This window comes from Agathobaculum sp. LCP25S3_E8, from assembly GCF_052117165.1.
In the GTDB taxonomy this organism is placed as follows: domain Bacteria; phylum Bacillota; class Clostridia; order Oscillospirales; family Butyricicoccaceae; genus Agathobaculum.
In genome coordinates this window covers 1-57,671 of the sequence record NZ_JBQKJR010000005.1, presented here as the reverse complement: position 1 = coordinate 57,671, position 57,671 = coordinate 1, and the positions used below count along the sequence as shown (strand labels likewise).

Below are 57,671 nucleotides of genomic sequence, written 5' to 3'. Positions count from 1 at the left end.
CAATATCGACGCTCATTTTCTTCTTCGGCAAATCGCGCAGATGCCCCATCGAGGCCTTGACTACATAGCCCGACCCCAGATATTTGCCAATGGTCTTTGCCTTGGCAGGCGACTCCACGATGACTAATTTCGACATGTTTTTCCTCCGTTTTCGGTCGCCGCACACAGCGTCAACCGAGGTTCATTTACTGACAGCCTATCACCAGTCTGCCCTTTTCGCGGCGCAGAATACCATCCATTTCAAGCATAGTGATAAGGCTCATGACACGAGGCGCGGGAAGTCCGCAACGCTCGATCAAATCCTCCGGCGTGCCTACGCCCTGCTGCACCAGCTCTACGATACGGCGCTCATCACCGCTCAGGCTGTCTGCCGTCACACCGGACGGCGGCGGTGCAGGTTTTTCCATCTTTCGGGGCGCTTGGCGCGCTGCATGCGGTTTTTTCGGCGTTTGCACAGAATGCGGCGCACGGTATTCTCCGGACGGCGCATGCAGCAGTCCGCTGTATGTCCGCACAAGTGCCTCCGGACTGCGCAGCAGTGCCGCTTCGCCCTTTTCAATCAACGCATTGCAAGCCGCTGACTGCGGCGCGTCCAATGCGCCGGGGACAGCATACACATCCCGCCCCTGATCGAGCGCGGCTCGTGCGGTGATGAGTGCTCCCGATCGATAGCCCGGCGCTTCCACAATAACCGCTGCGACCGAAAGGCCGCTGATGATGCGGTTGCGGGCGTGATAATGCTCACCGCGCGGCTCGGTGCCGGGTGGGTATTCACTGACGATTGCACCCGAAAGCAGGATATCGCCCATCAGACTGCGGTGCTGCGGCGGATAGCACACGTCCACGCCGCCCGCGAGTACGGCAACTGTCAGGCCACCGGCCCGCAGCGCACCGCGATGCGCCGCACCGTCGTTGCCCAGTGCCATACCGCTGACCGTGATAAAACCAGCCCGTCCCAGCACGCTGCCGATATGCTCCGCGGTTTGCAGCCCGTAAGGCGTGGCCTCGCGCGTACCGACAACAGCAATACCGGGCATGACGTCAAAATCCGGCCATTTGCCGCGGACATACAGCACAACCGGCGGATTTTCAATTGCGCGCAGCCGATCGGGATAGGCGCTGTCACCGAGCGTGATGACCTGGATGCCGTCTCCTGCGCACTTCGCCAGAATATGTTCGGCCTCATCCGTATTTTTATCGCACAGCGCATCCACCTGCACTTTGCGCAGCGGACAATCCCGTGCTGTGGTCAGCGCTGTCCGATCGGCCGCAAACACCGCTTCGGGCGAACCAAACGCGCGCAGCAAGCTCACTGCCACACCCGCTCCCAATCCGCGCCGGGTGGCAAGCCATACATAACTCAACCTTGAGGACATACCGCACGCCTCCTCATTTTGTCATTTCATAAATCACAATCGCCGCCGCAACGCCCGCGTTAAGCGATTCGGCACGCCCGTGCATCGGAATAATCACGCGGCGGTCGCTGAGCTCGATTGCCTGCGGCGTTACGCCGCGCCCTTCGCTGCCGATAATGACCGCCGCACGGTCCAGCGGTACCGTACCCAGCGGCACACTGTCCGCATGTAGCGCGGTTGCATAAACCGCCAGCCTCTGCGCACGCAGTCGCTCGACCGCTTCCGCCAATGGCAACCGCACGCACGGCAGGCGAAATACCGCGCCCATGGTCGAACGCACGACCTTGGGAGAAAACGGATCGGCGCAGCCCTCGCACAACACAACGGCACCGAGCGCGAATGCTTCTGCGGTGCGTAAAATCGTGCCAAGGTTGCCCGGGTCCTGCAAACCGTCCAGCAAAAGCACCTGTGCTTTGCCGTCCAGCGCATCTGCCGTCCAATACAGCTGCTTGCAGGAGAAAATCACGTTTTGCGGTGTTTCAACCTCACTGGCAAGCTCAAACAATGTGTCCGGCGCGCAATAAAGTGCGGCGCCCGCCTGCGCAGCGCGATCCAGCAGGCCATCCGGCAGACTGTCCTTTGCCCGTTCGCGCACCAGCAGTACACCGAGCTGCACGCCCGATCGCAACGCCTCCTCCAGCATCTTCTCGCCCTCGCACAGCATTTCCGCTGTGCTGCGGCGGTATTTTCGTTCCCGTCCCAGCCGCGCCAGATGCCGCAGCGCACTGTTTTGACGGCTTTCAATTGTAATCAATGCTGTTCCACCAGCTTATCCACGTTTTCGTTTGTGCCAATCACGATGAGCAAATCATCCGCCCCAATCACCTGGCTCGCCTGTGGTGTAACATCCACCTGTCCGCCCTCGCCATGACGGATTGCCAGTACATTCACCTGATACCGTGCACGCACCCCCAACTGCCCAAGCGAGCGGCCGATCCAGCTCTTGGGCGGATGGATCTCCAGAATGGAAAAGTCCTCCGACACACCGATATAATCGACCACATTGGTGCGCACCAGACGCTGTGCCAGACGCTGCCCCATTTCACTCTCCGGAAGCACCACACGATCTGCGCCCACACGCTCCAGCACACGGGCATGCACGGGGCTTTGCGCCTTGGCTACAACATATTTTGCGCCCATCTCCTTGAGCATCACCGTAATCAGAATACTCGCTTCCATGTCTGTCCCCACGGCGACAATGCAGCAATCAAAATTACGCGCGCCAACCGAGCGCAGCACGGCTTCGTCCTGCGCATCGCCGCGAATCGCCTGCGTTACATCATCCGCAATATGCTGGACGTTTTCCTCATCCTCGTCCAGCACAAGAACCTCCTGCCCAAGCGAGGCCAGCTCCCGCGCCACAGCCGAGCCAAACCGGCCCAGCCCGATTACCAAAAAGGATTTCATCATCCAAGTCTCCTCTGATTTTCCCGATTGCCGCCGCCCCCGATAAGAGCCTCACGGCAAAATCCATTTATCCTACCATGACATCCGCATCCGGATACTGCATTTTGGGCGGCTCCCGATGCCGCATCAGCACCGCAACGCCCAGCGTCAGCACCCCCACACGCCCCAGATACATCAATAAAATCAAAATCAGGCGGGAAAGCGCATGCAACGTAGGCGTCAGTCCCATCGACAGACCAACCGTTGCAAAGGCCGACACGGATTCAAACAGGCAAACACCGAACGGTACGTTCTCCACATAAGAAATCACACACGCTCCCGTCAGGCTGAGCGTGCCGCCCATAATCATCATCGTGACTGCATTCATGATGCTGCGCGAAACAATTGTGCGGCCAAAGGCCGCTACCGTCGTACGGCCGCGCAGCGCGGAAATCGCACTGAGCACCAGCACAGCCGCCGTCACGGTTTTGATGCCGCCAGCTGTTGAGCCGGGCGATCCGCCAATCATCATCAACAGGCAGGCAACCGCCTGTGAAGGACCGGTCAATGCACCCTGATCAATGGTATTGAAGCCCGCAGTGCGCAGCGTGACCGATTGGAACGCTGCCGCAAGCACCTTATCCTGCACCGGCATCGTGCCCAGCGTCTGCGGATTGCCCCACTCAAAGAACAGAGTGAGCACAAAGCCCGCACAGAGCAAAAACGTGGTCGTCACCAACACCAGCTTGGTATGCAGCCGCAGACGGCGGAAGCGGCGCTTGTCCCAAATGTCTCCCCAAACGAAAAAGCCCAGACCACCTATCACAATCAAAGCCATAATCGTCAGGTTCACAACCAGGTCATCCGCATAGCCGGTGAGCGAAGCAAACGGATTATCCGGTGTACCGACCAAATCAAATCCGGCGTTACAGAAAGCGGATATCGAATGGAACACACCCATTTTGATTCCCTGCCACAGTCCCACACGCGGGATAAACCGCGTTGCGAGAAGCACGGCTCCCACTCCTTCAAAGGCGAATGTGCCCAGCAGTACACGACGGGTCAGCCGAACGATACCGGCGTTTTCCGTCAAATTCAGGCCCGCGCTCATCACCATGCGTTCACGCAGCGTGATGGTGCGGCGGGTGAGAAAGGAAGCAATCGATGCCAGCGACATAAACCCCAAGCCGCCTATCTGGATAAGAAGCAAAATCACAACCTGTCCGAAACCGGACCAGTGGGTTGCCGTGCCGACTGTCACCAAACCGGTTACACAGGTGGCCGAGGTCGCGGTAAATAAGGCATCCAGAAAATCCGTCGGTTCCCCACTTCGGGCGGATACAGGCAACGCGAGCAGCACCGCACCGGTCAAAATAATAATCAGAAAGCCCAATGCAATTACCATCGCGGCATGCATGGCCGGACGACGGCCTTTTCGCCGTCCCAAATGTCTCACGCGGTTCATCTATGTTCCTTCCCTTTTATTTGAAATGCCAAAAGCCTGAACACACCGTCCAGGCTTTATCAGGCGTTTTATGGCTCCGTACTGAACGGCTTCATTGCAAGGATACAGGGCCAAGCATCTGAATCCTATATTACGACCAACTTAGTTTATCATAGGTGTTTCCCATTTTCAAGATGGATATTTAAATTGTATGAGAGGATTAAATCCTCGAATTTTCTACTTTTTTGGGGGTTCCTGTACCTGTCTGGGCAATACCCCATCTTACTCCCGACGGAGCTGCCCGACCCGCAGCGCCACGGAAACCGCAATCTTTTTTGTGTCCCCGCTGTCAAAAGCGATTACACCAATATCCCCGCTGCGACTCACCAGAGTGCCGGGACCAAAGGCTTTATGCATCAAACGAATGCCGGGAATATAGTCTTTGGCAACGGCTGCGATGCGCGCCGCATCCGGCTCTTTCCGAACAGCAGGCTTTTTAACCGCTGCCATCGGCTGCACCGCCCGGCCGGTTTCAAGCGGAAAAATTTCCCGCGCAAAAGACGACTCCAAACCAACCTTACGAAACATCATGATGCCGAGTTCCCGCTTGGCCCGTGTCAGTCCCACATAAAACAGCCGCCGCTCTTCCTCATAAGCGTCCAGTTCCTCCTGCTCTGCATTCGGTTCGGGCAGCACCTTGGGCAGCAGCCCGTCTGCCACGTCCATCAGGATAACCCGCTCGTATTCCAGCCCCTTACTGGAGTGGATGGTGGAGAGCACAAACGGACAGCCAGCGTCCGTACCGCCCCGCTGCACCACCTCCTGCAGCTCTTCCAATCGGTCGAGCAGGCGTTCCGGTGTAGGCTCCTGTTCCCCTAGCGCTTCCAGAATATCCGCTTTGGTCAAATCGCCGCCGCGCTCCTTTAGGTAGTCCCCATAGCCCATAAAATGTACAATGCGGTAAACCGCCTTGTCCGCCCGCTCGCGAAGCAGATTATTTAGGTGAGTCTGTAGCGCCTTGCACTGTTTTTGCGTCCACGGAGACGCAGCGGAAGAAACGGCAATGCACCCCAGAATCGTCTCACCCTCCGCTTCGGCGCGGTCTGCGGCCACCTGTGCCATGACTTTACTGATGCCTGCCCCCAACTTGTAGTACAAACTTAAAAACAGTTCGCCGTCGTTCGGGTTCCGGGCAAAACGGATGATATCCGTGATGTCGCGCACCACACGATTGGTAAAAAACAGGCTTTCCACCTGTCGGCAGCGGTAAGGGATGCCCGCACGGTCCATACGGTCGATGAGCGGCAGCGCGCTGTCGTTGTCCCGATACAAAACGGCAGTCTCCTCCGTGCAGTTTTCTGCCAGCTTGCAAAGGTAGGCATACTGCTTCTGCCGGTCATAGACCGAGCATTCGCGCACCGCTGGGCCACTGCCTTGCGTCGCCTTCATGTGTTTGGGGCGGCGATTATGATTTTTCTGGATGAACCGGTCTGCTGCCGCCACAATCTGTCGGGTAGAGCGGTAATTCTGTTCCATATACAGCACTTTGGCGTTTGGATAGACGGTGTCGAACTCAGTCAGCGCCTGTGGATAAGCCGCCCGGAAACCATAAATGCTCTGGTCCTCATCGCCGACCATGAACAGGTTGCCGCTCTGTCCCGCAAGCAGCCGGATGATGGTATGCTGGATTTTGGAGGTGTCCTGTGCCTCGTCCACACAGAAATACTGATAGCGCATCTGAAAATCACGCAGAATTGCAGGGTATTGGCGCAAAATCCGCAACGCGTAGACCATCTGGTCATCATAGTCCATCAGCTGTCGTTCACGCAGCACCTTACCGTATGCCGCAAAAAACGCAGCAAAGTCGACGCCCTCCACCTCGACCGCGGACAATTCTTCACCCTTGAGCATCTGATTTTTGGCGTAAGTAAGCGCAGTCTGGAGGGCTTTCACTGTGCTTTCCGTGGCGAACTCCTTGCTTTGCGTTCGATACAGCTCACTGATAATCGCGCTTTTCTGCGCGCCGTCCTCCAGCAGCCGAAAAGCGGTACGGCCAAACATGCGCTCGTAATAGCGAATAATTCGGCTGCATACACCGTTAATCGTGCGAAACTCCAGACGCTGCGCTTCTTCCTCCCCAAAGAAAGCGGCATACCTCGCCTGCATGTCCCGTGCAGCCGCCACCGTGTAGGTCATGGTGAGAATGCGCTCGGGCGAAATGCCCCGCACATAACGCATATAGCCCAGCCGGGTGACCAGCACGGTGGTCTTACCGCTCCCCGGCACTGCCAGCAGCAAAACCGGCCCATCCACCGTCTGCACCGCTGCTTGCTGCTGTGCATCCAGAGAAATGGAAAATTGTGTTTTGAATTGGGAAAAATCCATGCTATGCTCCAAATTTGGGTGATTTTCTCAACAGAAATACATAGGTATTTTCATCCGAATGTTCCGGTGAAAAGCCATAATTCAAATAGGAAAACGTTTTGAGCGCTTCCGGACTTTCTGCGCGGGTTTCGGCCAGATGGCGCACCATTTCTCCGCGCGCCATCTTGCACAGCGTCCCCTTCTCCACAATTTTGTCGTCCTTCTCCTCACCAAACACACAGGTGATAAACCGCGTCCCCGGCTTTTGATGGCGCGAAACGCAGACACTGTACTCCTTGGAAGCAAGATTAATGACGCAGTCAGTCTCCTGATATAACCGGTCTGCAATCTCGCCACCCCAATATCCGTACAGGTCTTTCGCCCCATCGACTTGCAGCTTGGCCTGCATCTCCAACCGGTAGGGCGTTACCCCGTCAAAAGGGCGCAGCACACCGTACAGTCCGGACAGGATGCGCAAGTGCAGCTGCACGTAGGCAAGCTGCTCCTCCGTGAACACACCGGGCGCCATGTACTGATACTGAATGCCCTCATAGGACAAAATCGCCGGAGTCAGGCGTGTGCGCAAATCCGTGCTTTGCAGCCGCTCCACATTCTGCGCAGCAATGGAGTCGTTGCACTTCCAGAGCTTTTTCAGTTGCTCATACGACATGGATTTGAGCGTTTCGTAAAGCGTTTCCGCCTTGTCGATGAAACATGGCATCTCTTGCCACGGAAGCGTATCCGTATCCACTTTCATCTTTTTCGCCGGTGAAATGATAATTCGCATATTTTTCCTCACGCCCATAAAACAGTCCCGCAGGCCACCAAACACATATCACTCTGCTTGCTCGTCCCACTTTGCCTCATCGTCACTCTCCGGCCAGATACGCCAGAATTTCAGCAGCATTGGTATCCGGCTTTACCTTGGGCATCACCTTTTCGATTATTCCCTGCTCATTGATAAGATAAGTGGAACGCACAACTCCCATACTTACCTTGCCATAGAGCTTCTTCTCCTGCCAAACACCATAGGCCTGAATGGCCTGCAACTCCGGATCGGAGAGCAGCACAAAAGGCAGCTCGTACTTCTGTGCAAATTTCAGATGCGAGGCTACCGAATCCTTACTGATGCCGATGACCACGACATTCTTCTCTTGAAACGCGCCGTAGTTCTGAGCAAAAGCGCAGGCCTGACGGGTGCAGCCGGGCGTATTGTCTCTGGGATAAAAATATAAAACCACTTTTTTGCCCAGAAAATCAGACAGGCTGACTGCATTACCCTCCTTATCGGGCAGTGTGAAATCCGGAGCTTTCGTGCCAACTTCCAACATAATAATCCTCCTCTTTGATTAAGTTCTTCTCCATTGCAAGCATCGGTACAACCTGATGCTGAAAATAACAGATGCTCTTTTATGCTGCTTTTCGCCGGACAACCGCATCCAAATTTCAGTGTATTTCACAGCGGGAGCGAAAGTCCGGGTCGTATTTTGAGAGAATCTCTTTGCGTCTGGTGTAGACATACTGAAAACTTTTCTTTCCCCGTGTACGCTCCCCCGCGTTTCGATAGCTATGGAAGTCAAGAAACAGGGCAAACAACAAGGCGGCAAGCTCTCCGAAGTCATCCAGGCTGCAAAGGCTGTACGCATCAAGATTGTCGAGAACAACCGGCTCCTTCTCCACCTGAGACAACTGGACCCCATCCTCATAGACAGGATACCGCATCCCCTCTTTGCCAAGGCCCACCTCATAGATCTGCAAAACACGTCCGCCAATCCGAAGCTCTGTATAATAATTTGAGGAAAGAAATGTTCCCTCGCGGATTTTGGCGAGAGTTCCAATCTGTGCGCCATTTGCATCGGTGATGTCACAGGGCAGTGTCCGCCACGAACCATCGCGCACCATTTTTTTGACAGAATCACCGAGGTTTGGTGTTATTTTCAACCAAGGTTCCTCCCGGCGGAAGAGCGTGATTTCGGGCGCTGCGATAGAAAAGGGAACCTCTGCAGTGCAGCGGGTCTGTCCGTCGCGCTCCAGAACATAACTCGCGTTACTGCCTGATCGTATCTGCCTGAGAAGTGCAATCATCTCTTGTATTCCTCCCTCTTTGCAGCCCATATCTTTTTATGCCGCGGTCAAATTCTCGCCTATCGGGGACGCACTTATATGCAAAGCGTCACACCACCCCGACCGCGCATCATTATTTCATTCCCCATTTTGATAGACGAACAGGACCGCCGATCGTCCGGCAGTCCTGCTTGCTCTTATCATAATTCTCGGTTTCAGCTTTCCAACGGCTTCATCGTGGGGAACAGAAGCACATCACGGATAGATGCGGAATCGGTCAGCAGCATGACCAGACGGTCGATGCCCATGCCCATGCCACCCGTGGGAGGCATGCCGTATTCCAGCGCATTGATAAAATCATCATCCATCATGTTGGCTTCATCATCGCCCGCCGCACGCAACGCAACCTGACGCTCAAAGCGCTCGCGCTGATCAATCGGGTCGTTCAGCTCGGAGAATGCATTGCACAGCTCACGGCCAACCACAAAGCACTCAAAGCGCTCGGTCAGCCGCGGGTCGGACGGCTTGCGCTTGGCCAGCGGGGACACCTCGACCGGATAATCGGTGATGAAGGTCGGCTGAATCAGATGCTCCTCGACGAATTCGTCATAGCACTGCGCCAGCAGATCGCCCCAGCCCTCCTTGCCTTTCTCAATCTCTACACCCTTGGCCTTGACCGCGGCCAGCGCCTGCTCACCGTCCATCGCCATAAAGTCCAGACCGGCATACTCCTTGACCGCCTCGGCCATGGTCATGCGGCGCCAGCCCTTGGCAAAGTCAATCTCCGTGCCCTGATAGGTCACCTTAGTGGTGCCGAGCACCTTTTCGCATACATGTACGACCATGTCCTCGGTAATATCCATCATGCTGTTGTAGTCGGTATACGCCTGATACAACTCGATGGTAGTAAACTCCGGATTGTGCTTGGTGTCCATGCCCTCGTTGCGGAAAATGCGGCCAATCTCATACACCTGTTCAAAGCCGCCCACGATCAGGCGCTTGAGGTGCAGCTCGGTTGCAATACGCATATACATATCAATATCCAGCGCATTGTGGTGCGTGATAAACGGACGCGCCGCCGCGCCGCCCGGAATGGTATTCAAGCAGGGCGTTTCAACCTCCATGAAGCCACGCGCATCCATAAAGTTGCGAATCTCTCGCACAATGGCCGAACGCTTTTCAAAGGTATCGCGCACCTCAGGATTGACAATCAAATCCACATAGCGCTGACGGTACCGCATATCGGTATCCTTCAGGCCGTGCCACTTTTCGGGCAGCGGCGCGAGGTTTTTGCTCAGCAGCGTCAGTTCATGCACTGCAACCGAGATTTCACCCTTTTGCGTGCGGAATACCTCGCCCGAAACACCGATGATATCGCCGATGTCAAACTTCTTGTAGCCCTTATAGACCTCATCGCCCACGTTATCACGCTTGATATAAAGCTGCAAACGACCATATCGGTCGGACAGATCGGAAAACGAAGCCTTGCCCATGATGCGTTTGCTCATCATGCGGCCGGCCAGACGGACCGTTTTGCCCTCCAGCTCCTCGAAATGCTCATGAATATCGACTGTGTGATGATCGCGCTCAAAGCGTACCTGCTGATACGGGTCCGCACCCGCTGCCTGCAGCTCCGCCAGCTTTTCACGGCGGATACGCTTGAGCTCATGCAGTTCTTCTGCGGTCTGCTCGTGCTGTTCCTGCGCCTGATGCTGTTCTGCCATAGTTTCCCCGTCTTTCTTCTTTTATTTCTTAATATCCATTACCTGATACTTGACTACGCCGATCGGTGCTTCGACCTCGACGATCGTGCCAACCTTTTTGCCCAGCATCGCTTTACCGAAGGGAGATTCATCCGAAATCTTGCCCTCCATCGGGTCAGCCTCCTGCGAACCGACGAAGTGGTATTCCTCCTCCTCGTCCAACTCGAGATCCTTGACCACAAAACGGCAGCCCGGAGAGATTTCATCGGCCGCGTAGGTGTCGCCGGTTACGACGACCGCCAGCTTGATGATTTCCTCCAGCTCCGCGATGCGGGAGTACAGCTTGCCCTGCTCGTTCTTTGCCTCGTCATACTCGGCGTTCTCGGACAAGTCGCCAAACGAACGCGCTTCTTTCAGCTGCTCGGCTACCTCGTCCGCACGAGTGGTTTTCAAATATTCCAGTTCTTCCTTATAAGCGTCCAGGCTCTCCTGGGTCAGTTTGATTTCTTTTGCCATGATTGCAAACCCTTCTTATTTCATAGGTTCAGCGGCATCGCACGCCGCCGTACAGTACTCCTTATTATACGGTAATATTCGCCGCACTGTCAAGCGAGCAAGTGCATTTTTGCGCATTTTCACCGATATGGCGCAGATTTATTCCAAAATTTCGACCGCTTTTTGCAATTGCGGGTCCTCCTCCGGCGAGAGGAAGTAAAAGTCCGACAACTGTGCATCGGTCAATGCCACCTCGACATCAGGCGCGATGCCTACACCCGCCAGATTATTCCCTTTGGGAGTAAAATACTCCTCTACCGACAGGTTGAGCGCAGACCCGTCGGACAGCTCGAAGGTCTGCTGCGCACGGCCTTTGCCCGTGGTGTGCGTGCCGACAAGCGTCGCGCGGTCGTATTCCTGCAAGGCTGCGGCGAAAAATTCGGCCGCCGAAATACTCTGGTCATCCACCAGCACCACAATCGGCTGGTCAATCATTTCCGCATCTGACTCATACACGGTTTCACTGCCGCTTTTGGTACGCAGCGTCATGATCGTACCCTCAGGCAGCAGCGGATCGAGCATTTCGCTCATCTCTTTGACGCGCCCGCCGCCATTGTGCCGCACATCCAGCACCAGCGACTGCGCGCCGTCTGCCAGCAGTCCGTCCAACACCTGCTGGAACTGGTCTGCAACGCCGACATGGAAATTTTCGATACGAATATAACCGATGTTATCCTCCAACATCTGGCCCCATGCCATCTTCTGGGTCACCAGAGCGCGCTGCATGGTTGCCTGTTGCACCGTGCCGCCCTTCTCTTTGCTGAACGACACGGTTACCTCTGTTCCTTCCTCACCCTGAATTGCATCAATGACGGCATCCGCGCCGTCTTTCTCGACCGTCAGCTCCTCCGCGCCAACGATATAATCTCCTTTTTCGATACCGGCCTGTGCCGCTGGAGAATCATCACACACCAGACTTACGCGCACACTGTCCTCTCCAGTGATCACCGTCACACCGATGCCGCAGCCTTTCCCCTCGCTGCTCAGCCGATAGGCCTCATACTGATCAGCCGGAATATAGGCCGACCACTGATCGTCCAATCCAGTCACGTAGCCGACCGCCGCATAATCCGCAACCTTCTCTGCATCCAGGTCTCCCACATACTGTTTCGCTGCAATACGGTCAATTTCGCGCAGCTTATCCTCTACCGCAGACGTGCGCCAACCTGTCGCTGCAAAGCAGCCGAGCACCGATGCCGCCGCTGTAGTCACGCAAAGAAAGAATGCCGTTCCCACAGAGACTTTGTTGTCCCGCCATCCAGACATCTGATTCCCTCCAAACAACAAGGGGAGAGCACTTGCCCTCCCCTTTGATTCATGATTGCATTAAGTAAAGCTGAAGAAACTCTTGGGGTCAACCGTCGAGCCGTTCTGATACACTTCAAAGTGCAGATGCGGGCCGGTCGAGTTGCCGGTAGATCCGACATAACCGATGACCTGTCCCTGCTCAACGTACTGGCCAACCGAAACAAGGATGCTGGACTGATGACCGTAAGCGGTCATCGTGCCGCCGCCATGGTCAATAACCGTATAGTTACCGTAACCGGAAACCCAGCCTGCAGTGGTCACCGTGCCGGATGCCGCTGCCAGAATCTCTGCGCCGTAGCTTGCAGGGATGTCCTCACCGGCGTGGAACTTGACCGTGCCGTAAATCGGATGCACGCGGTAGCCATATGCGCTGGATGTGGTTGTGCAGCTTGGTGTCGGCCAGACAAAGGTGCCGCTGTACGGCACACCGCCGGAAGCCGCCGACTGTGCGGACAGTTTTGCGATCTGGTTGCTGACATCCTGCATCTCGCTGGAAATACGGTCGTACTCCGCTTCGCTTTCGGCCTTGTAAGCCTGAATGCTCTCCGCCAGCGCAGCCTGCTCAGCCTCACTCGCCGCCAGCTCGTCAACCTTATAGCTCAGGTTCTCCTGATATTCCTTCTGCGAAGTTTGTGTATCCTCTAACTCCTGCTTTTTCTGCTCAATATCTTCCTTCGCGGCAGTATATTCGGCAACAATCTTCTTGTTGTCATCCATAATCGCCGTGATGATCTCCATACGGGACAGCAAATCGGAAAAGCTCGAAGAGTTCAGCAGCACTTCCAGATAGCTGGTGTCGCCCTGCTCATAGGTCGTGCGCACGGTAAGCGCAAATTCCTCTTCCTTTTGCTCCAGCGCTTCCTCCGCCGCAGCAAGTTCAGTGGTCTTGACATCAATCTGGTCCTGCAAGCGCTCGATATACGCCTCAACCGTGGAAATCTCTTCCTTTGTCAGGTTGATTTCGCTTTGCAGCGCGGCACGGGTTGCCTCTACGTCGCTTGCCTGCTTGGTCAGCTCCGCGATTTTTTCCTTAACCGCCGCTTTCTCATCCTCCAGCGAGGACAGCTTATCTTGCAGCTCATCTGCATCCTCCGCAGCCCCTGCAAACGTCAGGCTGGTCACCAACATGGAAGCCAACAGTGCAACCACAAGAATGCCGGCAATCACGCACGATATCAGCCGTGTCGTGCTTTTCTTCATCATAATGATAATCGCTCCTTTATCCGTCGCCAATGCATCATACATTCATAAACTTGCGAATGCTCGTCACGGAACCACCAATGCCGAACAACACACCCGCACCCAAATATACGCCCAGCACCAGCCAGCGCAGACCGTCAAACGCAACAATGTGGAAATACGGAATCACGCCGCTTACAACATTGGTAAGCTCGGTGTACAATCCCCACTGCGCAAGGAATGCCAAACCGCCTGCCAGCAGACCCAGCACCATGCCTTCAATAACGAATGGCCAACGGATAAACCAGTTGGTCGCACCGACCATTTTTTGAATGGAAATTTCCTCACGGCGTGCAAACATGGCCAGTTTTACCGTATTGGCGATGATGAAAATCGAGATGACCGCCAGGCCAACCACCATGGCAAGCGCAACAATATTGAATACGCGCTGCACCTGAATCAGCTTGGAAATAACATCCTCATCCGCACGGATATAGTCGGTACCGTCCACAGCGGCGATCTGCTCAATTGTCTGCTCGGCCAGTGTCGGATCCTTCAGAGTGAAAATAAAGCTGTTTCGCAGCGGATTGTTTGCGGAATTATAATTATCCAGGATGACTGCGTCCTCACCCAACTCCTCGCGGTATTTTTCCAGCGCCACATCGCGATCCTCAAACTCGACCGTTGCAATATTGTCGATCTTGTTAAATTGCGATCCCAATGCTTTCGCCTCGCGCGTGGTCAGGCTGTCATCAATGAATACCACAATCTCGTTGGATTGCTGCAATTCCTGAATGCTCAAATCAATATTATACGCGATCAGCGTCACGGTTCCTGTCAAAAGCAGGCAGGCGATCATAATAAGCACCGCCGCAATCGACATAAACCCATGCTTGAATATATTGCGGAAGCCTTCCTTCCAATAGTAACCAAAACTTCTCATAACTGATAGTACCCACCTGTCTGGTCGCTGACGACCTCGCCCTTGTCGATCATAACAACGCGCTTTTCAAACTCGTCCACCAGTCCCTTCTCGTGTGTCACGATCAGCACGGTGGTGCCCAATTCGTTGATCTTTTCAAACAGGGTCATCAGTTCAAGCGAACGCGCGGGATCGAGATTGCCGGTCGGCTCGTCCGCGATAATGAGGCGCGGGTTATTGACCAGTGCACGCGCAATGGCAACACGCTGCTGCTCACCGCCGGAGAGATTCATCGGCTTAATTTGCGCCTTGTCCGCTAAACCAACCAGTTCCAGAACATACGGTACGCGTTCTTTTATCGCCTTACCCTTTGCGCCAATGGTGCGCATGGCAAATGCGACATTTTCATAAACCGTTTTATTCTTAATCAGACGAAAATCCTGGTATACCACGCCCAAAGTACGGCGTAGATAAGGAATCTGTCTTTTTTTCATCTCACCGACATTGTAATTGTTCACCAACACCCGTCCTTCTGTCGGACGGACCTCTGCGGTCAACAGCTTGATAAGCGTCGTTTTACCAGAGCCGGACGCACCGACGAGGAATACAAATTCCCCTTCATCCACGCGCAGGTTCGCTTTGTTCACAGCACGGGTACCATTATCGTACACCATGGTGACATCGTTCATCCGTATCACAGGCATTCCTCCTCGGAGCCAAACAAAATACCAAAAAGGCAAAGGTGCATGCAGATCATACACCTTTGCCTATTATAACAGATTTTCCTTGCCGACGCAAGACGACAATCCCTGCCATTTTCCTACACTACTGCTTTTTTACGTGAAGTTTTTGTGAACAGACGTGTCTCAACGCACATTTTCTTCGCGGCTGGCCAGATATTTCCGCACCATGAGCGCTACCTTGAAGACAATCGCATGATCGAATTCACGCAAATCCAAACCGGTCAGCTTTTTAATTTTTTCCAACCGATACACCAGCGTATTGCGATGTACAAACAGCTTTCGCGAGGTTTCGGAGACGTTAAGGTTATTCTCAAAGAACTTCTGAATGGTAAACAGCGTCTCCTGATCAAGCGAATCAATCGAACCCTTTTTGAATACCTCGCTGAGGAACATTTCGCACAGTGTGATCGGCAACTGATAAATCAAGCGGCCAATGCCAAGGTTTTCAAAACTGATGATATTTTTTTCAGTATCAAATACCGCACCAACTTCAATGGCGGTCTGCGCCTCCTTGAAGGACTTTGCAATATCCTTCATCTGCGACGATACCGAACCGATACCTATCAGACTCTTAACCGACAGTTCGCTAAGCAGCGCCTCTTCAATGGATGCGGCAATCTTGGCCAAATCCTTAACATCGCTGCCTGCTTTCACTTCTTTGACAACCACAATATCGGTCTCAGAAATGTGCAGCACGAAGTCCTTCTGCTTATCCGGGAACATACCCGTTACCACATCAATGGCCGCAACATCTGCCGGCATCTGCTGGCGAACCAGAAAAACCACGCGCGGCACATCGTTGCCGAAATGCAGCTCACGGGACTTGATATAGATATCGCCCGGCAGGATATTATCCAAAATAATATTTTTGACAAATGTGGCCTTGTCGTGCTTTTCATCATACAATGTTTTGATGTTGTTGATTGCAACCGCCACCAGCGAGCAGATGCTGCGCGCCAGCTCGTCCTCCCCCTGCACGAAAACAGCGTATTCCAGCCGACTGGAACGGTCCCCCGTGGTGTGGTAGGTATAGCCGCCAAAACGGACAATTTCACCTGCAAATCCAAGCTCGGTGATCGCTTCCTCACGCATTTCGCCGATACGGGGCAGATCGGTACACGCTACGACCGCACCGCTCGCATCCACAATACCAATGGTGCGATCTACTGTGTCCTTCATCTGCAAAACAATCGACTGGAACAATCTTGAAGCCATTTCCATCACCTTTCCCGTATTTCCCTATTCTCGTGCGCTTTCACGCCATGTCACAATCGCCCCGGCCCAACAAATCGCCGTATTCCTGACATTGTTCACAAGAACCCTTGATGTTCCCTGTGCATTTTAAGACATTATATCATAGTCTTCTACATTTTTGTACAAAAATTTTTATTTTTTTTGTGGATTTTTAGATACTCTCCTGCGTCGGCTGCTGCAGCAATTCCAACTCTTGTTCGGTCAGAGCACGAAATGCGCCTTCTGTCAAAGCCGGATCAAGCTGCAAGCCACCCAATTGTGTACGACGCAGCTGCACCACAACGCCGCCCACTGCCGCTATCATGCGTTTGACCTGGTGATACTTTCCTTCCCGCAGCGTGACCCGCACACGCTGTTCGCCGCCCCCCGCCAACCGCTCCAGACGGGCGGGCAGACAAACTGTACCATCCTTCAGTGTCAACCCTGTTTGGAAGCGAGTCTCCGCCTCCGGCACAAGAATGCCTTCTACCACAGCTTCATAAACTTTATACACATGCCGCGACGGACTCATCAGCGCATGACTCAGCGCACCATCGTCTGTCACAATAAGCAGTCCCTCAGTGTCCTTATCCAATCGTCCGACTGCAAACAGACCACGCCGCATTTCCTCAGGAAACAAGTCAAGCACGGTATCGTGCCGCGCATCCCGGCTGGCAGTAATCACGCCTGCCGGCTTGTTGAGCATATAATACCGCTGCGCCTGATACTTCTGTGCTTGTCCATCCAGCACGACCTGTGCGCTGTCCGAATCCACCTTTGTCGCGGGATCGCGCTCCACCGCGCCATTGACCTGCACGCGGCCTGCACGAATCATAGCCTGTACTTCCTTGCGGCTGCCGCAATTCAAATGCGCCAGCAACTTGTCCAATCGCATCCGTGGCATTTTGTCTCCCCCGACAATTCATTCCTGCTAATAGCATACCACTTTTTCGCAAATTGCACAATAGGGAATTGCAGAAAAAGTGCAATTCCCTAAATTGAATCCAGAGATACAAGAATCTATTCTCGGTTTTTTGTGAATTTGCACAGTCCAAGGTTTATTCAGCCGAATCCGTTTCCGGCATTTCCGTGATACCATGCACAAAGCCATTGGTTTCTGATGAGCTGATGTCCGCCGCAATCAGCTGGTTGCGGCGAATCAGCAGATTGGCAATGACCCCCTCTTCTCCGGTTGGATATTCGGTCAGCTCATAGGTATACAATGTCGCACGCTTACCTTGATACGGTGTAAGATCCAGCCCCTGTCCCAACTGAATGGCGTTATACGCTTGATAGGTGTCGTCAAAAGTTTTAGGTATCTGCACTTCGCGCTCACTGCGCGGCTCCGGATTGACCTTCCAACCGTAGCTTTCCAGCAGCGCAACGCGCTGTTCGTTGTTTTTCAGCTTACTGTTCAAATCTATTTCGCCCGAAGCGGTCTGTGCATGCATTGTGTCCGCTGTCGGCGCAAGCAATGTGACCCCCAGAACCACAGCGCCCACTGCCAGTACGCCTGCCACCACTTTTTTCACCGATATCTTGGCTGCAAAAACAATCATGCTATCGCCCCTCCTGCTTTTGCTTTATCCTATGCGGACAAATGAAAAAGCAGAACAACAAAACGCCGTCCGGCAGAAACAATCGTTTCTGCCGGACGGCGTTTCATATCATAAAGAAAGATTATTCGACAATCTGGGCTGCAATCTCATTTGCCAACGCTTCCAGTGCATCAAACTGATTTTCCGCCAGCGCAGACTTCAGCGCGACCGTATTTTCCAGCAAGGTCATATTCTTCATGCCCTCCAGAATCGCCTTCATATGGCGACCGGAAACAGGCGCCCAAGTACCATTTTCCAGCAGAGCCACCGTGCGATTCTGCAGATTCAGCGCCTTGAGATCATGCAGGAACGATTCCATGCGCGGCTGCAAACCGCCGTTATAGGTCGGCGCAGCCAGCACCAGGTGACTGCAACGGAAACTCTCCGCTACCAGTTCGGAAACATCCGTGCCGGATACATCATACATTGCGATATTGTGCACGCCTCTATCGGCCAGCATGCCGGCCAGCACATTCGCCGCATTCTCCGTGTTTCCATACATCGTGGCATAGGCGATCATCACGCCCTTATCCTCCGGCTCATAGGTGCTCCACTTCTGATACTTATCCATCAGCAGACCCAAGTTGCCACGCCAAATCGGGCCATGAAGCGAACAGATCATTTCAATGTCAAAGGCCGCCGTTTTTTTCAGCAGTGCCTGTACCTGTGCACCGTATTTGCCAACAATATTCGTATAGTACCGGCGGGCATCGTTCAGCCAAACGCTGTTAAACGCCAGCTCATCGTCGAAAATATTACCTGCCAGCGCGCCGAACGTACCGAACGCATCTGCCGAGAACAGGATTTTGCTCGGCTCGTCATAGGTAACCATAACCTCCGGCCAGTGTACCATCGGCGCCATAACAAAGTGCAGCGTATGGCGGCCGGTAGAGAGCTTGTCCCCTTCCGCAACCACCAGTGCGCGCTCCGTCATGTCCTCTGCATAGAACTGCGTCAGCATAACCAGTGCCTTGGCGCTGCAAACAATCTTTGCCTCAGGGTAACGGTGCAGCAGCGCAACAATCATGCTGCAATGATCCGGCTCCATATGGTGAACCACCAGATAATCCAGCGGACGGCCCGCCAGTGCAGCGGTAATATTTTCGTAGAACTGACGGCTGATCGCATCATCCACCGTGTCAAACAAAACAGTCTTTTCGTCCAGCAGCAAATAGCTGTTATAGGAAACGCCGCGCGGAATTGGAAACAGATTTTCAAACCGACTCAGGCGGCGATCGCTTCCGCCCACATAAACAAGATCATCTTGGATCTTTCTGATCGTGTGCATCGCAAGAAACCTCCGTATTATCTTGATTTGTTAAAATTATATCACAGATTCTTTTTTTCGTCTACCCTGCGATGAGATCCACAACAACAAAAAACCGGCTGTAAAACAGCCGGTTTTTGACAGAATCAATGTTTTATTCCTTATTGAGCGCTTCCAGCCTCGCCTTGTTCTCCGCGATGACCTTTTCCTGCACCTGTGCGGGTGCCTCGTCATACCGCTCAAAGTTGGAAACAAACGAGCCGCGCCCCTGCGTCATCGAACGCAGCGTGATGGCGTAGTCGGACAACTCCGCCATCGGGCACTCAGCCAGAATCTCCTGCTTACCGCCCTCAATTGGGTTCATGCCCATAATGCGACCGCGACGCTTATTCAAATCGCCGATGACATCGCCCATGTATGCATCCGGAATAATAACCTTCATCGAGCAGACCGGCTCAAGCAGAACCGGGCTTGCCTGCGGAATACCCGCTTTGTACGCCAGACGCGCCGCCATCTTAAAGGACAATTCGTTGGAGTCTACATCGTGATACGAACCGTCAAGCAAAGTGGCGCGCAGACCGACCAGCGGATAACCTGCCAGAACACCGTGCTCCATCGCCTCACGGATGCCCTTGTCGACTGCCGGGTGGAAATTCTTCGGCACCGAACCGCCGAAAATCTTCTCCTCGAACAGATAATCGCCTTCCGGATACGGTACAAATTCCATCTTAACGTGACCGTACTGGCCATGACCACCGGACTGCTTCTTATGCTTGCCTTCAACTACCACCGTCTTGCGAATCTTCTCACGATACGGAACGATCGGCGGCGTGAGCGCTACTTCTACGCCAAACTTATCCTTAAGCTTAGAGCAGAGCACATCCAGATGAATGTCGCCCGCACCCGAAATGGTGTGCTGCTTGGTTTCCGGATTGAACTCGGTCTCAAAGGACGGATCCTCATCGTGCAGACGAGCCAGACCTGCGGAAATCTTCTCTTCTGCGCCCTTCACCTTCGGCGCAATGCCCTGCGTATAGCACGGTGGCGCAAACTCGATCGGCTCCAGTTCGACTTTGCGCACACTCATCGAGAGTGTGTCGCCTGTCTTGGTAGTTACCAGCTTGGAAACCGCACCGATATCACCGCAGCCAACCACTGGAACTTCGGTGGTCTTTTTGCCGCAGACTGTATAGATATGACCCATCTTCTCATTAGCATCGGCACGCTTGTTCACCAGAGTCATATCCTGCTTGACTTCGCCCGACATTACCTTGAAATACGAGAAACGGCCATACTGGTCGGCAACCGTCTTGAAAACAAACGCACAGGTCGAACCGTTGGGCGTGCAGTTGATTTCGATAAGTTCGCCCTTTTCATCCTCGCAGATTTCCACCGGCTTTTCGTCCGGAGACGGCATATAGTCTGCAATACCCTTCAAAAGCGCATAGGAACCGATGCCGGTTGCCGCAGTACCGCAGAATACCGGTGCGATAACCAAATCCTTAACACCCTGACGGATGCCGGCGATCAGCTCTTCATCCGAGAATTCCTCGCCTGCAAAATACCGCTCCATCAGCTCTTCGGACAGCTCCGCCACGTTTTCGCACAGCGCTGCACGATGCTGGTCGATACGCTCCTTCATATCATCCGGGATCGGAATCTCCACACGCTTGTTGCCTTCCATGCGATATGCCTTACGAATGACGCAGTCCACAACGCCGACCGTATCGCGATTGCCCTCGAAAATCGGCACAACAATCGGCGCAACCGATACGCCGAACTGCTTTTGCAGCTTATGCAGCGAGGTATAGTAATCCGAATTTTCTTCGTCGATCTTGGAGATGTAAAACATGCGCGGCATAGCGCGCGCCTCGCAGCGCTCCCACGCCTTTTCCGTGCCAACGCCCGGACCGGACTTGCCGGTGGCGATAATAAGAGCGGACTCCGACACACGCAGAGCGCAATTTACTTCGCTTTCAAAATCAAAGAAGCCCGGGGTATCCAGCAAATTGATTTTGCAGCCGTTCCACTCGATCGGCGCGACAGCCGTCGAAATCGAGAACTGACGCTTGATTTCCTCGGGGTCGAAATCGCAAACCGTGTTGCCGTCCGTGATCTTGCCGACACGATCGGTTACACCGGCGATATAGAGCATACTTTCGACGAGCGAGGTCTTGCCGTCGCCGCCGTGTCCCATGAGACATACATTACGAATCTTGTTAACCGGGTAATTGGCCATAGTTGATAAACACTCCCCTGCCCGAGCCTTATTATGCGGGCGCTTTGTTAGCGGGAACGACTCCCTTATTTGTAATTATACACTATTGTGTGCATGTACGCAAGCTGTTTTTTGTGCATTTTTGACGCTTGTTTTTCGTTTTTCCAGCACCGAAATCTGATTGACAAAAATTTTTTAATTTTTACAAATTTTCCTGTCACAAAATTGGCGCGACATACGTTTATATAGTATAAAGTATTTTAACGCATCCAAGGAGGCGGTTCCTATGACACGTGCTTATCTTGCTACCGCAACAGCCGTACTGGCGGTTGCGCTTGCCGTTTTTTCCGTAGCCTCCGTCCTGCCCGTTTGACTTTTTTCTCTCTCTTTTTTACCGCCTCGGGCGGATCTTCTCTTCCCTGTTGCCACGCAAGGCAAAAAAAGCAGGTCTGGACTTTGATGGTCCAGACCTGCTTTTTTGTTTCTCAATGTGTTTGCTGCGTGATAATGAACACCGGGATATACCAGAGAAGCAAATACAACAGTATATTCATCACCGGCAGCGCGTCCACCGCATTCTGCGACACCAGATAGGCAACAATCAGCATGCCGCAAATACCCGCAAACGCCCCCAATGTCAGCGCGGAGCGCACCGCACCGGCCAGCTTGTCCGCACAACGCAGCACCTGCACAAACGCACCCGCGCCTTCACGCGTCAAAATGGCAGCAGGCGCATCCCCGTCTGAGTAGTTCGGATCGAGCAGCCGCATTACACCAGCCGGATTGGGCTGGTCGGCAAAACCGCGACGCAAATCGAATTCTGTTTCTATCATCGCAGGTGAGATATTGAAATCCCGCACCGCCAGCACCGCATTCATATGCATGCGGCGCATCATGCGCATCGCGCGGTAAGTATGCTTCGTTGGCTGATAACGCAGCGTCAAGACACCGGTCAGCGCGTTATCCACTACCAAATATGAGCAAACCTGTTCCCCCTGTCCGGATGGAATTCGAATGCCCATTTTCACCATCAGTGCCGCCGTACCCAGCACCACACGACTGGTGCCGATATCTCCCGTCAGGCCGCCTTCCACTTCCTGCACATTGCGCGCGGCCAACGTTACGCCATAGCGCTCACGTGTAGCCTCGGTCAGCACACGCCCCAGCTCCAGACCGGCACCATCCGCCAACGCTGCCGCACAGGCAAGCACCTTGTCATCCGACAGGCGGCCCATGTTCTGCAACGACTCCAGGCTGATCGATCCGGATGGGAATAAATCGTTCTCGGTCAGTACAACCTCTTCCGTACCGCGCATCAGATTCGCCTGCCGCGCACCTGCAATCGCCGCGCCCGAGGCAAGCAGACGGCGAGACACGTTCTTATAGCTTGCGCCAAACGCACAAATGAGACCGAGCGGAGCGGAAACCGACAAAATAGCGGAAAACGCCCAGAAAAAGCGTATCGGCTCACCACGTCCAACCGAAGCGAGCAGCGCAAAAATAATAGAGGCTGCCAGTGCGACCGGCACATAAATCATGGAGAATCGATCCACCGTGTCTGCACGTTCCATCTCGGTCAGGAATGCCTTTTCCGCATGGAGCGGACCTTTGACCGCACGGCAGGCATCATCCTCTGCGTCATAATGGCTGTAAATAGCTGCGGGCTGCTCTGCCGAGCAGATCGCCTGATAGGCACGCGCGCGCGCTGCAAATCGACCGCGTTCCTCACGCATTGCAGCATACAACAGCAGAATGCTGACCGCCAGATACGGTATCTGCACGCCGGACTGATTATCAAACACAATGATGGACGCACCGTGCAGCAGCGCCACAAGAATTGCAAACGACACCAGCGAAGCGCGGTCAGGCATGCCATGCAGCAAATTATAAAAGCCCATGCCGAACACATCAATACCAACAAATAGGGCGATGAATTGCAGCAAAAGCAGCACACCGATGCCGATTGTCGGATTTTCCACCACATCAAGCGCCAGCGGCAACGGCAAAACATCAAAACCGGGCGCGAGACTGAGATATGCCGCGGCCACCGCAAGAATCAGCACAACAATAGAGCGCGCAGACAGGCCCTGCGCCCGACGCTTAAACGCACGCTGCGCCTGCGCCGGATCGCGCAATTGAATTTCCTCTTCCTCCTCGGCCTGCTCAGCTGCAATGCGAGCCGCACGAGCTTCCTTGCGCGTCATCTTAGCGCTGCGGGCTGCACGTTTGGATGACATTGCCGCCCCGGATGCCGCTGCACCCGACAGTTCCGGAGCATCATCGAATCCGTCCTCCGCATCTGCAGCCTGCTTGGCCGCCATCTTTGCTTCGCGTTTTGCCTGTCGGGCCGCCGCCTTTGCTGCCGCCTTTTCCTGCCGCGCGGCAGCTTTGGCCTCTCTTGCAGCAATGCGCGCGGCACGCTCATCCTGTTCCGCCTCTTCAAAAGCGGTCAAATCCGGAATCTGCTCCTCTGGATCAACCCTGTGCGGCGCACGCTTTTTCGGTGCAGTGCGCGGCGCGGCCTGCGGCGCTGGATCCGCCGCCTGTACCGGTGCTGCTTTCGGTGGCTCTGGCTCCGGCATTTTCGGCTCCTGCACATGTACCTGCGGCGCCGCTTTAGGCGTCTCACGCGCAGGTGACCGCTGCTCCTGTGCTACTCTGGCAGGCGCTGGTTCAGAGCGGGGCGCATGATGCGATTGCGCCGGTGCGCCACCCTCCACCTCAGCGATAATGGAATCCAGATCAAACTCATCGCCATCCGGTACGTCGCTGAGCATCGCCTTGATCGCTTCCAGGTTCATGGTTTCGTCTTTTCTGTCCATATCCTTATCTATTTGCCTCCTTTAGTCGGCTTGCGTGCGGCGACGTACCGCTTCAAACAGCAATACCGCCGCTGCATTGGACGCATTGAGCGAATTGACACGCCCGCACATGGGGATGCTGACAATATAATCGCACTTATCCCGCGTCAGGCGGCTCAGCCCCTGTCCTTCCGAACCAATAATGATTGCCGTTGGCCTATCAAATGCGGCTTCATACAAGCCGACTGTACCGTCGGCCTCTGCGCCGAACAGCCAAACGCCGCGTGCTTTCATCTCGTCGAGCGTGGCGGCAAGATTGTTCGCCTTATGCACACCCACATAGGCCAGCGCACCCGCTGCCGCGCGCGCCACCGCCGCCGTCAGACCGACCGCGCGGCGTTTTGGGATAATCACGCCATGCGCGCCCGCCGTTTCCGCCGAGCGGATGATAGCACCCAGATTGTGCGGGTCCTCAATGCCGTCGCATACCACAATAAGAGGCACCTCGCCGCGCTCCTCCGCCACGCGGAAAATGTCGTCGAGCGAAACGTATTCTTGTGCCGCCGCCTGCGCAATCACGCCCTGATGGTTGCCCGTCGGACTCATATGGTCGAGCTTGCGGCGGTCGCAGGTGACCACCGGCACACCATGCCGGCGCGCTTCCGCCGCCACGTCACCGATGCGCGCGCCCTCTGCTACAAAGACCTTGTCCACCGCGCGTCCTGCACGCAGCGTTTCGAGCACTGCATTTCGACCTTCAATCAATGTGCCGTCGTCCTCTCTCGCAGGCCGACGTCTGTTTTTTTCATAAGCCATATTCCTACGCTCCAAAAAACCTTAGATAGTGACATTATAGCACACTTTTGCCGTCACATTCAATCATATCCGCTTAAAAAACGCGAAACAGAGCTTGTTTCCCCATTTATATGCAAAAAGACGGAGACTTCGCCCCGTCCTCTGTGCATTTTGAGAGAATTACAGCGGCTGCTCCACGCCGTTGATGCGAGCGTGTTCTCCTTCTTCCAGCGGAATCAGCAGACACTTCTGCCCGTCCACCATGTCCGCACGAATGCGGCTTGCCCGCTCCTGCGGCACATGCAGCTCAATCTCCGTATCCTCGCGCCAGGGTGTGTCGCCGTCCTCATCGGCGCGCTGCGCCGCCTGTGCTGCCAGCTCTTGCTGCAAAACCGCTACTTTCTGCTCGAGTGCTGCTGTATGCGCACGAGCAGTGCCTTCTTCAACCAGCTTGTTGTCCAGCACATTATCCGCCACGGGCGGCGTATCACCAAACACATGCGTATAGCTTTTTTCCATCAGCTCACGCACCTTTTCCGGTACCTCTGCCTCGGTGGCGAGACCGGACAGTGTCTCCGCCGTCAGGCTGACCGGCGGTAGGGACTCGTCCTCCTCCCGCTCAGCCACCATGCCGCTGATGGTTTTCTGAATCTGGAAAAAGGCGGCATCTGCCTGCTCTTCGTCTTCCCCGAACGCATCGAGCACCACGCTGCGGAATGCCTGCTTGTCCTCAGCCGCCGTGCGCTGCGGCACGCAGCCGAGCACCTGCTCGACCAGTTCCGGATGGGAGCTTTTTCCGGTTTTGACATAGTACATCACGGCATTGACATCGCTGCCGCGGTTTGCAAACGCCGGATAGACAAAGCCAAGGTCAGGCAGACCGACCACCCAGTCGCGCACACGCGCGCCGATGCGGTTTTCGTCCTCGCGGTAACCCAGTGCGGGTTTGGACAGTTCAACCGGACAAACCGCGCAAAGTATGTACTCGTAAATTTCCTCGGATTCATCCTGCTCCTCACCCGAGGTCGCTTTGGACGGCACATCGTAAATATCGTGATAGACAAGAATCAAATAGTTGCCCGGATAGGCATATTCTGCGATGATCTGCTCGTACAGGCGGTCGAGTAGTTCTTCATTACCCAGCTTGCTCTCCTTGAGCGCGAGCAGATACTTCTGATGCTCTGTGGCCGACTCGCTGCGGTCGAACTCCAGTTCGAGCAGGTTGCTGCCCAGTGTGCCGGACAGCGTTTTCTTGGCGATCTCCAGATATTTATAAAACTCGTCCTCTTCCAGTTCGGAAAAGGATTCACTGAATTTGAGCACCACCTGTTTGCCGCTGTTGACATAGCAGCCGCACATACGGCCGAAGGTACATTCGGTCTTTTTTAGGCGGCGGCGCAGCTCAAGCACATCGCCTTTGGTGATATTCATGTTGCTTCTCTCCTGTTCTGCGCCCCGTCGGGGCCGGTGATCTTCCGTCTTAGTATACGGCATCCCCCATGCGGAACGCAAGGGATTTTTGCCGCGCGGTTCTCACGCACGGAAGATGGTCTCCCCTGCCTTGACCGTTTCCAATACGCGAATGTCCCGCAGCCGTTCAGACGGCACGGCGAACGGATCGGCATCGAGCAATACCAAGTCGGCTGTTTTGCCCGGTCGCAGCGAGCCTTTACGCGCTTCCTCAAAATACTGCCGCGCAGCGTTCACCGTAACCGCGCGCAGCGCGTCCACAACCGGAATGCGTTCGTCCGCGCCGAGCGTCACGCCGTCCTTGGTCACACGCTCCACCGCGCACCAGATCGTATGCAACATATCGGGCGGCAGAACAGGGGTATCCTGATGGAAAGTGAATGGAATACCATGCGAGAGCGCAGAACCCGCCGCGCTGATGTGCGAAGCGCGCTCCATACCGAAGTTGCGAACATGCACGTCACCCCACTGATGAATATGCGCAATGAAGAACGATGGGATGATGCCCAACCGAGCTACTTCCTCCATTTGGTCGGGTGCAAGCAGCTGCGCATGAATCATTACCGGCCGCAGTTCACGGAAATCCGAATGCGACCGCTCCATCTCCGCCACAGCGGAAAGATACTGCGCCGCAGCGGCATCCCCGTTGCAGTGCGCTAACGGCTGCATTCCACTGCGGTAAGCCGCAGTGAGCGCCTGCCGTAATGCTTCGTCTGTCATGGTGGGATAGCCGCAATAACCGTCCGGTGCATCCGCATACGGCGCACGCAGCCACGCGGTGCGGCCCTGCGGTGAGCCGTCTAGAAACATCTTGCAGCCGCCGAGCTTAAAATGCCGGTCATACCGCCGCACCGCTTCCGGGAATGCGTCGCAGATTTCATCAAGCACATCCACACCCGGATAGGCCACCACATCCAGTTCAAGCATCTGATGCGCCAGCAACGTCTGATACAGTTCGACCAGACTTTCCGGCATCATGCCCTCCTGCACGGTAGCGATACCATATGAGGCATAAAGCTGCTGCGCACGGCGGCAGGCATCCATTAAATCCGCAAGGTCAGGGGCAGGGACCTTCTGTTGATACTGCAAAAACGCATTTTCTTCCATATAACCGGTCAACCGACCGTTTTCCCTGCCGATGGCACCGCCTTCGGGCGCGGGCGTATCCGGCGTTACACCGAGTAATTCAAGCGCCAACGTATTGAACACGCCCATATGACCGGACTGATGCACCAGCATGATGGGATGGCGCGCGGATACACGGTCAAGCACCTCGCGCGTCGGATGTCGCTGCTCGGCAAGCGCGTTCTGGTCGTAGCCCTTGCCAACCACCCACTGCCCCTCTGGCACATGATTATCTGCGATAAACCGTGTCAGTGCGGCCTCAATCTCTGCAAAATCCACCGCTTCCCCGAGCGGCGCTTGCAGCATTGCATAGGCTGCACCGGAAAAATGGCTGTGCGCGTCGATAAACGCAGGCAGCAGCACACGACCATCCAGATTGATCTGGGCTGCATCCTTCGCCCGCGCATGCAGCCGCTCATATTCTCCCACCGCTGCAATTACACCGTTTTCCACCAGCAGCGCTTCCGCTTGTCCCTGATCTTCCATCGTATGGATCGTGCCGCCATAATACAGCATCTTCATTGCCGCTTCCCTCTTTCCGGTTACCTTTGGTTTCAGTATAACACGCAAACGCCTAAATAATTGAATAGACTGTGAATTTTGTGTCAGACCGCACAAAAAAGCGGGCCGGCGTCAAAATTGATGCCGACCCGTATGTACCTATGCTTTGGTATTTGATTTTCTGTCGAAGGCTGCGTCTTTTTCCGGCAAAACCACCTCACGGGTGCCGGAAATCCGGTCGTGCAGCATGCGTTTGCCCGGTGTATACACACCCAGCATCACCGACACGATGGTGATAGCCACCATGCCGATACGCACGGCATCCGCTGCGCTCTCACCTGCCGCACGGGCCAACAGCTCGCGCAGCAGCTGACTTGGAAATGCCACTGCGCCTTCCAGCACGAGCAGACCGACAACCTGCCGCAGCAGCAGCTTGCCCGCAGAAACCGACTCCCCGTTATCCATGCGCACAATTTTGAGCCGCAGCAACCGTTTGCCGGGTGTCTGGCCGTTCCACACAAGCGGTATCAGCCAGTAATACAGCACGCCCAGTGCGATCGCAACCGTTCCCCAAAGCCATCCCGTGCCATCAGGCAGCAGCGATGTATCCAACGCGGCCACCCCCGTGCGCATGGAATTGACCAGCAGGAGCGGCGCACCGCACACCATCGTTGCCAGATACCAGTCCACCACATACGCCGCCAGACGGCGCAGCGGGCTGATGCCTGCACTCTTCATTGCTTTTTCACTCTGCAAATGCACTCCACTCCATCCGACAGCCGGCACATATTACCGGTATAAATATCCTGACTTCTGTTATTCCGCCGCCGTTTCCACCGGAACTGCCTGTTCTTCTTCCAGATACTGCTTATCCAGCGCTGTGATAAACGGATAATAGATCAAACCGCCGATAACGATTACCACCAGCTGCAGCACACCGCCACGCCAGTCTCCGCACATCATCCAGCCGCCAAACGGTGCGGGCAGCGTCCACGGAACGGTAACGCCCGTCGGATAAGGCACCAGACCAAAGTACATCGCACAGAACGAAAGCAGTACGGTAATCGGCGGGACAATAAAGAACGGAATTGCCATCATCGGGTTGAGCACCATCGGCAAGCCGAAGATAATCGGCTCGTTGACGTTAAAGATACCCGGCAGCAGGCCGAGCTTGCCCAGCGACTTGATACGCTTGGAGCGGCAGCGGAACGCCATAATGGCCGCCAGCGAAACCGTGTTGCCGGTACCGCCGAGGAAAATGATATGATTGGCGAAATCCTGCGTGACAATGTACGGACGAACTGCATCCGCCGCCGCGTTGAACGCATCCAGATTGGCGAAACGCGCTGCATACCACAGCGGACCCATAAACGAGTCGATGACCGCAGTACCATGGATGCCGAAGAACCACAAAATCGAATTGAGAATGGTGATGAACATTGTGCCGATAAGCGTCGTGCCAATATTAGTCAACGGCATTTGAATCACCGTGACGATAAAATTCGTCACCGTGCCGAACGGCGTTGCCGCAAACGCCAGACGGATGACGAGGAACAAAATCACGATGATGGTTGCCGGGATGAGCGCTTCAAACTGGCGCGAAACAAAGCTCGGCACGGATTCCGGCATTTTGATTTTGAGGTTTTTCTTAAGCAGCACCGCATACAGCTTAGTCGCAAGCAGTGCGGTCAGCATCGCCGTAAATAAACCGCTCGCCTCAAAACTGGACGCGGCATAGCCGCCCTCGTCCATCTGCTGGAGCAGCAGGAAATAGGCCGAAATCGAAATAGCAACTGCGGGCAGCGGCTCAACCTCTTCTTCGGACGCCAGCGAGTGCGATACACCGACCACGGCAAACAGGGCAACCAGCCCCATCGTCGCAGGATTGACCATATCCCAGCACCACGAGCCCCAAACGTCGCCCACAAGCGAAGTCATGAAGTCGTGGAACGCCTGCACTGGAAAATCACCGATGACAATGGCAATCGAGCCGATAATCAGCAGCGGCATGGACAGCATCAAACCGTCGCGCAGCGCAACCAGATATTTATTGCTGGACAGCTTCTGCGACAGCGGCATCAGATGCGTCTCCATAAATTCGGTTATTTTGTTCATTTTCTTTCCCCCTTGCTTTCACTGCCTCAGTCTTATTTCAGAACAGGGAAATGCTCCCCGTTCACTGCAATGTACTCATCCAGAATCTTGCGGGCCAAGTCGGTGTCCACCACGGTGCGATTGACCACCAGCGCCTGCAGCGCCTTCTGGTACGAGCCTTCGAGTGCCGCATCCACCGTTAGTTTCTCATAAGCATACTGGCCCTCGAGCAGTCCCTTTTCAAACGTGCCCGCCGGCGCGATGCGCAGCGGCTCCGCTCCGCGCGCCCCCACGCGGCAGGCAACCTCGAGCATCATCCCGTCCGACAGGTTGGGCACAATGCCGTTGTTCTCGGTCATCAGCAGGAAAATCTCACCCTGATTGTAGGCGATGCTCATGGCCAGCTCGACTATATAGGTTGCGTGTGCGTCGTTGTGCGCAATCGTTGCCGACTCAAACTCACCGTCTGCATTTTTATGCGAGCCTTGGCTGTATTTGCGGTCCATATCAAATTTGGTTCCGCGAATCTTACCCAGTGCAACTATCTCATCGCAATACGCCTTGACGCGCTTCTCACGACCATCGATAACCGTATTGGCGCGGGTATAGTTGGGGTCAGTGTGTGCGACCATGGTATTCGGGTACAGATAGTACTGCATATAGGTATTGGGCAGCGAGAACGGATAGTCCTGCACCATTTTTTCCAAATGTTTGAAGGTGAAATTCCAGTAATCATCGTTCTTTCCCGAAAATCCCAGTTCTTCATCGCAGTTGCCGCGCTTGAGCTTGTCCAAAATCTGCGGCAGGACGTCCTCGCCGGTCTTTTTATCATACATGGCGGTAAACCATCCGAAATGATTCAGGCCATAGTAGCGCGGCTCGACATCCGTCCGTTTGCGTCCGCCCGCAAGCGGACAGAAGATATCCATGATGGAAATCGGCATATCACAGATGTTGATGAGCCGAAAATCATCCGGAAACACCCGCTTGGTCGCCTCGGCCACGATGGCCGCCGGGTTGGAATAGTTGAGAATCCATGCCTCGGGTGAATAGCGGCGAATGGCACGCACCAACTCAATCATTGCCGGCACAGAGCGCATACCATAGGCAAAGCCGCCGGGTCCGCAGGTCTCCTGTCCGATAACACCGTATTTGAGTGGAATCTTCTCATCCATTTCGCGCATCTTCAGACCGCCTGGCCGAATCTGTACAAGCGCAAAATCAATATCGGTAAACGCGGTTTCTTCGTCGGTCGTGTAAGAAAAATCCACCTCCGGGTAGTATTCCCGGAACAAAATCTCACCAAAACGGCCGATATGCTCCTGCCGTTCGGCGTCAATATCGTATAAAACGACACGGCGTAGCGGAAAATGCTCCCGCACCAGACAAAGCATTTCCAGCATATCCGGTGTATAAGTACTTCCCCCGCCCGCAATTACGATAGAAAACTGTTTCACGCGGTATTTCCTCCTTAAATCCTCTTTTGGGCAGCAAAAAACGTCTGTATTCTCTTGCTCTTTAACCATAAGCATAAAGAATACAGACGTTTTTTCAAGCATTTTGGATGAATAAAAAATTTGTCAACTGCATAAAAAACATGTTTTTGTTTTCTGTGCATCTGTTGCAGCCCACTTTGCGGCATGTTAAAATGCTCATAGCAGCACGATCAGTTTTCCTGCTGCAGCCGGTCAACCAAACGGGAAAGAATGTACTCAAACAGAATAAGCGTCCGGCCAATGAAAAAATCCGGCACATTATAGGCGACCGATCCACCCGTGCGAATCACTAGGCGGTTACCGCTCATCCGGGCAAGCGTGGAATCGCCGTGCGCAGTGATGGTATACAGCTTATGGTGCAGCGTCTGCGCATGCAAAGCGATGTCGACCAAATCGCGCGTCTCTCCGCTTTTGGACAGGATGATGGTCAGACTTGGTTCGTTGCCGCCCCGCATCATATCCACCGGCGCTCCGTCGTAAGCCAGAATGCCGAGCGTTGCCAGACGGCGCATAAAGTACGACGAAGCGATCGTGGAAAAGCCCAGACCCACAATAAAAATGCAGCGGTTGCGACAGCGCAGCAGCTCGTCGGCAAACGCTTCGATGCAGTCCGTATCCACGGTTTCCAGAATGCTTGTCAGGTCGATGCCGGCCGCAGCGTCCCGCTCCGCCTCAGAGTGACGGCGCAGAGAATACATCATATCGCTGTAGCCCTGATACCCCAGCTTTTTGGATAGCTTTATCACGGTTGTCGTCGATACAAAGGATTGCTGTGCGATCGCGCGGATGTTGATTTTTGCATCCCCATGCTCCACAGCACGGAGAATACACTCCAACACCCGGTGTTCGGTTTCATTGAGCAAATATCGCTTGGATAAATCGATAAGATTCATTGCTCTACCCCCACCGTGTTTGTTTTTCTGTAAGTATATCATATTTTTTACACCATTCACAAGAGGAGGCACTCCAGTTATGAACGTATTACTTCTTTGCTCACAGGGCATGTCCACCGGCATGCTGTGCGACCGGATTGCAGCCGCCGCCAAAGAGGACGGCTGCGATATGACCATATGGGCCGCCAGCGAAATCAAGGCGCGTGAGCACGTCGGTAAAGCGGATATCATTTTGCTCGGACCGCAAATCCGCTATCTCAAAAACCGCATTACGGCAATTGCAGAAGGCAAGCCGGTAGAGGTCATCGACATGATGGCCTACGGCACCATGGACGGTAAAAAGGTCTATGGCGATATCAAAAAAATTATGGGAGTATAACAATGGCCATCACACAAGAACAACTGGAACAGGCCTGTTTCCAGCTGATTTCCTTCAGCGGCGCAGCCAAGAGCGACTATCTGGAAGCGATTGAGTACGCAAAAACCGGCGATTTCACCGAAGCAGAAGCCGCCATTGCGCGCGGCAACGAGGAATACTTACAGGCACACAACGCACACTTTGACCTGATTCAGGAAGAAGTCAGCAGCGAAACCGGGCTTTTAACCCGTTTAACGCTGGTGCATGCCGAAGATCAGCTTGCCATGGCGGAAACCGCACGCCTGTTCTCCGAACAGATCATTGAATTGTACCGCCGCTTGCAGAAATAAAATCCGCATCCACAAAACAGAGGGGATTCCCATTTATCCGGGATATCCCCTCTGTTTTTATTTCATCGCAGCTTATCCCGCTGCATGCTCGCAAAACTCCTTGGCACGACGCAAAAAAGTTTGATAAGAAACGCCCAGCTGCTCCGCAGCCGCGCGGGAGGAAATCTCACCGCGTTTCCAGCCCATGGCCAAATCCACAAAAACCTGCGGCATCGCAATCCGCTTTCGGCCAAATTGTATCCCCCGCTTTCTGGCCTCGGCAATTCCTTCCGCCTGCCGTTGATGAATATTTTGACGTTCGGTTTCCGCGATATAACTGAGAAGCTGTAAAACAATATCAGAAATCAATGTCCCGGTCAGATCCCGCCCTTGCCGTGTGTCCAGAAGCGGCATATCCAGCACCACAATCGCAATATTCCGCTTTTTCGTCAGATAGGTCCACTGCTCCAAAATTTCCGTATAGTTACGGCCTAAGCGGTCAATGCTTTTGACGACCAATACGTCGTTTGGCTGCAGGTGCGCAATCAGCTTTTGATACAGCGGCCGACAAAAATCCTTCCCGGAAAGTTTTTCCACGACCATGTTTTTTTCACAAACCCCGAACGCCTGCATTGCAGCCAGCTGCCGCGCTTCATTTTGATCTTTTGTAGATACACGGATATACCCATACATTTTTTCTTTCATCGGTGCCCCTCCATATCAATAGTATCTACTGCCTATTCTACCCCAGATACGCAAAAAAATGGGCCGGCATCTTCACGATACCGACCCATGTTCTGTTATTGCTGCTACTATTTCTTTGATACATCCCGTAGTAAATCCACATGAAGGATTTTATCCAACGATGGCACCTTCCCCTCCGGGTGCTCACTGCGTATTTGATTCTCGAATTCCTTTGAAACAGCTTGATAATAGTTTGGGTTTGCGAATTTCAAAAACAGTGCTACCCGCAGAGGTTCTTCCTCCTTATATCCCATTTCATGAACCAACGTTGCCACAGTATCTCTTTTCCAACTTCTATTACCGATTTCCCCGCGATAATTTAATGCACCACCCTTGTGTATGGCAATATCGTCCATAAATTCGCCCAAAGCATCACCGGAAGGCAGAGGCAATCAAATACTCCGGTCGAACTGACGGATAGAGTAACGGAATTTCCCTGATTTGCTCGGTTCAATGCGGGGAACCACGACAGCCTTGACCTCTACGCCCGGCATAAAACCGGCAACATCCCTTCGGAACGCCTCTACCTCCTTTAGCATTCCTTGCTCGCATATCACCACCCGCAGCTCCGCACGATCCATGCTGGTCTGAATCAGTTGAAACTGTCGGATGGTGTGATACTTTCTGGAGAGTTGGTTGACAAAATTGCCATGGACCAGTTTTCCATCCGGCAGCTCGAAAATCGCATCCTCCCGCCCGTCCAGACTTTGGATAGTGGGAAGCGTTACCCCGCAGGGACATTCCGCTTCCGGCGAAAGCGTGGCAGTATCCCCCAACAAGTAACGAAGGCGAGGCATAGCCAGATTATTGAGATCCGTGGTGACAACCAAACCGCTCTGGCCCGGTGCCGCCGGTTCCAGCGTGACAGGGTCCACCACCTCCAGAATGCAGTTTTCCGCAGTGATATGCAGATGACCGCACCGGCATTCATAACCCAAAATACCCGCATCGCGTGCGCCATACTCGTTCAGAACAGGACAGGCAAACGTGTCACCAATGCTCTGCCGTCGGAAATCGCTGAGCGTTTCCGAGGTAGAAACAACAGCTTTGAGATGCTTCAGGCGCAATTTCTCCCGAGACGGTTCCATCAGACGGGCAAACGTTTCCAGCGCACTGGCATAACCATAAAGATATTCCGGCTGATAACGGTTGAGAAAACGGACATACTGTGTCACGTTCTCCTCAGTCAAGTCGTAGGCGGAAAGAATGGTCCGATTCTTTAACAAGTGGTCCTTCCAGCGTGCAGAACGCTGCTGTTCCTGACTCAGTTCAATGGGATTGCCCCAAATCATGACACTTCTGCTGCCCGGAGTAATGCCCCACCACGACAGGCCCCGCCACTGGGCGGCTTCGTAATGCTCCACGGTGTACCGATCCATAAAAAATTTTACCGGTTCTCCTGTGGACCCGCCGGTGACATTGAGAATCAGCCGTGACCGGTCAAATTTAGTGTTCAGAAACCGCTGAGGATCGTTTTGAAACGCGGATTTTTTCAAAATCGGAATCGCGCGGAATACAGCCCACGGGTCCTTTTCGATATCCTCATCGGTAATACCAAGGTTCTGATAGGCAGGCACGCCTGCGACACAGGCGTGTAAAAGCCGCTTCAAGCGCGTCTCCCGCAGTATGTGCAGTGCCTCTGGAGCGGCATATTGCGTCTGCTTCATCTCACGCAGATAAGCCCGAATCCGATTTCCTTTGCCGTATTCCATCGCCGGGTACAGCAGTTTTTCGATAAAGAATTTATTGACCGACATAGCAAAACCCCATTGCCTGAAAAATGCCCTGCGGTCCACCGCCGGACATTACGATGTTTTTCATTCAGGAGCCTACAATTCTTCGCCCCTTTTTCTCGATGCAATGGGAGTATAACATACTGTTTTACATTGTTTTCCGCAAATTGACCCTGATCGGCAGACAGAATAATAGAATATACTTTCATAGAAAAACCCTGCAAAAAGATGCAAATGCAATCCTTTTGCAGGGTTTTAACGCTTTTGAATCTGCTTCCGTCAGAGCAGATGCAGCAGTTCGTCCGCCTCCTCCAAATCCAGTTGTTCGAGTACGTGGCGCACATAACCGACCACGCTTTCCACGTCCTCCGCCTCGCTGCGATATCCGGCCCGCCAATATTCCTGTGCCAGATCGGTGCAGCGGCGGCGGGTTGCAGCATCCCGTGTCACCGCCAGCAGCGCTGTCGCGTTTCCGAGGGCTAGTTCCGGATGGGTCAGAGAAAGCTGTTGCAACGCATAGATGAGCACACATTCCAGCCGGTCCCGTACGCGCAGCGGGTCCATACCCGCGTAATGCAGCAGCACGTCCAGCTCTTCCAGCGTCATGTTCAGATGCAGCCCCAGCGCCGTCAGGCTGCGCCGCCGCGGTACGATACCATGGCACCGCAGCTGAGACAGCTGTTTCTCCACCCACGCCGGAAGGCCCAGACTGTGCAGACTGCCGCCGCCGTCCCGAACCGCTTCCAGACGATGCATGGTCAGATATTCCTCCAGATACCGCTCCAACTTCTGCTTGCGCCCGGTCAACTCCGCCCCAAACGCCTGCAAAAACGCTGCAAATTCCGCTTCGGTATCCACAGCCGACAGATGCGCCATCAGCTTTGTGGTGGTAATGCCGGAAGGGCCGTCCGGCGACCAATCGGACAACAGCCGATGATATAAAGTCTCTGCCGCAGCATAATCATACCGCAAATCGCCCCGTTCCCGCCTCTGTAAACAGAAAACGCAGCAAGCGTCAAAGGGGTCTCTCGGATTGAGGCCACAATAGCCGCCATAGCGAGAAAGCATGTCGCTGACCGCTTTGGGCGGCATTGCAACACCAAATCCAATCCTGATATAGGTATCGCGGCTTTTGGGCGCGCCACCTTGCAGCCGCCAACGCTTCACCGTATTTTTACTCAGACCGCATCGGGAGGCAAAACGGCTGTAACTCAATCCGGAAGCGTCCAAAATATCGGCAAAGAAGCTCTGCCAAGGCTCAGTCCACCCGTCCCGCTCTTCCAGCAAGGCCAGCACATCGGCAACGGTTTCGCAGCGGGACACCTCCATGGCCCTATCCATCGGTCTCATCCCACTGACAGACAAAGCCACAGGATTGCGCATCAAACATATATACCCCGTTTATCACCGAATCATTCCAAACCCAGCCCTGATCGTCCTTACGGTACATCATCAGGTAATGCTCGTCGCCGCCATCGTTGTTAGGCTCACCGATGGCCCACGCCGCAAACTCGAACGACGCGCCCGTTACCCATTGAAAGCCGCTGCTGCTGCTGTAATTATTCGCCCCCAGCCAGACCGTGTTGATCTGGTTTTCCTCCAGCAGCGCAGTGATGGTGTCCATCTGTTTCTGGCTTGTAATCGTTGCCAGATGTCCGCCCCGCGCCTCGCAGTAGACCTGCGCTTCTTCCCAATTCATGGTTGCTTTGACCACTGCATAGCGGCAGCCCTCTTCCGGCTCCACCTCTGCCAGTTTGGTCGCCGACGGCGGCAAAAAGGTCGCACGAAGCGCCTGCATCGGATAGGGCAGCATCACCAGCGTTATGGCAAACACCGCGCAGGCCCATCCCGCCACAGCCGCCGTCCGCCAACCGTTTTTTGGCCGCTCAAGCGCCTTCAGCAATGCATCCGCCGAGGAAAAGCGTTTCTGCGGCTGCGCCTGACAGCACCGTAAGATGATTCTTTTCAGCCGCCGATCTCCTTCCGGCGGCGGCGGCAGTTTCGTCCCCTGCCAACGGCGGCGGACCGCTGTTTCCCGCTCGGAAAAGGGTGTATTTTCATCCATCAGGGGCAGCTGTCCATAATTGAGCAGCTGATAAAGGACAATGCCCAACGAGTAGAGGTCGGCGCGCCCATCATAGACTTCGCCCCGGGCCACTTCAGGTGCCATATAAGCGGCAGTGCCGGTCATGGTTTCCAGCACCCCGGCGCGGCAGTGGCGCGCAATGCTGAAATCTCCCAGTTGGAAACGGCCATCGGCGGTACGATACAGATTGGCCGGCTTGACATCCCGGTGAATCAAACCGGCTCGATGCGCAGCAGCAAGCGCGGCGGCAATATCCCGCGCCAACGTGCAGACCTCCGATACGGGCAGGCTTTCCCCTTCCCGTAGCAGTTCCGCCACGCAGTCCAGCTGCTCCATGCGCATGAGCACATCCCAGCCAACCAGCGTGTCCCCGTCATACAGCGGAAAACAGGCGTCATCGTAAAGCGTCACTACATTTTCGCAGCCGCGCAGCCGCTCCAGTGCGGCGATTTCCTGTCGGACATCTGCGAGACTCTGCTCCAGCTCTTCCCCTCGCCCCAGAACCGTAACGACTTTGACCACGCAGGCAAAGCCCTGTTCCGCTCTTCCGCCGGACAGGGTATAAACACAACAGCTGCCATTTCGATAAATTCGTGTTTCCGGAATCCACTGCCCCCAAAGAGGCGCATAGCCCCGCAGCCGTTCCTCAAGGCTCTCCATAGGCTGTAATCCTTTCCTTTTGTCATGGAATGACTTGTCTGGGAATTATTATACAATAAGCCAACCAACCTGACAACCCGCCCCATTGTTCCAGACTGACGTAAGGCATGACATAACGGTTGCCCAGCACAAGGTCCACGGGCAAGCTACATGTCAAACACCATGCGGCACGAACCCCTTCATACGAAAAACAGCGCGGCAGGCTTTTCGCCCATCGCGCTGTTTTTTTACCTTTCTATCGATGTGCCGCCGACGATCTGACGGCGAATTGCTTTGTACAGACACATCCTGCGATGCAAAACAGGGTACACATGTAATACAAGCATGACTACTGCTGTTCATCGCTGTCGCAACGACTTTTGCCAAACGCGATAGAGAGCAGCCAGCCGATCGCACCCATATAAAGCATAGAATTGACTGGATTGGATGTGATTGCACAAGCACCGGAAGCGCAGCCAATCACACGGTAATACAGATAGCCGACCAGTGCGCCGCCGAATGTAAACAAGGCCGGGCGCAGCCATCGAATCAGTCGTTGTTTCATTGCGGTGCCTCCCATAAGTTACCGATCGGTTTGCGCCAGCAAATCAGCCTGCTCCGGATGCCGCTGAAACCACCGCACGGCATAAGAGCAAACCGGAACGGCCTTGCGGCCGCTTGCACGCAGCTCCTGTGCCAGCGAATTCAGCAGCGCACCAGCTACGCCTTGCCCGCGCAAGGTATCGTCTACCACTGTGGACGCGATTGTGACCGTATGCTCATCTCGCGCCGGGAAAGCAACATAAGCGAGTTCCCTTCCGGTTTCATCCTCCATCCAAATGCGGTCGGAACGCTTGCAAAACTCCATGAGAATGCCCTCCTTTTTATTTCGTCAACCATTTTCGGTCAGATACTGCTCAGCGTAATATGCGGCAACAGCGCCATCGGCCGCGGCGGTGATCACCTGCCGCACTGCCTTGGTGCGTACGTCGCCTACAGCAAATACCCCCGGCACTCCGGTGCGGGTAGACTCATCCGCAATAATATATCCGCTGTTATCCAAAGCAATCTGTCCGGCAAACAGGGCGGTTTCGGGTGCGCGGCCGATGCTGACAAACAGCCCGTCAACGGTAAGGTCGGTTGTCTCACCGGTCACCGTATCCCGCAGACGAACGCCGGACAGACGCTCGTCGCCCAGCAGCTGTTCCACCGTGCTGTTCCATCGAAATTCAATATTGCCCGCCTGCATCAGCGGAGCATGATAGATCTTGGTCGCACGCAGGCTGTCCCGTCGGTGAATCAGGATTACCTTTTGGCAAATACGCGACAATAGCAATGCGTCAGCCGCAGCCGAATTGCCGCCGCCAACGATTGCAACCGTCTTGCCCTTGAAGCTCATGCCGTCACAGGCCGCACAATAGGCGACGCCTCGACCGGTTAGCTGTGTCTCGCGCTCGACGCCAAGTGAGCGATGATCGGCACCGGTAGCAATCACGATGGTTTTAGCGAAGAACACCCCCTCGCTGGTTTCCACACGCTTGGGGTTCTCCATCACATGAACCGCTTGCACCTCAGCCAGCTCGGTTTTCGCTCCAAACCGCTCTGCACCCGCCTGCATCTTTTCACCCAGTTCAAAACCGTCAATGCCTTCCTCAAAACCCGGATAGTTGTCGATCTGGGTGGTCTGGGCCATCTGGCCGCCCGCAGATAACTTTTCCAGCACGAGTGTATCCAGTCCTGCTCGCGTGGCGTACAGTGCAGCGGTGTAGCCCCCCGGACCGCCGCCGATAACGATCATATCATAAATGTGCTCCATATTCATTCCTTCTTTCTGCTTTGATGCAGCAACCCGCCACTTTGCGGTCAGGACAGTGTTTCCGCAATGAACGCGTCGATTTTGGCCTTGGAATCGGGCGCGACAATCGAACCGAGCGACGCGCCGTTCTGATAGAGCACGAGGGTCGGCACAAGCTCAATGCGCTCCTGCTCAGCGATCTGCGGTTCTTCATCGATATTGATTTTTGCAACCACCAGTTTTCCCTCGTTCTGCTCTGCAACTTTTTCGTAAGCCGCGCTAATACGGCGGCAGTAGGTGCACCACGGGGCCCAGAACTCAACCAGCACCGGCATCCCTTGTTTTGTACTCTCGCGGAACTCATCCGCATGCATATGAATAGCAGCCATGATAGCAACTCCTTTTTCCTTGTTTGATTATAGTATACCCGATTCCGGGATTGCCTTCTGTGATAAACTCACAAAAGGCGTTTTTTGACATGAAATAGACAACAAGAAATATTGTCTGTGACTTACTCTGCTGTTAGATTACAACACACTTTTAAGAGTATTGTTTGCGCAGCAGACACCGTGCTATACAACACCTGCACGGCAATAGCTGCTCTGCATCGAATCGGTTACAGTTTTACAAAATGGGGATAGTGGAAATGAAAAAACCATCATCGGTCTTGTGACCGGCATTGCGATGGTGTCCATGGCGGCAGCCGCGTCCACTGTCCTAGTGAAGCCCTCGATATCGGCATCGGTTGGAACACATCCGCGCAGCGGGTCGATATTTCGACCACGCAGGGCTATGACAAACCCAGCCTAGAAGAAATGCTGCCGATCGATTACCTCGGCATGACGATGGATGATCGGCGAAAACAATGCAACGGCCTATTGCTGTATGGACTTGTCCGGCGTACGCGTATTCTTCTACTGGTTCGATTACGCTGACCCCTACACGACACTAGCTGATAGCATCGTTCTGATGGCTTACTGCCGTGCCAAATCCCCGGTTTTACCACAAACAAAAGCCTGCACGATCATAACGATCGCACAGGCTTTTTCTCTCCGCACGGCGTTTTACATTTGCCGTACATTCCGGATTACAGGAGTGCACTCGGTTACATCAATACGTCGACACCCAGCCAACCCGCATCCGTATCAATATGGACTGCGTTTCCATGCACATCTTTTGGTACATCCTGCGAGACCACCGGCGGCTTGATATCACACGCCAAACCACGCTTGACCAACGCGGAAGCTGCATTGCCGCAGGTGATGTTAGTCAGCTCACAGAGCGCAGACTGCACCAGTTCATCCATCTCAGTCAACTCCATACCGGTCATGGATTGCAGTAAATTGAGCGCAAGCTCTTTGGAATACCCAAAGACGGCCCGCCCTTTCACATCCCCGACCAGCTCGATCGTGACAAAAATGTCTCCTTCCGGCTGATTCCGGTCGGCCACCTGCATCTGTGCACCATCCTGATGCAGTCCCGCCATGGTTTCCATCACATCCAGTGCGCTGTGAGAGAACAGGTCGACAAATTTATCAAACTCCGTCTGCTCATCTGCGTCTTTGCCGCCGGACACGATTTTCTGATCCGTATCAACCACATGGTAGATGAGCCATGCCGTTACCGTACCTGCCAGATCTTTCATGGTTTTTACGTCAAACCCGTTTTCCGTCAGACGCTTCTCGTAATTGAGCACGGTCTGGGTAAACTGACGGTGCTCCTCGCGGTGCGCTTCGAGACCGCTGTACCCAATGGACGCTTGATACGCTTCTTCATCCCGAAAGTGATAGATAACATAATCCTTCAGAAACTCCAAAACCTTCCGGTAGGTTTCTACCGTGGCTCCGTTCTTTACCGCAGTGACCAGTTCCTCCGTCATCCGGAACAACTCGATATGTTGTTCATCGATCCGGTCTACGCCGAGGCGGTAGCTGTCTTTCCACATCATGTGTTGTCAAACCCTCTTTATAACAAAATCTTGTATTATTGTATCATGCTTCGCACGGAAAGGCAAGCGTTCCTCACCTGACCGCGGCATACAAATATACACCGATTTAACAAACCTGCGGCTTCTTACCTTACAGACAATCTTCTCTTTCGTTCAGACAGCATACCTTTTAGGTCAGAAAATGCTCTGCTATCAAAATCACCAGCGGGATCGTCAGGATCGACAGCACCGTAGACGCACAGACATAGGCAACTGCGCGGCGGTAATCCTGTCCGAACTTCTGGGCAAAGATGCCCGTGCTGGTCGCCACCGGCGTGGCCGCCGCCACTAGCGTGATGAGTGCCACATCGCCGCGTGCAAAGGGCATTGGCAGGAACGCCAGTGCGGTCAGCAGCGGAATGGCAAACAGGCGCAGTGCTGCTACGACGTACAGCCGGGCGCCACAGACCAGATCGCGCGGCTTGATCTGCGACAGATAAAAGCCGAGCACCAGCATTGCCAGCGGCGTGTTGGCGTCCGCGATCAGCTCGATTGTGCCGCCCACGATGGTCGGCAGCGTCAGGCCGGATAAAAATAGGCCCAAACCGACCATCATCGAGATAAACACCGGGTTGATGAACACCTTTTTCACGTTGATTGTCTTGGGGTTGCCTGATATAATGACAATACCATAGGTCCATTGCAGTAGATTGAGCATGGAGGAAAACGCAACGACATAAAACGCCGCCTCTGCGCCGAACACCGAGGTGACCAGCGGAATGCCGATAAAGCCCGCGTTGCCGAATGCAGCGCTGAAGTTTTCGATGCGGTGCCGCATGCCGAACGCAATCCACGAAACCGCAATCGTCACCACAAAGGCGACGACGGCCAGCACCGCGGAAATGCCGAGCGCATACAGCTTCTGCGTGCTGTATTCCGTGATATAGCTGCGCACGATGACGCACGGGATCACAGCGTACAGCAGAATATTGGACAGATCCCGGCTGCCTTGCTCGGTCAGCATGCCCAGACGGGACAGCAGCAGACCAAGCAGCATCAGCAGGAACATGATGAGCGTTTGTTGAATGAGGACCTGTGTGATCATAAAATGTTCTTTCCTGTCAGTTTGAATTGAAAAGGAGGTTGTGGGTTGGAACTGTACCAGCTCAGACAATTTACAGCAGCGGCACGGCTGGAAAACATGACACGCGCCGCGCACGAACTCAATGTGGCGCAGCCCGCAATATCCAAGACGATCCGTCATCTGGAGAATGACCTGGGTGTCGAGCTGTTCGAGCGCACCGGCAAGGGACTGCGCCGTACAGAGGCGGGCGATATTCTGCTGCGCTATGCCCAGCAGATCTTACAGGCTGAGGAGGATGCGCGCCGCGAAATCGCGGAAAGTGCGCAGCAGGCCGGCAGCTTATGCATTTGCGCGCTGTCCTTAAGCGAACAGATTGGTGAGATTTTATCCGGTTTCACACGCGTCTGCGGAGACATTCGTTTCCGTGTGACCACTACGCCCGAGCAAAGCGATCTGCTGCTGGATTCCGCTGTCTCACGTGAAGAGATCCCCGCGGATGCGGAACTGCTCGGTAGTGAGGAGATCTGTCTGGCGGTGCCATCCTCGCACCGACTGGCAGAACAGGGATCGGTCGCACTATCCGAACTGACGGAAGACTCCTTCATCGTACTGCGCAACTCGCACTCGTTCCGACAGGTGTCCGAGCACATCTTCCACGCTACCGGTTTGAACCCTCGCATCGCCATTGAATGTGACAGTGCAGCCCTGCAAAACCGGCTGATTTCGCTTGGCATGGGCGTCGCATTAGTTGCATCCAATGCATGGCAGCATGCGCAGCAGAGCAGTGACATCCGCCTGCTGCACATCCGGGATGCCGACTGCCGCCGTTATCTCTATATACGAACACTCAGCCGGTATCAAACGCGCGGAATGCGGGACTTCAAAGCCTATCTTCGCCGTTTTTTTACCAATTTTCAGGTTTAGGTGCCGACTTCCAGCGGTACGGTTTCGCCGTCGTAAAATTGCCGCAGGCTTTCGAGCGAGCACTGCACCATATCAAATACTGCCTGATCAGTAAAGAATGCCATGTGCGGGGTAACGATGGTATTCTGGAAGGATTTAAGAATGATATAGTCGTGGTTGGTAACGCGGCTGTTATAGCTGTGGTCGACACGGATGACGTCATCCTCCCCCTCAAAGCAGTCCACGCCCACCGCGCCGATCCGGCCAGATTCAATGCCGTCGATCAGCGCACCGGTGTCGATCAGCGCGCCGCGCGCGCAATTAATGATCACCACGCCTGCCTTCATCTTATCGATTGCTTGCGCATTGATCATATGATGCGTGCTGTCATCCAGGAAAGTATGCAGCGTAATGACGTCTGCTTGTGCGTACAACTGGTCGAGCGAAACATACTCCACATTCGTCAAATTGGTCGACGGATAGGGGTCGTACGCGATGATGCGACAGCCGAAGCCGGACAGGTTTTCGATTACAGCCTTGCCGATCCGCCCGGTGCCAATCACGCCGACCGTCAGATTCTGCATTTCCATGCCGCGCGCGGCACCCGCAGCACCCAGCGAATAGTCTGCGGTGTGAGAGCGGAACATGATATATCCGATCTTGCGGATGCACATGAGCATGAGCATGACCGTGTAGTTTGCTACCGAATATGGCGAGTACCCCGCGTGCGACACACGAATCCCCAAACGGGCGGCAGCTTGCAGATCGACGTTATCAAAACCGATCGTGCGCAGCGCCACATAGTGAACGCCGTTCTCCGCCAGCGCCTCGAGTACCGGTGCGGACAGATTGCAGGTGCCCACACAGGACACGCCGTCAAAACCTTTCGTCAAGTTGACATTCTTCATGCTTAAGCCATCTGGCTGATAGGTCAGCGCAATATCCAGCGTCTGCGACCAGTGCTCAAAAAAGGCGCGTTCGTCCGGGCGGGCGCTGAACGCCATTACCTTCATTTGCATCTTTTTCACTCCTTGATCCATTCGTGGGTCAGTTTACCGAGAATTTCAATGCCGCGAACGATCTGCTCGTCCGTGGGGGTGGAATAATTCAGACGGAAACCGTTCGAAACCTTGCTTTCATCCGCGAGGAATGCCGATCCGGGTACGCACAGCACACCGCGCTTAATCGCCTCGCGCACAAAGGGCTGCGCATCCATTCCGTCCGGCAGGAACGCCATGACAAACAGACCGCCCTCAGGCTGGCCGAACTGCACAGCCGGATGGAAGGTGCGCCGCATGGTATCCAGCATGAGCTGACACTTGGCGCGGTAGATCTTGCGCGACTGTTCCAGATGCGCAGCAAAATCGTATTGGTTCATATAGGTGTCGCAGACATACTGGAATAGTACGTTGGAATGCACATCTGTCGTCTGCTTGGCAACCGTCAGCGGCATGGTCAGCGCCTTGTCGAACACCAGAAAGCCCAAACGGAACGCCGGTGCCATGACCTTGGAAAAGCTGCCCGCGTAGATAACGCGTCCTTCGGTATCCATCGACTTGATGGTAGGCACGTTTTCACCCGCGAAGCGCAGTTCACCGTATGGGTTGTCCTCGAGAATTACAATGTCATATCGGCAAGCCAGTTCGTACACCTTTTTGCGTTTTTCCTGCGTGGTAGTAATACCGGTCGGGTTCTGGAAGGACGGAATCGTATACAGCAGCTTGGCCTCGGGATGTGCCTTGAGCGCAGCCTCCAGCGCATCCACATCCATGCCGTCTTTCTGCATAGGAATACCTACCAGTTTCGCGCCATACGAGCGGAAGGTGTTCAAACAGCCGACGAACGCCGGCTCCTCGGTCAGGACAATGTCGCCTTCGTTGACCAGTGCCTTGGTGGTCAGATCGGCGCACTGCTGTCCGCCCGAGACAATGAACAATTCGTTTTTCTCAAAATCAAAGCCCTCCTGCGCGGCAAGATAACGCTTCATCGTCTCCCGCAACGGCATATACCCTTCGGACAATCCATATTGCAGCATGGAGACCGGTGCTTTTTGCAGCACTTCCGTCACGATCTGCTCAATTTCCGCGCAGGGAAATGTCTCTGCGGACGGATTGCCACCGCCAAACGAAATCATATTCGGATCAGCGCCAAGCTTGAACAACTCACGGATCGCCGAGCCATGCACGCCGGACAACCGGTTGGAAATCTGAAATTGCATATCAATACGCTCCCTGATTTGAAAATAAAAAAGGGCGCTGAAACCCTAAAACAGGTTTCAGCGCCTTTGCTGATGATATCAGTATACCAGCGTGCATGCAATTTGTCCAATAGATAACAGCTATAATGATATAACCATTAGGAATGTCATCGGATAATTTCTGCGCTTTTTCTGCTATACAGCGGCATGCAGTTGTGCTAAGATAGAGTAGGTTTGCGCCGCTTCAGCGGCTGCGGCCCTCACTTTTCAGAAAGGACGGCGCGCATGCTTTACCCCGCGCACACATTGAATAACCACCATGGAACAATCCCTCTCAACCACCCGTCTACTTGAGCAGCATACGGTGCGCCATCTAGTGCTGCGTCTGGGTATCCCAGCGATGTTTGGCCAGTTTTTTAACATTCTGTACAGCATTGTCGACCGTATTTTTGTCGGACAAATCCCGGAAACCGGCGGAATCGCGTTAGCAGCGATCGGCATATGTGCCCCGGCGCTGACTGCTATCACCGCCTTTGCTTATATGGTTGGCATCGGCGGCGCGTCTGCCATGAGCATCAGCCTTGGACAGAAAGAGCCGGAACGCGCCCGTGCGTTTCTTGGCAATGCACTGCTGCTTTTGCTCGGTATCTCGGCAGCTATAACCGTGTTGCTATTGCTATTTCGGCAGCCGGTGCTCTATCTGCTTGGATGCAGTGATGCAATGTTCCCCTATGCACAAAGCTATTTTACCATCTATCTGTGTGGTACAGTCGCTTCGCTGTGCAGCATAGGCCTAAATCAGTTCCTGCTCGCGCAAGGATATGCCCGGCAGGGCATGGTCTCGGTGGTAATCGGCGCGGGCGCCAATCTGCTCCTTGACCCGCTGCTCATCTTTGGGCTGAACATGGGTGTAGCAGGCGCTGCGGTCGCAACCGTGACTGCGCAAACCTGCATGGCGCTCTATGTGATTTTTCAACTGCGCCGCCCTGACATGCCGGTTCGGCTTGGTCTGCATCCATGGCAAAGCGCGCTGTGCCGCCGTATCGTGACCATTGGCTCAATGTCCTTTTTGATTACGATTCTGGATAACCTGATCATCATCCTCCTGAATATCGTATTGCGAAAATACGGCGGTGCGGTACAAGGCGACCGCCTGATCACCTGTGCAACCGTTGTACAGAGCTTTCTGACTATTGTGTTCTGCCCCGCGCAAGGCATTACTACAGGCTGTGGCACAATCTTCAGTTACCATTACGGCGCACAAAACTTCCCCAAAATCCGGCAGGCATTCGCGTACATGTTCGCACTTTGCGCACTATATATCGGCCTGATGCAGTTAAGCGTGCAGTTATATCCACAGGTGTTCGCCGGACTTTTTTTGCAGGACAGCAGCTTGCACGCGCTCGCCGCAAGCGCACTACGGCTTTACACGTTCGCTCTGATCGGCGTGGCCGTGCAGTATGCACTAGTCGACGGCCTGACCGCAATGGGCCTCATCCGCTATGCACTACCGCTTTCCGTGTTCCGCAAGCTGGTCTATTTGGTATGCATTTTCGCGCTGCCGCACTGGCTGGATATTCAATACATCTTTCTGGCAGGCACCATTTCAGACGCGATTGGTGCGTCGTTTAGCCTGCTGTTGTTTTTCTTCTATATTTTGCCGCGGCTGCAGTGTTCGGACAACCACGTATCCTAATATGAGCATCCTCTTGCTTGCATCTGTAAGCTATACGCCCGAACACCTAATCTCAGCAGAAAACGGACATGAAAACACCAAAGTTATTTATCTCAAAATCAAAAACTGCGAAGAAATCACAAAAAAGCCGCCTGTTCTTTCGAACAAGCGGCTTTCTTGGTATGCCTGATGCGATTTAAGCACATGGTCTTTGGCGTCGGAGCAGTTGACTCCGGCTGTTTTCATTGGTTGCAGCTTGGAAAGTGCGGTTTTCTCTCGTTTTTTGCGCATGACCGCCTGTTTTGCAACGCATGTACTTCACCGAAAACAAGCCGCGGACGCCAAGCCATCATACGGCAAAGCATGCATATTCAGATACCTTTAACCACAGTATGACATGAGAGTAAAACGGAGAATTTATTCGTTAATATAGTGCAACCTTTGCAGAAATTCTTTGTTTTGTGTTTTTTCGCAAATTGCATCAATACCAGATGATATGACCCAGATTGCCATCCCCCTTCTGGCACAGGTCACAAGCATATCAATAATCATTTCGTGATGTGCCGATTCCTGCCCCGCAAACGGAAAAAAACAGATCAGCAGCCGTGGATTGAGCAAATACCATTTATAGTAGGAAAACCGAAGCCGTTCCGGCAGGGTCCATTCACACAGCGGACGCAGCAGAGCATCCCCATTAAACCATCTCGATGCTTCCTGCTGAATATTTCCCATAATTTTTTTGCGGATAATGTGCCTCTCGGCTTTTGGAAGCAAGCAGATGCTCAGATTGTCCAGCGCGGTCAATTTATCAAACAATACGCCGCTTGGACGGTCCGGACGTTCAATTTGGATTCCGATTTCCGTACCAATAATGCGGGATAATTCGCTATGCTCATATTTTTTGCCATTCAGACGAAATTCTCCGCTCAACCAGCTTTGTTCCCGTAAAAAGCAATCCCGGATTTGTGATACCGTATTATAGTTTTCATCCCTCAGAAAAGCAATTTCACCGCTGCGAATCTGAAAATTCAATGGTTTCAGCTTGGGAAATGTCAGATTCTCAATCGACAGAATGATTTTTTCATCATGATGCGGCTCCGAACGGACTGTGCTACTCCGACGTTTCCACCCTAGAATTTCATACAGTCGATCGTCATATTCTTCCGGATATAATCGATAAAATGATTTTCGATTTTTGATAATTTCAACCCGGCTGGTATATTGATACAGAAATTCTTCATCCATATCACAGAGCATCACGGAGGTCCCCTGCTTGAGCAAAATCTGGATGCACTGCATGAGCTGCTCCAAATCCTTCCACCGCAGAATCTCCGTCAATCGATCCAAAATGAGTAACTCGCTTTTCCAAAACCAAACACGGAACACAGAAAGCCGATAGTAATCCAGCAAGGAAAGTGAGCAAAGCTTTTGCGTCCATGAAAAAAGCAGCCCCATCTGCTGCAGCATTTCCGCTGTTTCCGACGTGTGCAGCGCAGCTTCTGCTTCCTTATTCTTTCGCCACCGCATCGGTTTACTCAGAGCCATCATAAAATCCCAGACCGTCAATTCTTTGGAATCAAACCGAAATTTATCGGCTATGATACTGTGCTGCATGACCCAATGCTCTAAATCGATAGAACCCATACGGCGTCCATATAAAAAGACTTTTCCGCTTTTCATATGCGAGTAACCCTTGAAAATATCCAAGAAAGCAGTACCGGATGTTAAGTGCTCATCCACGTAGATTCCGATGCACTCTCCACGGGAAATCGCAATATCAAATTGATAATCGTTTCCTTCTCGCTGAAAATGGCCATTTTCAATACGGATTAGTTCTTCTTTCATCGATTATCCATCCTCCTGCGATAGCAGAGGAAGCGTGATGCAGCACTCCGTACCAATACCAGCTGCACTGTAAATCCGAAGGCCGTAATCTTCTCCAAACATCAGTCGGATTCGACTGTTGACATTCCGCAGCGCAATGCCGCCTCGCTGCTGACCGCTGACAGCTGTGCTGTCCCCTGCAAACTGTGCATTTAATCTTTCGACCTGTTCTTCCGGCATGCCGATACCATCGTCGCGCACACGCAAAAACAGAGTCTGTTCGCTGTTTTCCACAATGATCCGAACCGTACCATGCTCAATCTTACCTTCCAGCCCATGTGAAACCGCGTTCTCAACAAGAGGCTGCAAAATAAGCTTGGGCATGCGTGCCTCCAACAGATTTTCATTTTCCATTTCCAACTCCAGAGAGAGTTTGTCACCAAAACGGCAGCGCTGAATGGTAAAATAATTTTCAGCATTGTCCAGTTCATCGGAAAAGGTGACGTATTCCTGCACATTGGAAATGGTATAACGAAAGAAAGTGGCTAAAGCCTCGGTAGTTTCAGCGATTTCTTCGCAATCCGCCAGCAGCGCATCGGCACGGATTGCTTCCAACGCATTATAAAGAAAATGCGGATTGATCTGATTTTGCAGCGCGAGATATTCCGCCTGTTTCTGCCGTAACTTCGTGATTTCTTCACCATGCAGCCGGTCCTCAATAGCACCCAGAAATGCACTCAAATTCGGACTTCTGCTCCAGTCCAAACGCAGCACAGCTTCCAGATTTTTATCATTTTTATAACGTCGAAGTGCGCGCCAGAATTGCAATCCACCTCTCAACGACATAGGATCACCTTACTTGTACAGCTTTTTATAATCCGATGGACTTACGCCTGTCCTTTTTTTGAACAGGCGGGAAAAATACTTCAGATCCCGGTAGCCTACCATTTCTGCAACATCCTGAATGGACAAGCCATCCGCACAAAGCAGCTCTTTGGATTTATTGATCCGCAGTTCGGTCAAATAATCCATAAAATTCTGACCGGTCTCCTTTTTAAATAGGGCAGAAAAATAGGTTGCATTGAATCCAACCGCACTGCTGACATCCTCCAGACGCAATGCTTCTTGATAATGCTGCTGGATATAGCGCTTGGCTTCGGTGATCGGACGCGTTTCTTTTCGAGATTTTTCTTCCTTAAGCGACTGGATCTGCTGCCGGATGCCTTCTCGCAGCAATCGGAAAATATCTTGTGCGTTGGTGCATCGCCAGAATTTTTCCCGCATGGTTTCTGAAAACAGATCTTCTACGTTTCCGCTTTGCTTCATACCGTAATTGGCGGCATCCACAATCTGTTCAAACCAGTCTTCCAGCATTTGTCCATTCAGCGGTTTTCTTGGCAAGATACAGCGATAACTATCATCCAATTCCTGTTGAAACCGCTCTTCGTCCAGGCATTCCGCCGCTTCCTGGAATCGCTTTTTCTGCGCAGGGTCCATTTGATATCGTTCGCCCAATGCAGGCGATTCGGCCTCCGCATCCCGCCATGGCTGCACCCGGCAAAGTCGATCCAGACAAAGCCACATCGCTTCACGCATGGAAATATCCATTTGTTCCAGACAGTTTTTTCGACTGCCCAAGCAGATTGTGCTTCGGATATCCCAAAACAAATCGCGCTGTTTTTCGATCTCCTTACGAATCTTCGTGAACGCCTGTTTAACTTCGACCGCCTGATAATTCCGCAGGAATAATATGGCTGCTACGCCTTCCTTTTGGACAGAAACTGCATATTCATCGGCCAGTTGATGAACCTCACGTCGCACAATCTCCAAAGCATGATGCATGATCATCTGGTATCCATCTCGATACTGTTCTGCATTGGAGATATCCGGTTTAACTAGAACAGCGAAATAACTGCCCGCTGCAAAGTGAAAGCCATATTCTGACGCTGCTTGTTCCGCGTTTAGAAAGGACTCATGTCGGGCAACAGCATTTTCAAGCGCAGCCATCAGCTGTTCCTGACACCGCTCCCCGCTCTTTTTCAACTGAAATTCCAGTTCCGCTTCCTCTCCCAGTTTATCCTTTAAGCGAAGCAGAATCCCGCACAGTTCTTCCTGCTTGAGCGGTTTGAGAAGATAATCCTCAACACCATATTTCAGGGCATTCTGTGCATATTCAAATTGGCGATACCCACTGATTACAATTGAATGCAATTTGGGCTGCAGCTCCTTGGCACGACGGATTAAATCAATTCCGTCACAACCGGGCATGCGTATATCGGTTATAAGCAGGTGAGGCTGCTTTTCTTTTACCAGCTCCAGAGCACGAAAGCCGTCATTGGCAATTCCGACGACTTCATAACCAAGCGATTGCCAATCAATTAGCTTCTGCATCAGCAAAATCACTTTGATTTCATCGTCTGCAAGAACTACCCTTAACATAATCCACCCCCGGTAAATACGGATGCTATAAGAAAAGGGAAAACGAATTCGTTTTCCCTTTTCCATATTCATCATAACACTTTAGCTGACGTTTGCCAAATGAAAATCATGCATATACGAATAAGGGCTCTTATTCGTAATCCGCAACATTGGATGCGTCGATCCAGGTGTTGTCAGTGATGATCACGTTCTCATCCAGCGTACCGCCGTCGAGCAGCGTAACAGCGGCTTCGATAGCGTTGGCAGCCATTGCGCCGCCGTTCTGGGAAACCGTGCCGGTGATGCGGCCATCATTGATGGCTTCAAAGCCGTCCGGCGTACCATCGACACCCGCAATAACAATACCGCTGTTCGCACCAGCTGCATTGCCGGCGCCAACTGCCATGCCGTCATTCTCGCAGATGATCGCATCCAGATCATATGCGGACAGCCAGCTCTCCACCGTTGCCTGCGCGCTGGCAGTATCCCACTGGCAGTCTGCCGGTGCAACGACTTGAACCATGTCCGGATAATTCTTCAAAACATTCTCATAGCCTTCCATGCGCTGCAATCCACCCGAGTCACCGGAGGGGCCGGTCAGGATCGCGATGTTGCCTTTGCCATTCAGCAGATCCGCAACATGCTGCATTTCGGTCTCGCCAGCCTTGACATTATCGCCATAGGAAACCGCCGAAATGCCGTAATTTTCCCAATCGGTGCAAGCCGAAATGATGTTGATTACAACCACACCCGCATCCGCTGCGCTCTTGGCCGCATCGCACAGACCGTCTGGATCAACAGGCTCAAACAGAATCGCATTATAGCCTTCGGAGACACACTGCTCAATCTGGCTGATCTGCGTGGCAGCATCCTGATCCGCGCTCAGGATCGTCAGGTCAACGCCCATCTCCTCGGCCTTTGCCTCGGCTGCTTCGGATACTGCAATCTGGAATGCATTGGTCTGATGCTGCTGAATCAGCGCAATCTTATAAGCACCGTCGGTTGAATCTGTGCCTGCATCAGAATTCTGCGAATCATTGGTTGCGGTGTTGCCGCAGCCGGTTGCCACGCCCAGCGTCATTGCGCCAGCCATCAGCATGGCAATAAGTCTCTTTTTACTCATTTTACTTCCTCCTCAAATGCATTTATGATAAGAACAGGACAGGATTTTGCCCTTGTTCCTAACATCCGTCAGTCTTTCTTACTCTTACCCTTGACATCAATCAGAACCGCCAGAACAATAATGGCACCCTTTACGATCTTCTGCCAGTGCGACGAAACACCCATGATATCCAGACCATTTGCAATTACCGTGATCAGCAAGCAGCCGACAACAACCCCCCACGACTTGCCAACGCCGCCCGACATGGATACGCCGCCGACAACGCATGCGGTAATCGCGTCCATTTCATAGCTTTCTGCTGCAGTCGGTTGTCCAATCGTAACACGAGAGGTCATCAAGAAGCCGCTCAAGCCTGCCAGCAAGCCGGCAATCGCAAAGGTGGAAATGCGGATCATCGTCGTATTGATACCAGAAACGCGAGCTGCCTGTAAGTTGCCTCCGCAGGCATAAACGCGACGACCATAAACCGTTTTAGATAACACGAAAGAACAAATCAGAATAACAATCACTAAGAAAATCGCCAGCATCGGGATACCAGCAATCGAGTTTGCGGCAACCGCCCTATATTCCTGGCTGATACCGGTAATCGGCTTACCGTTGGAAGTCAAAAGTGCCAAGCCACGGACCGCGGTCATGGTGCCAAGCGTCATAATGAACGGCGGCAAATCGCCCACTGCGACGCCAACGCCGTTGACAACGCCGACGGCAAGTCCTGCCAGCATGGCGATAACGAGCGGTACGATCAGCGGATACTGTCCCTGCCCCAGCATTGCAGCTAAAATGCCTGCAAATGCAACCGTGGAGCCGACCGACATATCAAAACCACCGGCAATGATGACAAACATCATGCCAAATGCCAGAATGCCATTGATCGATGCCTGCTTTAAGATATTGACCAAATTGCTTGGCTGAATGAAGCTGGGCTTCAAGCAAGTCAACACAATTACCAACGCAATAAAGATCACGAAAATAAAATATTCACTGACCAGTGCTTTTGCACTTTTCGTCTTTTTCATAGTTTCCCCTTCCTTTATACCTCAATGGCTGAGGCGAGCGTCATAATCCGTTCCTGCGAGAACTCATCCCGTGTAACCTCGCCCGAAAGCTTGCCTTCGCACATTACCATAATCCGATCGCAAACACCCATCAGCTCTGGAATTTCCGAAGAAATCATGATAACCGCTTTACCTTGCTGCACCAAACTGCCCAGCAGCAGATAAATGTCGCGCTTTGCACCGACATCGATACCTCGGGTGGGCTCATCCAAAATAATAATATCCGGATCGTTCAGCAGCCACTTTGCAATAACCACTTTCTGCTGATTGCCGCCGGACAAATTACCAACAATCTGATCGCCGGAAGGAGTTTTGATATTCAGTTTTTTGATATACTCCATTGAGGCACTGCGTGCTTTATTTTTGTTATACAAACCATTGGTGACCAGTTTTTGAATGGCAACCATCGCAATGTTATCGTTGACCGAACCGCTTAGGTTCAGGCCGGTTACCTTACGGTCTTCTGTGATTAAGGCGACGCCTTCCTTGATGATATCGTGTGGCGAGTGCACATTGACTTTTTTGCCCTTAACAAAAATTTCTCCGCCGGAAAGCTCATGCATACCGAAAATGCCTTCCACCAATTCGCTGCGTCCTGCGCCGACCAGGCCGCCGATTCCAAGGATTTCTCCCTTACGGACAGAAAAACTGACACCTTTCACCTTGTTATCCGCACGGACAATATCTTTGGCTTCAAAAACGACATCGCCGATTTGTGCATCCAATTTCGGGAATACATCCGTAATCTCACGACCGACCATCATTTTAATCAGCTGCGCTTCGTTTAGGTCTTTTGTGTCACCCGAACCAATGTACTGACCATCACGATATACGCTGACACGATCACAAATGGTGAAGATTTCATCCATACGATGCGATATGTAAATGATGGCAACGCCTTTTTCTTTCAGCCTGCGAATATGGCCAAACAACAGCTCCACTTCGCGTTCCGTGATGGCGGCCGTTGGCTCATCCATTATAATAACTTTTGCCTTGATAGAGATCGCCTTGATGATTTCGATCAACTGACACTGTGCAACGGTCAGATTGCGAAGCTTTTCCTTAGGAGATACGTGCAGTCCGCATTCTTCAATCAGCTTTTGCGCCTCTTCTATTTCTGCTTTGTTATCTACCAAACCGTGCTTACGCAGCTCCCGGCCTACAAAAATGTTTTCATACACGGTCATATCCAGAATCGGATTCAATTCCTGATGAATCATTGCAACACCATGATCCATGGCCTCTTTGGGATTAGAAACCTTATATGGCTGCCCATTAAAGAGGATTTCCCCGCCTTCATCCTTGGTGTAAATGCCCATCAAGATTTTCATCAGTGTGGATTTTCCCGCACCGTTTTCTCCCATAAGCGCATGCACTTCTCCGGGTTTTATCTGAAGCTGTACATGGTTCAGCGCTTTGACGCCGGGAAATGTTTTGCTGATATCCTTCATTTCCAGAATATACTCCATGCTTTTCCCTCCCCGCTTTTCATTTCCTTGTGATAATTTTATCAAAGTATTTCATATTCTCAAACTTTCATTTTTCACATGAGGGGGGAGGATTTTTGGATATTTTGTAAAATAGTGAATATAGAACAAATCACCGATTCAATTTTGTATATTTTATACATTAAAATTTGCACATTTAAAACATTTTATACATAAAAGAAACTTACTGTTATTGCATATTATCCAATATTCAACCTGAGGTTAATTTTAAAACAAATGCGCATAAATTGTACTGCTATCCTCAGCCCGCCCCAAATTCCACTTCATGCATAAAGCACACACTGATTGTGCGCAGACACGGCCAAAGAATGGAAAACCTTCTCCTTTTACAACTATCTGTCCATTTTCAAGTAATCTGCCCACTTATTTATACAAGACGGACAATCCATACAGCAATCTCTTTTCTGCAAAGAACAGCCGAAATGCCGGCTGTCTGTTTACTGTTTCTGCGGACTTTGACCAACAGGATGAACTCCGAATCTGACGTCTTTTCTTAATCTGTGCAAACAGTTAAAAAAGCCGCCTGTTCTTACGAACAAGCGGCTTTCTTGGTACGCCCGATGCACTCCAAACGCACAGCCTTCAGAGCCAAAGCGATTCGTCCCGACCGTTTCCCAATGATTGCTGCTTCAAAAATGCATTTTTTCTTTTCTTCATATAATCGTCTGTTATTCCATGGATAAACACCGTCAAAAACAGGTTGCGGATGCCAAGTCATCACACAGCAGAACAGGTTAGCCCTATAACGCCTGAATGCGCAGCGGGACTTGAAGCTGTTGCGCCTTAGTCAGCGCATTATGAAACACTTCGAGAAAATCCTCGCCGCTACTGGTCACAAAGTAATTGCCAAGGTCTGTGATCGAGTTGCTGATCCGATCGCCCCATGGCGGTGTCAGCGAACGATCCTCGATATCCCAAATCACTTGATCGGGTGCAAGCTGAGCAAGCCCCCGCTTGATCTGCGCCAGCTCTTTTTCCGCCTGCTGCAAGTGCTCTACAGGCAATTCGCCTTGATATAACTCCCGCATGATATGGGGATATTTGCTGCCCCACTGCTCGTTCTCCAGCCGTCTACACACGGTCGAGAAGAAAGCGTGCAGGAAATCGCCGCCAATCGTGTACAAATACCGTTTTACCGTAAATCCTACTGCCATATCGCACCTCTATTGCATTTAAAATAAGTTTAATTCTTGTGATGTTTGCCACGCCGCTCTCTATTCAGAAAACTGACGGCAAATCTGACGGTATACAATAAATGAGATCACCAGTGTCAATCCATCGGCAATAAACTGCGCCCAAACCACACCGTATAACTGAAACAGCACATTCATAAGAAACATTAAGGGAATATAAATGATTCCCTGACGACAGGATGACAGCAGCAGAGACTGAGGTCCCTTTCCCATTGCCTGCAAGGTATGGAGTGATACAATAAAACCGCACACCCAAGGTGGTATAATGAAGAACAGAAAGGGTGTTGAAGATGGGACAGAAATACAGTGCAGAATACAAGGCAGACGTGCTGAAATTAGCTGACGAAATCGGAGTGAGCGCAGCGTGTCGGCAGTTGGGCATCTCCACGAAGACCGTATACAACTGGCGGAGAGCAGCGCGGCTGGACAAAGGTGAAGTCTGTGGCGTAAAGCCGGGCGAAACGCCGGGGCAGGCTGTAGAGCGTTTGACCCGCGAGATCCGTGAA

53 protein-coding genes (1 of these 53 running past the window's edge) are annotated in these 57,671 nt (G+C 53.1%); 5 read left to right on the top strand and 48 right to left on the bottom strand.

Annotated elements, in window-relative coordinates; all coding sequences use genetic code 11:
- The 28 genes from topA to ACTQ34_RS03335 form a co-directional block, all read right to left on the bottom strand.
- Window positions 1-136, bottom strand: the beginning of a protein-coding gene (topA, locus tag ACTQ34_RS03470) for a type I DNA topoisomerase (protein ID WP_441362521.1). The gene continues 2,318 nt to the left of window position 1, outside the view; 136 of the gene's 2,454 nt are visible here — the first part of the coding sequence; the start codon lies at window positions 134-136; its stop codon lies beyond the left edge, outside the window.
- Window positions 137-185: 49 nt separating this feature from the next.
- Window positions 186-1,376 (bottom strand): DNA-processing protein DprA, encoded by a 1,191-nt coding sequence (gene dprA, locus ACTQ34_RS03465; protein WP_441362520.1) that lies wholly within the window; start codon window positions 1,374-1,376, stop codon window positions 186-188.
- Between the two features lie 13 nt (window positions 1,377-1,389).
- Window positions 1,390-2,169 carry a TrmH family RNA methyltransferase gene (locus ACTQ34_RS03460; RefSeq protein ID WP_441362519.1) on the bottom strand — a complete coding sequence of 260 codons (780 nt, stop codon included), beginning with the start codon at window positions 2,167-2,169 and terminating at the stop codon, window positions 1,390-1,392.
- On the bottom strand, window positions 2,166-2,822 hold the full coding sequence (locus ACTQ34_RS03455; protein ID WP_441362518.1) for a potassium channel family protein: 657 nt from the start codon (window positions 2,820-2,822) through the stop codon (window positions 2,166-2,168). The genes ACTQ34_RS03460 and ACTQ34_RS03455 overlap by 4 nt, the downstream gene beginning before the upstream one ends.
- 67 nt (window positions 2,823-2,889) lie before the next feature.
- Window positions 2,890-4,266, bottom strand: coding sequence for a TrkH family potassium uptake protein (locus ACTQ34_RS03450; RefSeq protein ID WP_441362517.1), 1,377 nt, complete (start codon window positions 4,264-4,266; stop codon window positions 2,890-2,892).
- A 261-nt stretch (window positions 4,267-4,527) separates the two neighbouring features.
- Window positions 4,528-6,630 (bottom strand): ATP-dependent helicase, encoded by a 2,103-nt coding sequence (locus ACTQ34_RS03445; protein WP_441362516.1) that lies wholly within the window; start codon window positions 6,628-6,630, stop codon window positions 4,528-4,530.
- Between the two features lies 1 nt (window position 6,631).
- Window positions 6,632-7,396 carry a peroxide stress protein YaaA gene (gene yaaA / locus ACTQ34_RS03440; protein WP_441362515.1) on the bottom strand — a complete coding sequence of 255 codons (765 nt, stop codon included), beginning with the start codon at window positions 7,394-7,396 and terminating at the stop codon, window positions 6,632-6,634.
- 82 nt (window positions 7,397-7,478) lie between these two features.
- Window positions 7,479-7,940: a thioredoxin-dependent thiol peroxidase gene (gene bcp / locus ACTQ34_RS03435; RefSeq protein ID WP_441362514.1), complete on the bottom strand. Its 462-nt coding sequence runs from the start codon at window positions 7,938-7,940 to the stop codon at window positions 7,479-7,481.
- Between the two features lie 115 nt (window positions 7,941-8,055).
- Entirely contained in the window at window positions 8,056-8,694 is a 639-nt protein-coding gene (locus ACTQ34_RS03430; RefSeq protein ID WP_441362513.1) for a hypothetical protein, read from the bottom strand.
- Window positions 8,695-8,888: 194 nt separating this feature from the next.
- On the bottom strand, window positions 8,889-10,397 hold the full coding sequence (gene lysS / locus ACTQ34_RS03425) for a lysine--tRNA ligase (RefSeq protein ID WP_441362512.1): 1,509 nt from the start codon (window positions 10,395-10,397) through the stop codon (window positions 8,889-8,891).
- Window positions 10,398-10,418: 21 nt separating this feature from the next.
- Window positions 10,419-10,892, bottom strand: a complete 474-nt coding sequence (greA, locus tag ACTQ34_RS03420) for a transcription elongation factor GreA (protein WP_373166530.1) — start codon at window positions 10,890-10,892, stop codon at window positions 10,419-10,421.
- Window positions 10,893-11,030: 138 nt separating this feature from the next.
- On the bottom strand, window positions 11,031-12,197 hold the full coding sequence (locus ACTQ34_RS03415) for a S41 family peptidase (protein WP_441362511.1): 1,167 nt from the start codon (window positions 12,195-12,197) through the stop codon (window positions 11,031-11,033).
- 60 nt (window positions 12,198-12,257) lie between these two features.
- Window positions 12,258-13,442, bottom strand: coding sequence for a murein hydrolase activator EnvC family protein (locus ACTQ34_RS03410; RefSeq protein ID WP_441362510.1), 1,185 nt, complete (start codon window positions 13,440-13,442; stop codon window positions 12,258-12,260).
- Window positions 13,443-13,476: 34 nt separating this feature from the next.
- The gene (gene ftsX, locus ACTQ34_RS03405) at window positions 13,477-14,361 is read right to left on the bottom strand and encodes a permease-like cell division protein FtsX (RefSeq protein WP_441362509.1); all 885 of its coding nucleotides are present in this window, start codon (window positions 14,359-14,361) and stop codon (window positions 13,477-13,479) included.
- Window positions 14,358-15,038 carry a cell division ATP-binding protein FtsE gene (gene ftsE, locus ACTQ34_RS03400; RefSeq protein ID WP_373166526.1) on the bottom strand — a complete coding sequence of 227 codons (681 nt, stop codon included), beginning with the start codon at window positions 15,036-15,038 and terminating at the stop codon, window positions 14,358-14,360. Before ftsE ends, ftsX begins: the two co-directional genes overlap by 4 nt.
- Before the next feature lie 168 nt (window positions 15,039-15,206).
- Entirely contained in the window at window positions 15,207-16,298 is a 1,092-nt protein-coding gene (locus ACTQ34_RS03395; protein ID WP_297274355.1) for a helix-turn-helix domain-containing protein, read from the bottom strand.
- 190 nt (window positions 16,299-16,488) lie between these two features.
- Window positions 16,489-17,220, bottom strand: a complete 732-nt coding sequence (locus ACTQ34_RS03390; RefSeq protein ID WP_441362508.1) for a pseudouridine synthase — start codon at window positions 17,218-17,220, stop codon at window positions 16,489-16,491.
- 154 nt (window positions 17,221-17,374) lie between these two features.
- A complete protein-coding gene (locus ACTQ34_RS03385) occupies window positions 17,375-17,875 on the bottom strand; it encodes a DUF4830 domain-containing protein (protein ID WP_441362507.1) in 501 nt (166 codons plus the stop codon).
- Between the two features lie 121 nt (window positions 17,876-17,996).
- A complete protein-coding gene (locus ACTQ34_RS03380; protein WP_441362506.1) occupies window positions 17,997-19,202 on the bottom strand; it encodes an FprA family A-type flavoprotein in 1,206 nt (401 codons plus the stop codon).
- Between the two features lie 133 nt (window positions 19,203-19,335).
- Window positions 19,336-21,420: an elongation factor G gene (locus ACTQ34_RS03375; RefSeq protein ID WP_441362505.1), complete on the bottom strand. Its 2,085-nt coding sequence runs from the start codon at window positions 21,418-21,420 to the stop codon at window positions 19,336-19,338.
- 464 nt (window positions 21,421-21,884) lie between these two features.
- Complete coding sequence (locus ACTQ34_RS03370; protein ID WP_441362504.1) at window positions 21,885-24,221, bottom strand: hypothetical protein; 2,337 nt, start codon at window positions 24,219-24,221, stop codon at window positions 21,885-21,887.
- 21 nt (window positions 24,222-24,242) lie between these two features.
- A complete protein-coding gene (gene rlmB / locus ACTQ34_RS03365; RefSeq protein WP_441362503.1) occupies window positions 24,243-25,016 on the bottom strand; it encodes a 23S rRNA (guanosine(2251)-2'-O)-methyltransferase RlmB in 774 nt (257 codons plus the stop codon).
- 159 nt (window positions 25,017-25,175) lie between these two features.
- Window positions 25,176-26,426, bottom strand: coding sequence for a DUF4317 domain-containing protein (locus ACTQ34_RS03360; RefSeq protein ID WP_441362502.1), 1,251 nt, complete (start codon window positions 26,424-26,426; stop codon window positions 25,176-25,178).
- Window positions 26,427-26,528: 102 nt separating this feature from the next.
- Window positions 26,529-28,112 carry an amidohydrolase gene (locus ACTQ34_RS03355; RefSeq protein ID WP_441362501.1) on the bottom strand — a complete coding sequence of 528 codons (1,584 nt, stop codon included), beginning with the start codon at window positions 28,110-28,112 and terminating at the stop codon, window positions 26,529-26,531.
- A 138-nt stretch (window positions 28,113-28,250) separates the two neighbouring features.
- Window positions 28,251-28,847 carry an RDD family protein gene (locus tag ACTQ34_RS03350; protein WP_441362500.1) on the bottom strand — a complete coding sequence of 199 codons (597 nt, stop codon included), beginning with the start codon at window positions 28,845-28,847 and terminating at the stop codon, window positions 28,251-28,253.
- Window positions 28,848-28,907: 60 nt separating this feature from the next.
- Entirely contained in the window at window positions 28,908-30,206 is a 1,299-nt protein-coding gene (locus tag ACTQ34_RS03345) for a PTS sugar transporter subunit IIC (protein WP_441362499.1), read from the bottom strand.
- A 32-nt stretch (window positions 30,207-30,238) separates the two neighbouring features.
- Window positions 30,239-31,642 (bottom strand): family 4 glycosyl hydrolase, encoded by a 1,404-nt coding sequence (locus tag ACTQ34_RS03340; RefSeq protein WP_441362498.1) that lies wholly within the window; start codon window positions 31,640-31,642, stop codon window positions 30,239-30,241.
- A gap of 209 nt (window positions 31,643-31,851) precedes the next feature.
- Window positions 31,852-32,574, bottom strand: a complete 723-nt coding sequence (locus ACTQ34_RS03335; protein ID WP_441362497.1) for a MurR/RpiR family transcriptional regulator — start codon at window positions 32,572-32,574, stop codon at window positions 31,852-31,854.
- Window positions 32,575-32,653: 79 nt separating this feature from the next.
- On the opposite strand from ACTQ34_RS03335, the gene ACTQ34_RS03330 reads away from it, so the two are divergent.
- Window positions 32,654-32,953, top strand: a complete 300-nt coding sequence (locus ACTQ34_RS03330; protein ID WP_373166510.1) for a PTS sugar transporter subunit IIB — start codon at window positions 32,654-32,656, stop codon at window positions 32,951-32,953.
- Window positions 32,954-32,955: 2 nt separating this feature from the next.
- Window positions 32,956-33,282, top strand: coding sequence for a PTS lactose/cellobiose transporter subunit IIA (locus ACTQ34_RS03325; protein ID WP_441362496.1), 327 nt, complete (start codon window positions 32,956-32,958; stop codon window positions 33,280-33,282).
- 72 nt (window positions 33,283-33,354) lie between these two features.
- Here the strand turns inward: ACTQ34_RS03325 and ACTQ34_RS03320 are convergent, their stop codons facing one another.
- The 11 genes from ACTQ34_RS03320 to ACTQ34_RS03270 all read right to left on the bottom strand — a co-directional run bounded on the left by ACTQ34_RS03320 (window position 33,355) and on the right by ACTQ34_RS03270 (window position 43,290).
- The gene (locus ACTQ34_RS03320) at window positions 33,355-33,966 is read right to left on the bottom strand and encodes a recombinase family protein (protein ID WP_441362495.1); all 612 of its coding nucleotides are present in this window, start codon (window positions 33,964-33,966) and stop codon (window positions 33,355-33,357) included.
- A 107-nt stretch (window positions 33,967-34,073) separates the two neighbouring features.
- Window positions 34,074-34,397, bottom strand: coding sequence for a hypothetical protein (locus tag ACTQ34_RS03315; RefSeq protein ID WP_441362494.1), 324 nt, complete (start codon window positions 34,395-34,397; stop codon window positions 34,074-34,076).
- Window positions 34,398-35,762, bottom strand: coding sequence for a phenylacetate--CoA ligase family protein (locus ACTQ34_RS03310; RefSeq protein ID WP_441362493.1), 1,365 nt, complete (start codon window positions 35,760-35,762; stop codon window positions 34,398-34,400). It abuts the gene before it with no gap.
- Between the two features lie 255 nt (window positions 35,763-36,017).
- On the bottom strand, window positions 36,018-37,079 hold the full coding sequence (locus tag ACTQ34_RS03305; protein WP_441362492.1) for a hypothetical protein: 1,062 nt from the start codon (window positions 37,077-37,079) through the stop codon (window positions 36,018-36,020).
- Window positions 37,072-38,484, bottom strand: a complete 1,413-nt coding sequence (locus ACTQ34_RS03300; protein WP_441362491.1) for a protein kinase domain-containing protein — start codon at window positions 38,482-38,484, stop codon at window positions 37,072-37,074. The genes ACTQ34_RS03305 and ACTQ34_RS03300 overlap by 8 nt, the downstream gene beginning before the upstream one ends.
- Before the next feature lie 328 nt (window positions 38,485-38,812).
- Entirely contained in the window at window positions 38,813-39,028 is a 216-nt protein-coding gene (locus tag ACTQ34_RS03295) for a hypothetical protein (protein WP_441362490.1), read from the bottom strand.
- An 18-nt stretch (window positions 39,029-39,046) separates the two neighbouring features.
- Window positions 39,047-39,331 carry a GNAT family N-acetyltransferase gene (locus ACTQ34_RS03290; RefSeq protein ID WP_441362489.1) on the bottom strand — a complete coding sequence of 95 codons (285 nt, stop codon included), beginning with the start codon at window positions 39,329-39,331 and terminating at the stop codon, window positions 39,047-39,049.
- 24 nt (window positions 39,332-39,355) lie between these two features.
- A complete protein-coding gene (trxB, locus tag ACTQ34_RS03285) occupies window positions 39,356-40,285 on the bottom strand; it encodes a thioredoxin-disulfide reductase (protein WP_441362488.1) in 930 nt (309 codons plus the stop codon).
- A gap of 41 nt (window positions 40,286-40,326) precedes the next feature.
- Window positions 40,327-40,647 (bottom strand): thioredoxin family protein, encoded by a 321-nt coding sequence (locus ACTQ34_RS03280; RefSeq protein WP_441362487.1) that lies wholly within the window; start codon window positions 40,645-40,647, stop codon window positions 40,327-40,329.
- A gap of 716 nt (window positions 40,648-41,363) precedes the next feature.
- The gene (locus tag ACTQ34_RS03275) at window positions 41,364-42,206 is read right to left on the bottom strand and encodes a bacteriohemerythrin (protein ID WP_441362486.1); all 843 of its coding nucleotides are present in this window, start codon (window positions 42,204-42,206) and stop codon (window positions 41,364-41,366) included.
- Window positions 42,207-42,375: 169 nt separating this feature from the next.
- Window positions 42,376-43,290, bottom strand: a complete 915-nt coding sequence (locus ACTQ34_RS03270; protein WP_441362485.1) for an AEC family transporter — start codon at window positions 43,288-43,290, stop codon at window positions 42,376-42,378.
- A gap of 45 nt (window positions 43,291-43,335) precedes the next feature.
- Between ACTQ34_RS03270 and ACTQ34_RS03265 the strand changes: the two genes are divergently transcribed.
- Window positions 43,336-44,193: a LysR family transcriptional regulator gene (locus tag ACTQ34_RS03265; RefSeq protein ID WP_441362484.1), complete on the top strand. Its 858-nt coding sequence runs from the start codon at window positions 43,336-43,338 to the stop codon at window positions 44,191-44,193.
- Here ACTQ34_RS03265 and ACTQ34_RS03260 read toward each other — a convergent pair.
- Window positions 44,190-45,191 (bottom strand): D-isomer specific 2-hydroxyacid dehydrogenase family protein, encoded by a 1,002-nt coding sequence (locus ACTQ34_RS03260; RefSeq protein WP_441362483.1) that lies wholly within the window; start codon window positions 45,189-45,191, stop codon window positions 44,190-44,192. The genes ACTQ34_RS03265 and ACTQ34_RS03260 overlap by 4 nt on opposite strands.
- Before the next feature lie 5 nt (window positions 45,192-45,196).
- A complete protein-coding gene (locus tag ACTQ34_RS03255) occupies window positions 45,197-46,390 on the bottom strand; it encodes an aminotransferase-like domain-containing protein (RefSeq protein ID WP_441362482.1) in 1,194 nt (397 codons plus the stop codon).
- A gap of 298 nt (window positions 46,391-46,688) precedes the next feature.
- Here ACTQ34_RS03255 and ACTQ34_RS03250 point away from each other — a divergent pair, with 298 nt between their 5' ends.
- On the top strand, window positions 46,689-48,065 hold the full coding sequence (locus ACTQ34_RS03250) for an MATE family efflux transporter (RefSeq protein WP_441362481.1): 1,377 nt from the start codon (window positions 46,689-46,691) through the stop codon (window positions 48,063-48,065).
- A gap of 396 nt (window positions 48,066-48,461) precedes the next feature.
- Here the strand turns inward: ACTQ34_RS03250 and ACTQ34_RS03245 are convergent, their stop codons facing one another.
- From ACTQ34_RS03245 to ACTQ34_RS03215, 7 genes are all read right to left on the bottom strand, one after another.
- Window positions 48,462-49,289: a hypothetical protein gene (locus ACTQ34_RS03245; RefSeq protein WP_441362480.1), complete on the bottom strand. Its 828-nt coding sequence runs from the start codon at window positions 49,287-49,289 to the stop codon at window positions 48,462-48,464.
- 603 nt (window positions 49,290-49,892) lie between these two features.
- On the bottom strand, window positions 49,893-50,714 hold the full coding sequence (locus ACTQ34_RS03240; protein WP_441362479.1) for a sensor histidine kinase: 822 nt from the start codon (window positions 50,712-50,714) through the stop codon (window positions 49,893-49,895).
- A gap of 9 nt (window positions 50,715-50,723) precedes the next feature.
- A complete protein-coding gene (locus tag ACTQ34_RS03235; RefSeq protein ID WP_441362478.1) occupies window positions 50,724-52,307 on the bottom strand; it encodes a response regulator transcription factor in 1,584 nt (527 codons plus the stop codon).
- 130 nt (window positions 52,308-52,437) lie between these two features.
- Window positions 52,438-53,409: a sugar ABC transporter substrate-binding protein gene (locus tag ACTQ34_RS03230; protein ID WP_441362477.1), complete on the bottom strand. Its 972-nt coding sequence runs from the start codon at window positions 53,407-53,409 to the stop codon at window positions 52,438-52,440.
- Between the two features lie 68 nt (window positions 53,410-53,477).
- Window positions 53,478-54,425 (bottom strand): ABC transporter permease, encoded by a 948-nt coding sequence (locus tag ACTQ34_RS03225; protein ID WP_373166487.1) that lies wholly within the window; start codon window positions 54,423-54,425, stop codon window positions 53,478-53,480.
- A 14-nt stretch (window positions 54,426-54,439) separates the two neighbouring features.
- A complete protein-coding gene (locus ACTQ34_RS03220; RefSeq protein WP_373166486.1) occupies window positions 54,440-55,933 on the bottom strand; it encodes a sugar ABC transporter ATP-binding protein in 1,494 nt (497 codons plus the stop codon).
- A 779-nt stretch (window positions 55,934-56,712) separates the two neighbouring features.
- Entirely contained in the window at window positions 56,713-57,126 is a 414-nt protein-coding gene (locus tag ACTQ34_RS03215) for an immunity 70 family protein (RefSeq protein ID WP_441362476.1), read from the bottom strand.
- A 329-nt stretch (window positions 57,127-57,455) separates the two neighbouring features.
- On the opposite strand from ACTQ34_RS03215, the gene ACTQ34_RS03210 reads away from it, so the two are divergent.
- Window positions 57,456-57,671: transposase (locus ACTQ34_RS03210; protein ID WP_441362475.1), on the top strand; the 216-nt coding region annotated here is incomplete at its 3' end.

Bases quoted from the DNA above. Each gene is read 5' to 3' on its own strand.
- ACTQ34_RS03235 (WP_441362478.1), bottom strand. From the start codon at position 52,307: ATGTTAAGGGTAGTTCTTGCAGACGATGAAATCAAAGTGATTTTGCTG.
- ACTQ34_RS03270 (WP_441362485.1), bottom strand. From the start codon at position 43,290: ATGATCACACAGGTCCTCATTCAACAAACGCTCATCATGTTCCTGCTG.
- trxB (WP_441362488.1), bottom strand. From the start codon at position 40,285: ATGAATATGGAGCACATTTATGATATGATCGTTATCGGCGGCGGTCCG.
- ACTQ34_RS03390 (WP_441362508.1), bottom strand. From the start codon at position 17,220: ATGCCACGGATGCGATTGGACAAGTTGCTGGCGCATTTGAATTGCGGC.
- ACTQ34_RS03380 (WP_441362506.1), bottom strand. From the start codon at position 19,202: ATGCACACGATCAGAAAGATCCAAGATGATCTTGTTTATGTGGGCGGA.
- ACTQ34_RS03215 (WP_441362476.1), bottom strand. From the start codon at position 57,126: ATGGCAGTAGGATTTACGGTAAAACGGTATTTGTACACGATTGGCGGC.
- ACTQ34_RS03375 (WP_441362505.1), bottom strand. From the start codon at position 21,420: ATGGCCAATTACCCGGTTAACAAGATTCGTAATGTATGTCTCATGGGA.
- rlmB (WP_441362503.1), bottom strand. From the start codon at position 25,016: ATGGCTTATGAAAAAAACAGACGTCGGCCTGCGAGAGAGGACGACGGC.
- ACTQ34_RS03430 (WP_441362513.1), bottom strand. From the start codon at position 8,694: ATGATTGCACTTCTCAGGCAGATACGATCAGGCAGTAACGCGAGTTAT.
- ACTQ34_RS03245 (WP_441362480.1), bottom strand. From the start codon at position 49,289: ATGGATGAAGAATTTCTGTATCAATATACCAGCCGGGTTGAAATTATC.
- ACTQ34_RS03450 (WP_441362517.1), bottom strand. From the start codon at position 4,266: ATGAACCGCGTGAGACATTTGGGACGGCGAAAAGGCCGTCGTCCGGCC.
- ACTQ34_RS03220 (WP_373166486.1), bottom strand. From the start codon at position 55,933: ATGGAGTATATTCTGGAAATGAAGGATATCAGCAAAACATTTCCCGGC.
- ACTQ34_RS03395 (WP_297274355.1), bottom strand. From the start codon at position 16,298: ATGGCTTCAAGATTGTTCCAGTCGATTGTTTTGCAGATGAAGGACACA.
- ACTQ34_RS03250 (WP_441362481.1), top strand. From the start codon at position 46,689: ATGGAACAATCCCTCTCAACCACCCGTCTACTTGAGCAGCATACGGTG.
- ACTQ34_RS03260 (WP_441362483.1), bottom strand. From the start codon at position 45,191: ATGCAAATGAAGGTAATGGCGTTCAGCGCCCGCCCGGACGAACGCGCC.
- ACTQ34_RS03410 (WP_441362510.1), bottom strand. From the start codon at position 13,442: ATGATGAAGAAAAGCACGACACGGCTGATATCGTGCGTGATTGCCGGC.
- ACTQ34_RS03415 (WP_441362511.1), bottom strand. From the start codon at position 12,197: ATGTCTGGATGGCGGGACAACAAAGTCTCTGTGGGAACGGCATTCTTT.
- ACTQ34_RS03320 (WP_441362495.1), bottom strand. From the start codon at position 33,966: ATGAAAGAAAAAATGTATGGGTATATCCGTGTATCTACAAAAGATCAA.
- ACTQ34_RS03300 (WP_441362491.1), bottom strand. From the start codon at position 38,484: ATGGAGAGCCTTGAGGAACGGCTGCGGGGCTATGCGCCTCTTTGGGGG.
- ACTQ34_RS03290 (WP_441362489.1), bottom strand. From the start codon at position 39,331: ATGGAGTTTTGCAAGCGTTCCGACCGCATTTGGATGGAGGATGAAACC.
- ACTQ34_RS03325 (WP_441362496.1), top strand. From the start codon at position 32,956: ATGGCCATCACACAAGAACAACTGGAACAGGCCTGTTTCCAGCTGATT.
- ACTQ34_RS03255 (WP_441362482.1), bottom strand. From the start codon at position 46,390: ATGCAATTTCAGATTTCCAACCGGTTGTCCGGCGTGCATGGCTCGGCG.
- ACTQ34_RS03275 (WP_441362486.1), bottom strand. From the start codon at position 42,206: ATGATGTGGAAAGACAGCTACCGCCTCGGCGTAGACCGGATCGATGAA.
- ACTQ34_RS03230 (WP_441362477.1), bottom strand. From the start codon at position 53,409: ATGAGTAAAAAGAGACTTATTGCCATGCTGATGGCTGGCGCAATGACG.
- greA (WP_373166530.1), bottom strand. From the start codon at position 10,892: ATGGCAAAAGAAATCAAACTGACCCAGGAGAGCCTGGACGCTTATAAG.
- ACTQ34_RS03355 (WP_441362501.1), bottom strand. From the start codon at position 28,112: ATGAAGATGCTGTATTATGGCGGCACGATCCATACGATGGAAGATCAG.
- ACTQ34_RS03240 (WP_441362479.1), bottom strand. From the start codon at position 50,714: ATGTCGTTGAGAGGTGGATTGCAATTCTGGCGCGCACTTCGACGTTAT.
- bcp (WP_441362514.1), bottom strand. From the start codon at position 7,940: ATGTTGGAAGTTGGCACGAAAGCTCCGGATTTCACACTGCCCGATAAG.
- dprA (WP_441362520.1), bottom strand. From the start codon at position 1,376: ATGTCCTCAAGGTTGAGTTATGTATGGCTTGCCACCCGGCGCGGATTG.
- ACTQ34_RS03360 (WP_441362502.1), bottom strand. From the start codon at position 26,426: ATGAATATCACCAAAGGCGATGTGCTTGAGCTGCGCCGCCGCCTAAAA.
- ACTQ34_RS03445 (WP_441362516.1), bottom strand. From the start codon at position 6,630: ATGGATTTTTCCCAATTCAAAACACAATTTTCCATTTCTCTGGATGCA.
- ACTQ34_RS03335 (WP_441362497.1), bottom strand. From the start codon at position 32,574: ATGAATCTTATCGATTTATCCAAGCGATATTTGCTCAATGAAACCGAA.
- ACTQ34_RS03310 (WP_441362493.1), bottom strand. From the start codon at position 35,762: ATGTCGGTCAATAAATTCTTTATCGAAAAACTGCTGTACCCGGCGATG.
- lysS (WP_441362512.1), bottom strand. From the start codon at position 10,397: ATGGCAGAACAGCATCAGGCGCAGGAACAGCACGAGCAGACCGCAGAA.
- ACTQ34_RS03370 (WP_441362504.1), bottom strand. From the start codon at position 24,221: ATGGACAGAAAAGACGAAACCATGAACCTGGAAGCGATCAAGGCGATG.
- ACTQ34_RS03295 (WP_441362490.1), bottom strand. From the start codon at position 39,028: ATGAAACAACGACTGATTCGATGGCTGCGCCCGGCCTTGTTTACATTC.
- ACTQ34_RS03330 (WP_373166510.1), top strand. From the start codon at position 32,654: ATGAACGTATTACTTCTTTGCTCACAGGGCATGTCCACCGGCATGCTG.
- ACTQ34_RS03385 (WP_441362507.1), bottom strand. From the start codon at position 17,875: ATGATTGTTTTTGCAGCCAAGATATCGGTGAAAAAAGTGGTGGCAGGC.
- ACTQ34_RS03305 (WP_441362492.1), bottom strand. From the start codon at position 37,079: ATGGATAGGGCCATGGAGGTGTCCCGCTGCGAAACCGTTGCCGATGTG.
- ftsX (WP_441362509.1), bottom strand. From the start codon at position 14,361: ATGAGAAGTTTTGGTTACTATTGGAAGGAAGGCTTCCGCAATATATTC.
- ACTQ34_RS03225 (WP_373166487.1), bottom strand. From the start codon at position 54,425: ATGAAAAAGACGAAAAGTGCAAAAGCACTGGTCAGTGAATATTTTATT.
- ACTQ34_RS03345 (WP_441362499.1), bottom strand. From the start codon at position 30,206: ATGAACAAAATAACCGAATTTATGGAGACGCATCTGATGCCGCTGTCG.
- ACTQ34_RS03455 (WP_441362518.1), bottom strand. From the start codon at position 2,822: ATGAAATCCTTTTTGGTAATCGGGCTGGGCCGGTTTGGCTCGGCTGTG.
- yaaA (WP_441362515.1), bottom strand. From the start codon at position 7,396: ATGCGAATTATCATTTCACCGGCGAAAAAGATGAAAGTGGATACGGAT.
- ACTQ34_RS03280 (WP_441362487.1), bottom strand. From the start codon at position 40,647: ATGGCTGCTATTCATATGCATGCGGATGAGTTCCGCGAGAGTACAAAA.